Annotated in this window: 44 protein-coding genes (2 of these 44 cut by a window edge); 32 read left to right on the top strand and 12 right to left on the bottom strand. The window is 52.8% G+C overall.

Annotated elements, in window-relative coordinates:
• From A3849_RS04880 to A3849_RS04870, 3 genes are all read left to right on the top strand, one after another.
• Positions 1–358: the 3' end of an ABC transporter permease gene (locus A3849_RS04880; RefSeq protein WP_074110403.1), read on the top strand. Its footprint begins 2,000 nt before the window's first position; 358 of the gene's 2,358 nt are visible here — the last part of the coding sequence; the start codon falls outside the window, past its left edge; its stop codon occupies positions 356–358.
• Positions 359–531: 173 nt separating this feature from the next.
• The gene (locus tag A3849_RS04875) at positions 532–1,785 is read left to right on the top strand and encodes a PucR family transcriptional regulator (RefSeq protein ID WP_083613368.1); all 1,254 of its coding nucleotides are present in this window, start codon (positions 532–534) and stop codon (positions 1,783–1,785) included.
• Positions 1,786–1,858: 73 nt separating this feature from the next.
• Positions 1,859–2,581: a protein-glutamine gamma-glutamyltransferase gene (locus tag A3849_RS04870; RefSeq protein WP_074110402.1), complete on the top strand. Its 723-nt coding sequence runs from the start codon at positions 1,859–1,861 to the stop codon at positions 2,579–2,581.
• Positions 2,582–2,688: 107 nt separating this feature from the next.
• Here the strand turns inward: A3849_RS04870 and A3849_RS04865 are convergent, their stop codons facing one another.
• The 3 genes from A3849_RS04865 to A3849_RS04855 all read right to left on the bottom strand — a co-directional run bounded on the left by A3849_RS04865 (position 2,689) and on the right by A3849_RS04855 (position 6,487).
• Positions 2,689–2,979 (bottom strand): alpha/beta-type small acid-soluble spore protein, encoded by a 291-nt coding sequence (locus A3849_RS04865; RefSeq protein WP_074110401.1) that lies wholly within the window; start codon positions 2,977–2,979, stop codon positions 2,689–2,691.
• Between the two features lie 63 nt (positions 2,980–3,042).
• A complete protein-coding gene (locus A3849_RS04860) occupies positions 3,043–4,656 on the bottom strand; it encodes a response regulator (RefSeq protein ID WP_083613367.1) in 1,614 nt (537 codons plus the stop codon).
• Positions 4,631–6,487, bottom strand: a complete 1,857-nt coding sequence (locus A3849_RS04855; RefSeq protein WP_178382606.1) for a cache domain-containing sensor histidine kinase — start codon at positions 6,485–6,487, stop codon at positions 4,631–4,633. The genes A3849_RS04860 and A3849_RS04855 overlap by 26 nt, the downstream gene beginning before the upstream one ends.
• 127 nt (positions 6,488–6,614) lie before the next feature.
• Here A3849_RS04855 and A3849_RS04850 point away from each other — a divergent pair, with 127 nt between their 5' ends.
• From A3849_RS04850 to A3849_RS04810, 9 genes are all read left to right on the top strand, one after another.
• On the top strand, positions 6,615–8,087 hold the full coding sequence (locus A3849_RS04850; protein ID WP_074110398.1) for an ABC transporter substrate-binding protein: 1,473 nt from the start codon (positions 6,615–6,617) through the stop codon (positions 8,085–8,087).
• A gap of 335 nt (positions 8,088–8,422) precedes the next feature.
• Positions 8,423–10,747, top strand: coding sequence for a beta strand repeat-containing protein (locus A3849_RS04845; RefSeq protein WP_083613366.1), 2,325 nt, complete (start codon positions 8,423–8,425; stop codon positions 10,745–10,747).
• A gap of 312 nt (positions 10,748–11,059) precedes the next feature.
• Entirely contained in the window at positions 11,060–12,046 is a 987-nt protein-coding gene (locus A3849_RS04840) for an ABC transporter permease (RefSeq protein ID WP_178382605.1), read from the top strand.
• 201 nt (positions 12,047–12,247) lie between these two features.
• Entirely contained in the window at positions 12,248–13,141 is an 894-nt protein-coding gene (locus A3849_RS04835) for a carbohydrate ABC transporter permease (RefSeq protein WP_074110397.1), read from the top strand.
• Between the two features lie 53 nt (positions 13,142–13,194).
• A complete protein-coding gene (locus A3849_RS04830; protein WP_074110396.1) occupies positions 13,195–14,736 on the top strand; it encodes an ABC transporter substrate-binding protein in 1,542 nt (513 codons plus the stop codon).
• A 170-nt stretch (positions 14,737–14,906) separates the two neighbouring features.
• Positions 14,907–18,431 carry a carbohydrate-binding domain-containing protein gene (locus tag A3849_RS04825; RefSeq protein ID WP_074110395.1) on the top strand — a complete coding sequence of 1,175 codons (3,525 nt, stop codon included), beginning with the start codon at positions 14,907–14,909 and terminating at the stop codon, positions 18,429–18,431.
• A 1,206-nt stretch (positions 18,432–19,637) separates the two neighbouring features.
• A complete protein-coding gene (locus A3849_RS04820) occupies positions 19,638–21,362 on the top strand; it encodes a glycoside hydrolase family 3 protein (RefSeq protein WP_083613365.1) in 1,725 nt (574 codons plus the stop codon).
• Positions 21,352–22,410 (top strand): glycoside hydrolase family 88/105 protein, encoded by a 1,059-nt coding sequence (locus A3849_RS04815; protein WP_256700651.1) that lies wholly within the window; start codon positions 21,352–21,354, stop codon positions 22,408–22,410. The genes A3849_RS04820 and A3849_RS04815 overlap by 11 nt, the downstream gene beginning before the upstream one ends.
• Positions 22,411–22,508: 98 nt before the next feature.
• On the top strand, positions 22,509–24,266 hold the full coding sequence (locus tag A3849_RS04810) for a hypothetical protein (RefSeq protein ID WP_074110393.1): 1,758 nt from the start codon (positions 22,509–22,511) through the stop codon (positions 24,264–24,266).
• Between the two features lie 95 nt (positions 24,267–24,361).
• Here the strand turns inward: A3849_RS04810 and A3849_RS04805 are convergent, their stop codons facing one another.
• Positions 24,362–25,249 (bottom strand): LysR family transcriptional regulator, encoded by an 888-nt coding sequence (locus tag A3849_RS04805; protein ID WP_074110392.1) that lies wholly within the window; start codon positions 25,247–25,249, stop codon positions 24,362–24,364.
• 169 nt (positions 25,250–25,418) lie between these two features.
• Here A3849_RS04805 and A3849_RS04800 point away from each other — a divergent pair, with 169 nt between their 5' ends.
• Positions 25,419–26,168, top strand: a complete 750-nt coding sequence (locus A3849_RS04800) for an SDR family NAD(P)-dependent oxidoreductase (protein WP_074110391.1) — start codon at positions 25,419–25,421, stop codon at positions 26,166–26,168.
• 107 nt (positions 26,169–26,275) lie between these two features.
• Here A3849_RS04800 and hflX read toward each other — a convergent pair whose 3' ends face one another.
• Positions 26,276–27,553: a GTPase HflX gene (gene hflX, locus A3849_RS04795; RefSeq protein WP_074110390.1), complete on the bottom strand. Its 1,278-nt coding sequence runs from the start codon at positions 27,551–27,553 to the stop codon at positions 26,276–26,278.
• A gap of 171 nt (positions 27,554–27,724) precedes the next feature.
• Between hflX and A3849_RS32725 the strand changes: the two genes are divergently transcribed.
• Entirely contained in the window at positions 27,725–27,901 is a 177-nt protein-coding gene (locus tag A3849_RS32725) for a hypothetical protein (protein WP_178382603.1), read from the top strand.
• 274 nt (positions 27,902–28,175) lie between these two features.
• Positions 28,176–28,970: a hypothetical protein gene (locus tag A3849_RS04785; RefSeq protein WP_074110388.1), complete on the top strand. Its 795-nt coding sequence runs from the start codon at positions 28,176–28,178 to the stop codon at positions 28,968–28,970.
• A 32-nt stretch (positions 28,971–29,002) separates the two neighbouring features.
• Here A3849_RS04785 and A3849_RS04780 read toward each other — a convergent pair whose 3' ends face one another.
• Positions 29,003–31,144: a DEAD/DEAH box helicase gene (locus A3849_RS04780; RefSeq protein WP_256700650.1), complete on the bottom strand. Its 2,142-nt coding sequence runs from the start codon at positions 31,142–31,144 to the stop codon at positions 29,003–29,005.
• A 163-nt stretch (positions 31,145–31,307) separates the two neighbouring features.
• Between A3849_RS04780 and A3849_RS33475 the strand changes: the two genes are divergently transcribed.
• The gene (locus A3849_RS33475) at positions 31,308–31,520 is read left to right on the top strand and encodes a hypothetical protein (RefSeq protein ID WP_256700648.1); all 213 of its coding nucleotides are present in this window, start codon (positions 31,308–31,310) and stop codon (positions 31,518–31,520) included.
• Positions 31,521–31,571: 51 nt separating this feature from the next.
• A complete protein-coding gene (locus tag A3849_RS33470) occupies positions 31,572–31,799 on the top strand; it encodes a hypothetical protein (RefSeq protein WP_256700647.1) in 228 nt (75 codons plus the stop codon).
• A 232-nt stretch (positions 31,800–32,031) separates the two neighbouring features.
• Here A3849_RS33470 and A3849_RS04775 read toward each other — a convergent pair whose 3' ends face one another.
• Positions 32,032–33,678 carry an SWIM zinc finger family protein gene (locus tag A3849_RS04775; protein ID WP_074110386.1) on the bottom strand — a complete coding sequence of 549 codons (1,647 nt, stop codon included), beginning with the start codon at positions 33,676–33,678 and terminating at the stop codon, positions 32,032–32,034.
• A gap of 267 nt (positions 33,679–33,945) precedes the next feature.
• On the opposite strand from A3849_RS04775, the gene A3849_RS04770 reads away from it, so the two are divergent.
• The 3 genes from A3849_RS04770 to kdgT all read left to right on the top strand — a co-directional run bounded on the left by A3849_RS04770 (position 33,946) and on the right by kdgT (position 38,611).
• Positions 33,946–36,264 (top strand): helix-turn-helix domain-containing protein, encoded by a 2,319-nt coding sequence (locus tag A3849_RS04770; RefSeq protein WP_074110385.1) that lies wholly within the window; start codon positions 33,946–33,948, stop codon positions 36,262–36,264.
• A gap of 158 nt (positions 36,265–36,422) precedes the next feature.
• Complete coding sequence (locus A3849_RS04765; RefSeq protein ID WP_074110384.1) at positions 36,423–37,436, top strand: tripartite tricarboxylate transporter substrate binding protein; 1,014 nt, start codon at positions 36,423–36,425, stop codon at positions 37,434–37,436.
• A 170-nt stretch (positions 37,437–37,606) separates the two neighbouring features.
• The gene (kdgT, locus tag A3849_RS04760; RefSeq protein WP_074108541.1) at positions 37,607–38,611 is read left to right on the top strand and encodes a 2-keto-3-deoxygluconate transporter; all 1,005 of its coding nucleotides are present in this window, start codon (positions 37,607–37,609) and stop codon (positions 38,609–38,611) included.
• Positions 38,612–38,731: 120 nt separating this feature from the next.
• On the opposite strand, the gene A3849_RS04755 is transcribed toward kdgT, so the two are convergent.
• Positions 38,732–39,403, bottom strand: coding sequence for a hypothetical protein (locus A3849_RS04755; protein ID WP_074110383.1), 672 nt, complete (start codon positions 39,401–39,403; stop codon positions 38,732–38,734).
• A 229-nt stretch (positions 39,404–39,632) separates the two neighbouring features.
• Here A3849_RS04755 and A3849_RS04750 point away from each other — a divergent pair, with 229 nt between their 5' ends.
• The 3 genes from A3849_RS04750 to A3849_RS04740 are packed head-to-tail and all read left to right on the top strand — an operon-like array spanning position 39,633 to position 41,635.
• The gene (locus tag A3849_RS04750) at positions 39,633–40,208 is read left to right on the top strand and encodes a bifunctional transcriptional activator/DNA repair enzyme AdaA (RefSeq protein WP_074110382.1); all 576 of its coding nucleotides are present in this window, start codon (positions 39,633–39,635) and stop codon (positions 40,206–40,208) included.
• Complete coding sequence (locus A3849_RS04745) at positions 40,201–40,755, top strand: methylated-DNA--[protein]-cysteine S-methyltransferase (protein ID WP_074110381.1); 555 nt, start codon at positions 40,201–40,203, stop codon at positions 40,753–40,755. The genes A3849_RS04750 and A3849_RS04745 overlap by 8 nt, the downstream gene beginning before the upstream one ends.
• Entirely contained in the window at positions 40,736–41,635 is a 900-nt protein-coding gene (locus A3849_RS04740; RefSeq protein WP_074110380.1) for a DNA-3-methyladenine glycosylase family protein, read from the top strand. The genes A3849_RS04745 and A3849_RS04740 overlap by 20 nt, the downstream gene beginning before the upstream one ends.
• 519 nt (positions 41,636–42,154) lie before the next feature.
• Here A3849_RS04740 and A3849_RS04730 read toward each other — a convergent pair.
• Complete coding sequence (locus A3849_RS04730; protein ID WP_306010694.1) at positions 42,155–42,799, bottom strand: histidine phosphatase family protein; 645 nt, start codon at positions 42,797–42,799, stop codon at positions 42,155–42,157.
• 276 nt (positions 42,800–43,075) lie between these two features.
• On the opposite strand from A3849_RS04730, the gene A3849_RS04725 reads away from it, so the two are divergent.
• Entirely contained in the window at positions 43,076–43,831 is a 756-nt protein-coding gene (locus A3849_RS04725; protein WP_074088845.1) for a spr1630 family ClpXP-sensitive toxin, read from the top strand.
• 40 nt (positions 43,832–43,871) lie between these two features.
• A complete protein-coding gene (locus A3849_RS04720; protein ID WP_074110377.1) occupies positions 43,872–45,080 on the top strand; it encodes a spr1629 family repressor/antitoxin in 1,209 nt (402 codons plus the stop codon).
• A 96-nt stretch (positions 45,081–45,176) separates the two neighbouring features.
• Here the strand turns inward: A3849_RS04720 and A3849_RS04715 are convergent, their stop codons facing one another.
• Positions 45,177–45,602, bottom strand: coding sequence for a VOC family protein (locus A3849_RS04715; protein WP_074110376.1), 426 nt, complete (start codon positions 45,600–45,602; stop codon positions 45,177–45,179).
• Between the two features lie 117 nt (positions 45,603–45,719).
• Between A3849_RS04715 and A3849_RS04710 the strand changes: the two genes are divergently transcribed.
• The 6 genes from A3849_RS04710 (at position 45,720) to clpB (ending at position 52,573) form a co-directional block, all read left to right on the top strand.
• On the top strand, positions 45,720–46,745 hold the full coding sequence (locus A3849_RS04710; protein ID WP_074110375.1) for a helix-turn-helix transcriptional regulator: 1,026 nt from the start codon (positions 45,720–45,722) through the stop codon (positions 46,743–46,745).
• 71 nt (positions 46,746–46,816) lie between these two features.
• Entirely contained in the window at positions 46,817–47,545 is a 729-nt protein-coding gene (locus A3849_RS04705) for a hypothetical protein (protein WP_074110374.1), read from the top strand.
• Between the two features lie 374 nt (positions 47,546–47,919).
• Positions 47,920–48,387, top strand: a complete 468-nt coding sequence (locus A3849_RS04700) for an Hsp20/alpha crystallin family protein (protein ID WP_074110373.1) — start codon at positions 47,920–47,922, stop codon at positions 48,385–48,387.
• 358 nt (positions 48,388–48,745) lie between these two features.
• A complete protein-coding gene (locus tag A3849_RS04695; RefSeq protein WP_074110372.1) occupies positions 48,746–49,747 on the top strand; it encodes a DnaJ C-terminal domain-containing protein in 1,002 nt (333 codons plus the stop codon).
• A 20-nt stretch (positions 49,748–49,767) separates the two neighbouring features.
• Positions 49,768–50,019 (top strand): hypothetical protein, encoded by a 252-nt coding sequence (locus tag A3849_RS33295; RefSeq protein ID WP_218619207.1) that lies wholly within the window; start codon positions 49,768–49,770, stop codon positions 50,017–50,019.
• A complete protein-coding gene (gene clpB, locus A3849_RS04690; RefSeq protein WP_074110449.1) occupies positions 49,931–52,573 on the top strand; it encodes an ATP-dependent chaperone ClpB in 2,643 nt (880 codons plus the stop codon). Before A3849_RS33295 ends, clpB begins: the two co-directional genes overlap by 89 nt.
• 638 nt (positions 52,574–53,211) lie before the next feature.
• On the opposite strand, the gene A3849_RS04675 is transcribed toward clpB, so the two are convergent.
• On the bottom strand, positions 53,212–54,468 hold the full coding sequence (locus A3849_RS04675) for an MFS transporter (RefSeq protein WP_178382601.1): 1,257 nt from the start codon (positions 54,466–54,468) through the stop codon (positions 53,212–53,214).
• Positions 54,469–54,538: 70 nt separating this feature from the next.
• Positions 54,539–56,362 (bottom strand): glycosyltransferase family 2 protein, encoded by a 1,824-nt coding sequence (locus tag A3849_RS04670; RefSeq protein ID WP_074110369.1) that lies wholly within the window; start codon positions 56,360–56,362, stop codon positions 54,539–54,541.
• Between the two features lie 226 nt (positions 56,363–56,588).
• Between A3849_RS04670 and A3849_RS04665 the strand changes: the two genes are divergently transcribed.
• Positions 56,589–57,671, top strand: partial view of an ABC transporter substrate-binding protein gene (locus A3849_RS04665; protein WP_074110368.1) — the 5' portion only. Its footprint extends 534 nt past the window's final position; the window shows 1,083 of its 1,617 coding nt (coding positions 1–1,083); it begins with the start codon at positions 56,589–56,591; its stop codon lies off the right edge, out of view.

The raw sequence follows: 57,671 nt of genomic DNA, 5'->3' as shown, positions 1-57,671 counted from the left end.
TGTGATTCTTGTTCTGTATTTTGTTATTATTTCATCGGTTATTCGTAAGAAACGTGAACTGGGTATACAAAAAGCGATTGGTTTTACAACCTTCCAGCTAATGAATCAGCTCTCGCTTGGGTTTCTGCCGCCTATCATTATAGGCGTATTGTTCGGAAGCGCAGCTGGACTTACCCTAACCAACCCACTCATGTCAGTGGCGATGCGTGCTATGGGGATTATGAAGGCACAATTTATTATCGCGACGTCGTGGATTAGTTTGTTTGGAGTGGCACTTGTCACTGTCTCTTACTGTACTTCGATGCTGATTACTTACCGCATTCGTAAAATATCCGCGTATGCTCTGGTAAGTGAGTAAGCATAAAAAAAGTGGAAATACGATTTATGCCAGAAACGGGTACCGTCTTTTAAAAACGGTACCCGTTTCTGCTTGACCACCAGGCAACCGTCCCCTATAGTCAGCCGCAAAACTGCGGGATATAATGAAATCACTTATAGTACAAGGCTATTCTTCAGGTTGGGGTGGGGACATTGACAGATTCAGAGCCATCATTTGATCGTTTTTTTGACAGTATGGAATCCCTGGCGGATACCCTCAGCGAATCGCTTCAGTCGCAGGTGACGATTGAGGACAGCAATCATCACGTGATTGGATACAGCTCCCACCAGTTCGAGAGCGATCCGGCGCGCATCTCCACTATTATCGGTAAGCGTGTGCCGAATGCGGTCATCATCGGCCTGCGCAAAAAAGGCGTGATGCATCAGCTTGAGAACACCGCGCATCCGATCCGCATTCCGGCAGTCATGGAGGTAGGGCTTGGGCCAAGGCTGGCGATGTGCATCCGGCATCAGCAGGAGATTCTCGGCTATATCTGGGTGGTGGACAGAGGCAATCTGGCCGAAGGGCATGCGGAGCGCATTGTGGAGAAGGCTGCAGGGATTGCCGGGCGTTATCTGCTGAAGCAGCGCGGCTGGAAGACCAGGCAGGAGAAGGCGCATGAGGATTTCTTCTGGAAGCTGCTCACCTCGCATTACGAAACGGAATCCCGTATCCGCCAGGAGGCTGAAGGTTCTTCGATCCTGTTGCCGGAGAGCTATTATATCGGGGTGCTGGAGAGTGACAAGACGATCGACGACCACTTTGTACAGCGTTTCCGCCAACGGATGGAGGCGGGGGCCAATCAGCGCCTGCTGTTTCTGACCGCCGAGCATAACCGGCTGATTATTCTGTTTTCCTTTCTGTTTCCGGTAGAAGGAACAGAACTCTTATCTTCGTTCGTGCAGAACCTGCTGCAGGAGTTGAGCCGCAGCGAAGGCTGCGTTCTGACAGCAGGCTGCAGTCCGGGCTACCGGGAATATACTTCGGTTGCGGCCGCATACCGGGAAGCACTCACCATCCTGGAGATCAAAAAACTGCTGCCCTATCATGCCCGTCACCTGCTGCTGTACGAGGATATCGGCTTTTGGGCGTATATTCCGGCCATTCTGGAGCAGAAGCGCAGCCGGACGCGCAAGAGCTCGCTGCTCTCTCCACTGAAGGCGCATGACCGTGAGCACAAAAGCGATTTTGTCAAAACCATTGCCGTCTATTTGACGCTGAACGGGAATCTTAAGGAATCTGCGTCCTTTCTGCATATCCACACCAACACCCTGATGTACCGGCTGAACCGGATCGCTGAAATTACAGGCCGTAGCCTCAAGGAAACGGATTACCGCACTTCAATCTATCTGGATGTTCTGACAGAGGAGACCGCTCAGGTTAACGCCTGGTTTCAGGAGGGTTAAACTGCCGTGCACCAACCGAAGGCCCGACACGTACAATAACCTATCTATTGTGACAGGAAAGGGGAAATGGATAGTGGCCTTTGGATATGATAATCCAGGTTCGGGATTCGAACAGAAGATGAGGGAACGCATTATTGAAACAGCCATTGCGATGAATGCCGGCGGCACAGACTTTTCCACATTTAAGAATTCCCGCTGCAACCCAAAATATTGGATACGTACGGAGAATGGAGGATTCCAGCTTCGCAGCGATGTCACCCCGTCGGCGGCAATCCAGGATATTTTTAGTAACGGACAGTTGTACGCTTTCGAATGTGCCATGGCGATGGTTATGATTCTCTACAAGGCAACCATTGATATGATCGGGGAAACTGCGTTTAATCAACATTTTACGGACCTGTTCCTGTGGGATTGGAACTATGACAGCAATCTGCGGATGATCACTACCTTTGATCCGTCAGAAATGCAGCCGGGGGATGTCGTGTATTTCAAGAACCCGGACCATGACCCGGATAAGCCGGAATGGCAGGGGGAAAATACAGTGCTGCTCGGAAATGACAGCTACTATGGACACGGGCTGGGGATTAAAAGTGCGGAAGGCATCATTACGTCCCTGAACCGCGAAAGAGTCCCGGGCAGCCGGACCTCGGCTTATCTCACGGATGAAGGACTCCACCCGGATTTTGCTTATCTGCAGACCTTGTCCAGCCGGTCGGTGCGGGGTCCGAAGGGCAGCAGCGATGCGCGGCACAGGATTTTCTCCAGAATTGGAGTCAAATCGTACATCACTAAATAGAAAAGGACGGGGCAGATGCCCCGCCCCAAAGGTAATTGCAACAGGCAGGCGGGCAGCGGCACAGGCGGCTATGCATGGGTACACAACCAGCCTAGTCCCGGGAAGGATTACTTGTTCTGCTGCTCCGTATTCGCCAGCTGCTCCTGGGCCAGACGAATCATTTCCCGAACCATGGACCCGCCAATTTTGCCGCCGATCTGACCGGCCGATTCTGTAGTCAGTGCTCCGTTGTTACCGTGCTGCAGAGGGACGCCTAGCTCTTTGGCGACTTCGTACTTCACGTCATCCGGCCGGTCCGGATTCACGGTATAGCCTTCCTGCTTCATCACATTGGCTTTTAAAGTCTGCATTCCTTCTTCCACTCCGGGCACCGCATATCTTCTGTTCCTTCTTGCCATCCTGACTCACTCCCCTCATGTCTTTGCCCTTAAATTGCCCGGAAGGACAACCGTTCATTCTGGCTACTTGTCGGAGCGGTATTTAAGAGGATGTTTTCCGACGATCTTTTTAAATACTGTACTAAAATAATGGGGATTATCGTAGCCGACACGTTCAGCAATTTCCATGACCTTGAGATCTGTGGAATGCAGCAGCTCCTTGGCCTTATCGATTCGGATTCTGGTGATGAAGTCCGTAAGGGTCTCGCCGGTTTCTTTTTTGAAGATCAGGCTGATGTAATTGGGGGTCAGGTAGACCTCCTCAGCAATTCGTGCAATGGACAGCTCATGAGCGTACCCTTCCTGCACAATGGCTCTGATCCGGTTGATGGTTTTGCTGTTTCTGGAGGTGTTTTTCCCTGCCACATAAGTGCTGAGATCATAAAAAAGTGAGAGCATATAGGCTTTTAGCCCGGATATATTCTTCTGCTTGTAAAGTGTGTCCATGATGGTCAGCCGGTCCTGCAGCACCTGTTCGATGTCCTCATCCAGCTCATAAAGGGCTCTTGCAGATGTAAATATCATCTCGGCGCAGATGCTCTGCACATAATCAATTTGCAGCTTGGGAGCGGCCAGCCGGTCGAACAGCTTCTCCAGCAGTTCCATGACTTCTTCGGTATGGCCTGCCTTCAGCTCATTCATCAGCCGCGCATGGAAGTTGTAAAAAAAGGTGCTCTGCAGAGTCTCTGTAGCGGACTGAACATCCTTGATATCCAGAATGGAACCATGGCCGGTATAAAAGGTATGCACCAGCGCGGCCAGCGCATCCTTATAGGAGTCCTCAAGCTCACTTGCGGTGGGGCAAGCCCTGCCGATGCCTATGGATGCATCCAGCCGCAGATATTGCTGAATGCTGCCCATGATTGTTTCACAGAGGCTAGCGATGCCGCCGGGAGAAGCGGACGTACCCGGGCAGAAGAAGATGATGAATTCATTTTCGCTGGCGACAAAAGAGATTCCGCCGGGCGGACTCTCCAGACATTCGTTGATGATGTTCTGGATTGCAAAATACAGCAGCTGCTTATTTTCCTCCGAGAACTTGTCGACTGCGGTCTCATAATCATCCAGCTGGAGTACGCCCGCTGTCAGGACATCCCCCTCTGTAAAGGGAAGCCGGAAAAAGCTGATCTTCTCCCAGAGCTCCCGTTCATCCCGGTATAGCCCAGCCACCCAGTTCTGTAGGAATTTCTCGCGGATCAGCGGCATGTGGTTCTCTACTTGCTTCTTCAACTGCTCGACATTCATCTGATGGTCTTTCTCCTGGCGCAGACGGTTGACGACTTCCTGAAAGAGATCCCGCAGCTCGGGCAATTTGACAGGCTTCAGAATATACCCTTCGGCATTGACCTTCAAGGCAGTTTGGGCATAGGAGAAATCCTGGGCGCCGCTGATGACAATGATTCGGGTCCGGCAATTCCCAGCCTTCAGCTTCTCCGCCACCTCCAGGCCCCCCAGCAGGGGCATCATAATATCCGTGAATAAAATATCAGGCTGAAGCTCCATACATAACTCATAAGCCTCCTGCCCGTCTGAGGCCTCACCGATGATCTCAATGCCGAACTCCTCCTGCCAATTGAATACATGGATCAGACTTCTGCGGATAAACGGCTCATCATCCGCTACGATCATCGTCAACATCTTCCATCACCTCGTTCCATGTAGTCACAACCGGAAACCGGACTATGGCCAAGAGGCCGCTCTGGTCCTCGGTATTGGCATAATACCGGATGCCGTAAGATTCGCCGAAAAACTGCTGGATGCGGGTATGCACATTGCGGATGCCATAGGATTGATTCCCCGGATGCTGATCCGTCAGCAGCTGATTCAGCCGCTCTGGATCTGCACCTGCCCCGTCGTCAAAGACGGACACACAGAGAAGGTCCCCGGACCGCTCTACCCGGATGCGGATTTTGCCTTTTCCCCGCCGTTTCTGGATTCCATGGATAATGGAGTTCTCTACGAGCGGCTGAAGACTGAGCTTGACTACCAGACATTCCTCCAGCACCCGGGGGTCGGTCTCCTCCAGCTCATACTCCAGCTTATCCTGGAAGCGGAACTGCTGAATCTGCAGGTAGCTGTCCACCTGTCGCAGCTCATCGCGCAGCGGGATAATATTCCGCCCTTTGCTCAGGCTGTAGCGGAAGAAGTCGGACAGCGAGGTTACCATATTGCTGATCTCGGGAATGCCATGATTGATGGCAATCCAGTTGATCGAATCCAGTGTGTTATAGAGGAAATGCGGATTGATCTGAGCCTGAAGGGTTTTAAGCTCGGCTTCTTTTTTGCGTAATTCGGTCACATAGAGCTTATCGATCAGCGCCTTGATCTGCTGCAGCAGCTTATTGTAGCGGTTGAACAAATAGGAAAATTCGTCTTTGCGCCGGTAGCGGATAATGATATTGAAGTTGCCGCTCTCGGCATGGGACATGGACTGGATGAATTTGCGGATGGGTGCCGAGATATTCTCTGACAGCAGCAGAGCCATCATGAGTGAAATGAGCATACAGATGCCGATGACAATGTACATGACACGCTGAAAGGAGGCTAATTCCCCATTAAGCTCGCTCACGGGTGAGAAGGAAAGGATCGTCCAGCCGGTTTCCGGGATTTGGGTATAGGAGACCAGCATCTTCTCCCCCTGGATTACCTGACGAAAGGAATGGAGGGTGCCGCTACTGCCTTCTGAGAGCTTCATGTGGCTGTAATAGTTCTGGGTGCTGATGTTCTGTCCAAGGAGTGACGTGTCCGGGCTGACCGCAATCGTTCCGGTCTGATCAGCGATGTAAATCCGGCTGCCTGCCGTAGGCTTGTAGTGTTCCAGCAGATTATCGAATTCCGTCACGGGAATATCAATGGTAAGGAGGCCTACATAGGGCAGTTGGGCATGCCGGATGCCAAACAGACGTTTTGCAAATTTAAGAGTGAACTTGGAATCCAGGGAGCTGAGCCCGACCACCGTGAAGTCGGATTTGGCCGGAATGCCCAGATACCAGGGCTTCAGGGAAATCTGATCGATATTGAACACCCGTCTTGAGAAATTGTACTGCGTATATTCCGGACGATTCAGCATATATAGCATAGGAACGAAGCTGCTTCCGGAGGTTCCGCTGCCGGGAAAGCTCTCCAGGATTCTGCTCAGTGCGGCCAGCTCATTAATAATTCCTGTGCTGTCTGTCGGACGGTTGGCGGAGATCAGGTCGGCGAACTCCGTATTGAGGTATAGAGAAATCATGGATTGATCCGCAGCGGCGAAACGCTGAGCGAGGTTATCCTGAACCAGATTCAGATTGTTTTCGATGGATGTATTGACATTACGGGTGATAATATCCGCCGATTTGTTATATACCGTAACGGAGATAATGGTGGTCGGTAGAAGGACGAGAAAGAGGAAGTAGAGGATAAGTCTGCTGCGGATGCTGAAGTTGTATAAGAAGAGGGTTTTGGACAGAGTATCGAATAATTTCTTCATCTGTACCCCTTTCACGCTGCGGATAATCATCGCTTGCCATTTAACGGGTATTAATGGAAAATATCATTCAATAGATGGTATTCATTGTAAAACGGGCGCGTTAAGCTGTCAACGCAGGAGGTGAGGAATGAAACGGCTGTTATTCTATATCTTCGGCCTGTTGCTATGCGGGCTTATCGTATATGCCATTGCTTATGACCGTCCGCTGCTGGTGGAGTTTAATTCAGAGCCGGTACCTGAGGCGGCTCCCCCGGTTCAAATACGGATTGCGCTGTACGACTGGACAGAGAATCTGGAGGTGAAGAACGCGATCCGGCAATTTAATCAGAGCAATCCTGACCATATTGAAATTGTAATGATGAATCTGTCCACAGATGCCTACGATGACACGCTCAATATGCTGATGACTTCAGGGCAGGGGCCGGATGTGTTCAGCGTGGATAACAGCTGGCTGGCTACCTATGTGAACAAGGGGTATCTGGCCAACCTGAACTCTTATCTGGACCCTGCGGATCTGAACAGATTTCCAAAGTGGGCTAGAGATTACGCACGCAGCTCTCTGTTTAAGGGAGGGATCTATTTCCTGCCTTCCAGTATTGAGACCGTGCGCCTGATCTATAATAAGCAGCTGTTCCAGAGCGCCGGACTGGATGCGGAGCATCCGCCTGTCACCTTCGCTGAAGTGAAGCAGGCTGCGGCCAGGATTAGCCGGGCCGGGGTCGGCGTGAACAAATACGGCTTCGCGCTGGCCGCCGGAGACAGCCAGGACAGTCTGCAGACGGGGCTGGAAATGTCCAATACCTACAGCGGGGTGTATCTCTATAATTACCGGAACGGACGTTATGATCTGAGTGTATATGCTCCCTGGCTGCAAATGCTGCTGGATATGAAAGCAGAGGGCAGCCTGTATCCCGGAGAGACTCTGCTGAAGCGGAACGGTGCGCTCAGGCAATTCGCCGACGGCAACATCGGCATGATGTATGCAACCAGCAAAGATTATGTGAAATTACAGGAATATATGCCAAAGGATGATTGGGGGGTGGCTCTGCCGCCCGTAACGTCTTCGGCGAAGAAGGGCAGCGGGGCGCTTATGATGATTCCACACTCTCCGCTGGCGGTAAATAGCAGCGCACCTGACCGGGAAGCGGCGGTGAAGGTATGGAAGTTTCTCCAGTCTGAAGCCTTCCTGACCATTCTGTTCCAGCAGGCCTTGGCACTGCCGGTGGTAGATGGGATTGCAGATCTTCCCGGTCTGGTTCCGGGGCTGGGCCATTTCAAGGAATTTTACCCGACCGCAGAGGAGTCCATATATCCGCTGGCCCCGCAGATTATGGACCAGTACGATCCGAATACCGTCTCTGTGGAGCCCCGGGATTCGGGCGACCGCCCCCGCATGCAGCTCTATCTGCAGATCCTGTCCGGCGGCATAAGCGCGGGCGAAGGCCTGCTCGCGGAGAGTGACCGGTTGAATCAGATGCTGGATATTGCGGCTACCGGGTATTCTTTTAAACGTGAGGAGTACATTTATCCGGATTTTAATCCCCACGCTCCTCTGCAGGAGGAAAGTCTGGAAAGCCAGTTGAGCGCCGGGCAGGAGTAGGAGGGGAACAACTATTGTTTCTGATACAGGAAAGGACTGCTTCTAGAGGCCACACGGCCCGGAAACAGTCCTTTTTGCTTTGTCCCTAAGGAAAGCTGTACTCCCAGATTATTGATACTTGTCCACTTGGAGTCCGTGCTGCTGTCTCTGGTTGCTTAGTGGGATAGACAGGTTGTGCACAAGCTAGCAGTTCTTAAGTCCACACCGCATGTAAGCCGTTCGAATATTACTATATAAATCACTTTTTGTGCTGCTAGAGTTCCTGGGAGAATTATTGGAAGCAATCAAGCGGTGCCAGCAGGGATGTGAAATTCAAGAAAAAGGAGAATGAAGAGATGACTTTTTTATCAACGGGCCCCATTGAAAACAATGCGGTCAGTGGTGTAAGACCTACGCAGTCAGTGACACTCCGGATTGACAACCGGAGTGATTCAGAAGCCTCTACAGTCTCGATTCAAGGCTACTATATGAGTGGTGGTGTACGGAATCTGTATGTCAGCCAATCCTTGAACCTGGCTGCTAATCAAGTAGTAACAAACAGCTATTTCGCTGATTTGGATGCATTTGAGTTTCTCTTCACAACATCAAGTCCAAGCCCGGCAGATGATCTTGTACAGATCTCATTCTGGGGAAAGAGCAGCACGGGGCAATTAGTGGCTGCGCATCGTCTGGTATCCTCTGAATTGCTGGGAGAAGTCACGGGGATCACTGGTGCTACCGGAGCGACTGGAGCAACCGGTGAAACGGGAGCCACTGGGGTTGCAGGAGTAACAGGAGCGACAGGAGAAACCGGAGCGGCTGGAGCTACAGGTGTGACAGGAGCGAATGGTGAAACCGGAGCGGCTGGAGCTACGGGTGTGACAGGTGCGACGGGAGAAACCGGAGCCACTGGAGCTACAGGTGTGACAGGAGCGACAGGAGAAACCGGAGCGGCTGGAGCTACAGGTGTGACAGGAGCGACTGGTGAAACCGGAGCCACTGGAGCTACGGGTGTGACAGGAGCGAATGGTGAAACTGGAGCCGCTGGAGCAACAGGTGTGACAGGAGCGACAGGAGAAACCGGAGCGGCTGGAGCTACAGGTGTGACAGGAGCGACCGGTGAAACCGGAGCAACTGGAGCCACGGGTGTGACAGGGGCGACGGGAGAAACCGGAGCAACTGGAACTGCGGGTGTAACAGGGGCGACTGGTGAAACCGGAGCCACTGGGGTTGCGGGTGTGACAGGAGCGACTGGTGAAACCGGAGCGGCTGGAGCTACGGGTGTGACAGGAGCGACCGGGGAAACGGGAGCCACTGGGGTTGCGGGTGTGACCGGAGCGACCGGGGAAACGGGAGCCACTGGAGCTACAGGTTTGACAGGAGCGACGGGTGAAACCGGAGCAACTGGAGTAGCAGGTGTGACAGGAGCGACGGGTGAAACCGGAGCAACTGGGGTTGCGGGTGTGACAGGAGCGACCGGGGTTACGGGAGCCACTGGGGTTGCGGGTGTGACAGGAGCGACTGGTGAAACCGGAGCAACTGGAGCCACGGGTGTGACAGGGGCGACGGGAGAAACCGGAGCAACTGGGGTTGCAGGTGTGACAGGAGCGACCGGGGAAACGGGAGCCACTGGAGCTACGGGTGTGACAGGAGCGACTGGTGAAAGCGGAGCCACTGGGGTTGCAGGTGTGACAGGAGCGACTGGTGAAACCGGAGCCACTGGGATTGCGGGAGCAACTGGAGCCACGGGTGTGACAGGTGCGACTGGTGAAACCGGAGCAACTGGGGTTGCAGGTGTGACGGGAGCGACTGGTGAAACCGGAGCCACTGGAGTTGCGGGTGTGACAGGAGCGACCGGAGAAACCGGAGCAACTGGGGTTGCGGGTGTGACAGGAGCGACCGGGGAAACGGGAGCCACTGGAGCCACGGGTGTGACAGGGGCGACGGGAGAAACCGGAGCCACTGGGGTTGCGGGTGTGACAGGAGCGACCGGGGAAACGGGAGCCACTGGAGCCACGGGTGTGACAGGGGCGACGGGAGAAACCGGAGCAACTGGGGTTGCAGGTGTGACAGGAGCGACCGGGGTAACGGGAGCCACTGGAGCTACGGGTGTGACAGGAGCGACTGGCGAAACCGGAGCTACTGGAGCTACAGGTGTGACAGGTGCGACAGGTGAAACCGGAGCCACCGGCCCAAATGTTGCAGCGGAAGGGTTCTCCGCGCTTCTGCCAACATTTTCGGCTAGTGCCAGTACTCAGCTTGCCGGCTGGACGGTGACGTCACCGTATTACGACAGCGCTTCGTTTAACGAAACAACGGGGAACTACACGGTCCCGGTTACGGGCCGGTACTCTTTTGAAGCCACCATCAACTACTCTACCACCGCAGCCATTTCGGTCGCGTTAGGGGCGGGGATCAACCCGGCATTTGTGATCCGGAGAACTTCTCCTGTGACTACAGATCTGGTAACCGGACTGTTCCCTTTGCTGAATGTGAATATTGCCCTGCTGTTGACCCTGAGAACGATCTTGGGCAACGGGACAGTCACCTTGACGGGTGAGTTTGATCTGACAGCAGGCGATGTGATCGGCCTCTTCTATGAGGCGGATGGTTTAACGGTTCCACTTGATCTGGGAGGCACCTCCTCGGGCGTGATCTGGTCCGTCCACCGATTCATTTAATGCTATCGTAAGAAGAACTGAATTTAATTGCAGCCAAAAGGGGCCGACATCCATGGGGTGAAGGCCTCTTTTTTTGAAAGATAAGAATGTATATGTTTCTCGCTATAAATTATCCTTCTCTTTCCCGCTGAAACGGATGTCGTCCTTATAAGGACAGCGTAGCCGTTTCCACTTGACTGGAAGCAGCTATCATCAAACTCTGTAGATTATCGAACTTTTATTATAGATGACCTTATTTAGCATCTGCCGCTCTCCGGGTACACTTGATACATGGAAGAGAGAGACTGCTGAAGGAATCAGGAGGCGTAAGCGATGATCACTCATGAGAAAAGAAACGCGCTGGACACCGGGCAGCGGTTGCCAGTGCGGATACATGCGAAAAGAAGCTCCATGCTGGGGCATTTGCTGAAGCACAAGGTGCTGCTGCTGATGCTGCTGCCGGGTGTGATTTTCCTGCTCATTAACAACTACCTGCCGATGTTCGGGATCATCATAGCCTTCAAAAATATTAACTACGTAGACGGGATTCTCGGAAGCCCATGGGTGGGGATAGATAATTTCAAGTTTCTGTTCGCCACATCCGATGCCTGGATCATCACCCGCAATACGGTGCTGTACAATTTCGTGTTCATCATACTCAACCTGGTGATCGCAGTATCCATCGCAATTGCCCTGAATGAGCTGAGGAATAAGCTGGCCGCCAAATTTTATCAGAGCATTATGTTCTTTCCGTATTTCCTGTCGATGGTGGTGGTGAGCTACCTCGTGTTCGCTTTTCTGAATGTTGAATACGGTTTCATGAACAAAGGCATTCTGGCGATGTTTGGGCTGAATGAGCTGAACTGGTATTCCGAGCCGAAGTACTGGCCGTTTATTCTGCCGCTGATCAACCTCTGGAAAGGCGTAGGGTATGGCTGCGTTATTTACCTTGCGGCGATTATCGGCATCGACAACGAATATTATGAAGCAGCGCTGATCGACGGGGCCAGCAAATGGAAGCAGATCCTCCATATTACGATCCCGCTCATCCGCCCGGTCATCATCATCACCACTATTCTGGCCATCGGCGGGATTTTCCGCTCCGACTTCGGGCTCTTCTACCAGACCACACTGAACTCCGGGGCGCTGTATCCGACAACACTTGTCATTGATACCTACGTCTATAACGCCTTGATCAATATGGGCAACCTGGGCATGTCCGCCGCAGCGGGTCTATACCAATCCATTGTGGGCTTCTTCCTGGTCCTGGGCTCGAACTGGATCGTACGCAAGGTCGATAAGGACCAGGCCGTTTTCTAAAAAATGACCAAAGGTGAGAGTAACGGAGGGGAAGTTTGGAACTGAAGGAGCGGTAGCGACCGCCTTTGTCTGCGGATTTCCACCGCGAACAGCGGTACAAATTGAAGAAATCTGCAGACAACAGCGGCCGGAAGTCCAAACATTCACTGTAGTTATGAGAAACACCCTTGGAATGGCAATTTAGAAAGGAGGACGGAACCAGTGACCAACAATGAAATCTCCCGGCCGGCGAATGTAATACTCCATATAATTTTCATCATCCTGTCGATCACCTGTCTGCTGCCGATTGTGCTGGTGTTCATGATCTCAATTACCGACTACGATTCCATTGTGCTGAACGGGTATCAATTTTTTCCCGAGAAGTTCAGTCTGGAGGCATATGCTTATATCTTCAAGGACTATACCGTCATTGTAAAAGCCTACGGCGTGTCCTTCTTTGTAACTATTACTGGCACGCTGCTCAGCGTATTTATCTCTTCGTTGTATGCGTATCCGATCTCACGGACGGACTTCAGATACAGAGGTTTCTTCGCCTTCCTGATCTTCTTCACCATGCTGTTCGGCGGCGGGCTGGTGCCCTGGTATATGGTCTACACCCAGGTGCTGGATCTGAAGAACTCTATCTGGTCCCTGATCGTTCCCATGCTGCTGTCCCCGTTCAATGTGCTGATTATGAAGACTTATTTCCAGATGAGTGTGCCGCCCGCGCTGATTGAGGCCTCCAAGATTGATGGTGCCGGTGAGCTGCGGACGTTCTTCCAGATTGTGTTCCCGCTGTCCCTGCCGGTGTTCGCTACGATCGGTCTGTTCAACACCCTGCATTACTGGAACGACTGGTTCAACAGCATGATCTTCATTACGGACACAGACCTCTATTCCCTGCAGTACCTGATGTACAAAATGATCTCCCAGGCGGACTACCTGAGCCGTAACGGGGCTTTGATTCAAGGCTCGGCGACGGAGCTGGCGAAACTGCCGGGTGAAACCATCCGCATGGCAATGGCACTGATCGGTATTGGTCCGATTGTGCTGGCCTATCCATTCTTCCAGCGGTATTTTATCAAAGGGTTGACGCTGGGCTCCATTAAAGGCTAACCTCGGATTCATCCGATTAGCATATATTGACCATCAAGGGGAGGAAACAAAATATGGCAGGAAAAAAGGGCACGGGTCTACTGCTTTCACTTGTACTGCTGATAGGACTTTCACTAAGCGGATGCGGAGGCAACAACAGTAACAACGGGGCTGCCAAGGGTGAGACCAAAGTGGATAGCACCACCGCACCAGCCGCCTCGGATACAGCTACAGCCACTGAAAAGACCAATGAGCTGGAGCAAGTAGAGCTGTCGCTCTATCTGCCTGGCGGGCCGGATAAGGATGTGGCCTCCGTCGAACAGGCGATCAATGATTATCTGAAGGATAAGATTAACGCCACGATCAAGATCAATCAGCTCAGCTGGGATAAACCGGCAGACAAGGTGAATCTGATGATCCAGTCCGGCGAAGTGTTCGACATGGTCTACACCTGGAACTTCATGACCAACGCCGCCAAGGGCGCCTATCTGTCGCTCGAAGAGCTGCTGAATACCTACGCTAAGGAGACCAAAGCACAGATTAATCCGGCTTACCTGCAAGCCGCTACCGTCAACGGACATTTGTATGCGATTCCAACCGAGAAGGAGCTGGGCCAGTCGGTAGGCTTTGCTTTTGACAAGGCGATTGTCGACAAGTATGGGTTCGATGTGAACAGCATCGCGAAGCTTGAGGATATTGAACCGATGCTGAAGACCATTAAGGAGAAAGAACCGGGCATCACACCGCTCTTTATGAACCATACCGACAGCCTGAACTGGTTCACCGTGTACCCCGAAAGTGAGGATCTCGATGGCAGTAATGAAATTCCGACGCTGCTCGATTACAAGACGATGAAGGTTTTTAACGAATATGATACTCCGGAGATACTCGCACGGCTGAAGCTGATCCGGGAATGGTACAAAGCGGGCTATATCAACAAGAATGGCGCTACTGACAAAACAGAGCTGAAGGATGCGGTAAAAAGCGGCAAGGCCTGGTTCACCTACGGCAATATGAATCCAACATCCACCAATGACTGGACCCGTCTCGCGGAGAAACCGATGATCATCAAAACCCTTCTGCCGGTACAGGTCAGCACCAAAAGCCTGCAGGGCTCCATGCTCGCCATCTCCAGAACCTCCAAAAACCCGGAGCGGGCCATGATGTTCATGAACCTGATTCATACCGATCCCGTCCTGTATAACCTGTTAACCTTCGGGATTGAAGGCAAGCATTATAAGAAGGTAGGCGACAACACGGTTGAATTTATTCCAGACAGCGGCTACAACTCTGTATCCTCGTGGATGATCGGGAATGTCCTGCTGAACTACCTGAACAAGGATGAAGATCCCAAACGCGTACAGCTCTATACCGACTGGAATAAAAACTCCAAGGTATCCCCGGTGATTGGGTTTGTCTTTGACTCAACCAAGGTACAGTCGCAGATCGGAGCGCTGATCAATATTACGAAGCAATATAAGAATACCCTGTATTCCGGGGAAAAAGATCCTGAGCCGATCCTGAAGGAAATGAACAGCAAGCTGAAGGCCGCTGGACTGGATGCTGTGATAAGTGAAATTCAGTCGCAAATGGATGCATTTTTGGCCGCCAAATAAGATGTTGAATGATTAGCAGACCCGATATCCGGTAAAGTTCGGCCGCCTCCCTGATTCCTATTGTCAGCTTGCAGCGGCCGCTTACCAGGATGTCGGGTATTCCTATTCGCAAAAGTTAGCAGTTGGGGGCCCTGTTTCTATTCTGAATAGAAGAGGGTGTTAATGTGCGAATGTATAAAAATATAGCGTTATTGTCTCTTGTGTTCTGTGTGCTGACGACGGTTTTGATGCCAAATGATCATAGAGTTTCTGCTGATCCTCCAGGGATAGCAGTGATAAAGCAGCAAATTTCGAGTCCTACGGTGAAAGTAAAACAAGAGTCTGGCTCAAGTAGAGCTTCCAAGGCTTCGCTGCCGGTAACCGCCACAACCGCCACAACCGACAACAATAATCCGTCAGGCTTGCTGTGGCAGGTAGGCGAGCCGGACGACAGCTCTGCCGAATTTACAGTTTATAATAATGTGTACAGCGATTTTGCCCTGCCTCTTCCAGCTTGCAGCTATAATACGATCCCCAAAGGAATGAAGGCCGATGTCAATGGAACGATGAATTTTACGTTTGAATTGGCGGCGGTTCCCCAGTATGGAGCCGAGCTCAGCTTCAAGGTGATTGATGCAAGCACCGCGATTCCCCAGCTTGCCGTATTCACAAATGGCCTCATGAGCGGATTGATTCAAATCACAGGTCTGAATAACGGCGAAACCTCTCTGGAGCATACCTGGAAACAAACCTACAGACTGTATATTCCCAAAGAGCAGCTTCATATGGGCTCAAATGTGCTTAAGCTCGTGGTCGACCGCGGACTGTATGCGGACCCGCAGGCTCCCGGTTATAACGGAGACTCCTATTTATGGTTCGAATGGGACTATGTGAAGCTGAAATCCCAGCCTCAGCAGGCGGATGAACCGATACATGGGCGGTATGTACATCTGGGGACTACGCTTGCCGCAAATACCTTCAAATATGATGAGAACGCGATCCGCCATCTGGCGCCCATGACCAAATGGATGGGCATCGCCTACAGCGGCAATTGGATGCGCGCCTCCTTCTGGTCGGATACGAGCGCAGGCTGGGACCCGCAGGGGCGGAACTATCTGGCGACGATGCGTGATCTCAACCTTACGCCAATGGTCAATATTATCGGAGGCAACTGGAAGAACAATGCGGATCTGGCGGGCGGTACGATCAGCACGGCTTTGAGGAGTTATTATGATGCTTTTGTCAGTAAATTCGGGGATTTGTACCAATACGCGGAGACGGGCAACGAACCCGGATTGTTCGGCTGGTCCCGGGCATCGATATTGGCCATTCATGAGCTGATGGATGAGGAGCGCCAGACTAACAGCCAGCCCTATCTGAAAATCGTGGCACCCGGCTGGGCCTATTGGCCATATAACGGAATTCCTGACGGGTGGGAACGGGACGCTGCCCAACGCGAAGAAATTGAAGCGCTTTCAGATGTGACGAATGGCCACAGCTACGGCGGAACCGGTGTCCAGCCGCTGCCGGGCGGCAGCTTGTATGAGAATCTGCAGGTGTATCATGAAGCAGATGAGGGCTTTGGCAAAGAGATGGCCATGAGTGAAACCGGCAGTAATGACAATCATTCCGACAGTACGAAATACGGCACCTATGCGTACAGGTTCGCTTCTGCCTTTGACCGGGAGCTTCGCGGAGATATCGGCTATGTCGATCATATCATGCAGCATGCGGCTTTCTTCAATGACGGGACCGAGTTCGGATTATTTGATTCCGCAATCAACTGGAATACACACCGATTCGAGGATACGGTAGCTGTAGCCGCGAACAGTAATGAGCTTGGTGAAACGCGGCTAAAAACGTTCCGCAGGCTGGCCGCTGCGTATGCCACCCACGGGCGCCCGCTCAGCTACGAGATCCTGAATCCATCTGCGCTGAACGAGAAAAAAGCGTATTTCCGCGCGGTCGATACCTCAGCGCTGGGCACGTCGGCCATAGGGGCTTCTGCAGATAAAATTCTGCTGAATTTCGTGAACTTTGAGACGCAGCCCGTGACGATGCAGGTGCGGGTCACCATGCCCGGCAGCGGGCAGTATGCCGGAGAGCGGTTTGGACCGGGCGATACCTATGCCGCCGCCCACTCTAATGTCCAGCTTACGGCAGCGCCGGACCTTACGCTCTCGGTTACCCTGGGCGCTGGTGAAACCGTCCAGTATATTCTCGATGAGCTGGAGACCACTCCGCCAACGGCTCCAACCAGTCCGGCTGCGGTGGCAGTAAGCCATGAGCAGGTGAAGGTGACCTGGAATGCCTCAACCGACAACGACAGGGTTGTCAGCTACAATGTGTACCGGGATGATAGAGCAGAACCGGTGATGACCGTTCCGGGCCGGATTACGTTTTACAATGACTACACGGTAGCTCCTGAGACCGTATACAGCTACAGGGTTCAGGCCGTGGATGATTTCGGCAACGTCTCGCCGCTGACCGCAGCCGTATCCGCAACCACACTGCCGATGCCGATTACGCCTCATGTGGCTGGAGATCCAACCAAATTCGAGGCGGAAGCCACGTCCTTTGCCCCGCCGCTCAAAATCGGCTACTACAGCAGCGCTTCCGGAGGAAGGGTTGTGGAGCAGACCCATGCCGGCGGATTGACGGTTCAGGGATTCTATTCAGAGAGTGGCGGAAGCTACACTTTAACTATTGCATACGCTTCCAATCAGGAGTCGAAGAAGAATATCCTCATCAACGGACAAAAGCAAACGACCGTGACACTGCCGTCCACCGGAAGCTGGAACAGCAATTTTACCGCGAGGCAATATGGCATTACGCTCCAGCCGGGGTATAACATGATCAGCTTTACCTCTGCCGGAAACGGTGCTAACCTCGATTATTTCAAGCTTGAGGAAGGCGCCTATGTTCCGGTCTCGGCCTGGTATACCGCAGAGCATAATCATCCTTATATCGACTATACCGGATTTACGACCGCTTCCAACGGTGTCTCTCATGTGACCTATGCGCCTGACGCCTCAGCAACGTTCAATTTCAGGGGCATCGGGGTCCGCTGGAGATCGGATATCAAAAGCGATATGGGCAGCGCCGAGGTCTATGTCGATGGGCAATATATGCAGACCGTAGTCATTCCCCAGGCTGGCATTGAGGGAGAGAACCGGATCGTCTATGAGCTTGCCGGTCTGGAGTACGGGCTGCACCGGATCGAGATCAAGGGGACCAACGGGCTGGTGATGGTCCATGGGTTCGAGTTCGAGAGCTACGAGGCCACTCTTCCGGCACCGCTTGCGGACCTGATCGTTACAGATATCGGCTGGAACATCGTGAACAGCGATGGCACTCCATCCTCCCATACCACGCCGAAACTCGGGGATTCCTTAATCTTCTGGGCCAAGGTGAAAAATATCGGAGTGCGTCCGACCCCGCTGAACACCTCCACGGGATTGGGTCAAATTACGGGCGGTGCCTTCTCCGTCAACGGCGGTGTCGTATCCTGGTCGGACACGAATAATACAGTGATCCAGCCTGGAGAAGAGGTTACCCTGACCGCCAACAGCAGCGCCCAAGGCACGCCCAAATGGACGGTTCCGACCATAGGCGGCTTCACCATCACCTTCTTCGTGAATGATATCTGGAGGTATGAGGAGATGAACAAGGAGAATAACAAATTGAGCGAGACACTAAGTATTAGTCTGGACTGAAAGCTGATGAAGACGCTGTAGAGCTATTTATATGGACTGATATCTGATGAGACGCTGTAAAGCTATTAATATGGTCTGATATCTGATCAGATGCTGTGAAGCTTAGCTTCTGTCTCCTGCAGAAGCTAAGCTGATTCAAATGGAAGTTAGCGGGTTGAAGCTGAGGTCACGCGAGTTGGGCGGACGTTAACCTGGTTGAGCGGAAGGGCGGAAAATAAGCTGGATTAAGCCTAATTTACCAGAATGTACTCGCTAGTGGAGGTTGCTCTCAGGGGGAAATGAATTTAGGTGGAAATAGGAAAACTAATTTATGGAAACTTATGCTGCTGCGAGTTCTAGGTGGAATTAGTAAAACTAATTATGCCCAAAACGCCTCAGTTTGCTATTAGAACCATTATTAAGTAAACAAATTCCAACTAAACCCCGACTGCAGACTGGAAATCGAGAATTAGTGATACTTTTTCCACCTTGTTGAGGTGCTGCTCGAGCGTTGAGATGGTTGAGTATTGCACTTATTAGATGTTATTCCCTTTGAGACTCTGTAGGATTTTGAACTTTTTTTATAGATGACCTTATTTAGTCTCCGCCGTTCCGTGGCTACACTTAAGGTAGTGAGAAAATTATACAGGGTTAGAACGATCTGACGGTTTGGGGGAGCGGAGCGTCCCCTTGCAGTTAACGGTTTGGGGGGGAGCGGAGCGTCCCCTTGTAGTTGACGGTTTGGGGGGAGCAGAGCGTCCCCTTGCAGTTACGGTTTGGGGGGAGCGGAGCGTCCCCTTGCAGTTAACGGTTTGGGGGGAGCGGAGCGTCCCCTTGCAGTTAACGGTTTGGGGGGAGCGGAGCGTCCCCTTGCAGTTACGGTTTGGGGGGAGCGGAGCGTCCCCTTGCAGTTAACGGTTTGGGGGGAGCGGAGCGTCCCCTTGCAGTTAACGGTTTGGGGGCAGCGGAGCGTCCCCTTGCAGTTAACGGTTTGGGGGCAGCGGAGCGTCCCCTTGCACTTGCGCAGGTGAACTGCAGCCAAAGCGTCCCCGCAGGGGTAAAGCGCTCTCCGCACATTGCAGCCCGGGAGCACCAATCCCTCCGCCCACGACAGCCATCCGGGTGTCCAGAGGGCCGGGGCCCTTGGGGTCCCCCTTGGCTAAGGGGGATTTAGGGGGATCGAAATCAGTTAGATGGATCGAAAATCACTCAAAAGGAAGTGCAACCATGCCAAGGCCTCTAACAAGGGAGGAGCAGGAATGGGTAGAGCGGATGCTCGCGTCCATGAGCCTGCGGGAGAAGATTGGGCAGACGATGCAGGATCATGCAGGGCGGCTGCCTTTCAAGGGAAACGATACTGAGGCGCTTGCGGCCTATTTGAAGACGTATCCGGTGGGTAGTTTTTTTATCGGCGGCGAGGTGATTCAGAAGGCGGCGGGCAAGGCGGCGGAGTACCGGGAGTGGACGGAGCAGCTACAGCGGATCAGCAAATATCCGCTGCTGTTCTCCGGTGATTTGGAATTCGGCGCGGGATCGGCAGTCAAAAGCTTAACCGCGTTCCCGCCGCTCCTCGCGCTGGCCGCAGTGGACGATGAGAACATGGCCTACGAATACGGCAAGTTTACGGCACTGGAAGGGCGGGCGGCGGGCTTTACCTGGGCGCTGGCACCTGGCACAGATCTTTTGCTGAACTGGATGAATCCGGTCATTACAACGCGCTGCCTGGGGGATGATCCCAAGCGGGCGGCAAGGCTGGCGGGTGCAGTCATGCGGGGGATGCAGGACCATGGCCTGGCAGCATGTGCGAAGCATTTTCCGGGAGACGGGGTGGATTACCGAGATCAGCATATTGTGACCACCATTAACGGCTTGACCGAGGAAGAGTGGGTTGCCGCCTACGGGCAGGTGTCGCAGTCTATGATTGATCAGGGCGTACTGTCGTACATGACCGGGCATATTGCTCTTCCCTGGATGGAAGGGGATCAGGAGGAGAACCCTGTACCGGCAACGGTATCGGAGCGAATCACAACGGAACTGCTACGGGAACGTATGGGGTTTGAAGGTGTGGTGCTGTCGGATGCGCTGGACATGGGCGGATTTCTGGCCTGGGGCAGTTATGAGAAACGGATAATCGACTGCTTCAATTGTGGAACGGATGTGCTGCTGTGGCCGGGTGTGGATTATTTCGGGGTGATGGAGCGGGCCGTCAGGGAGGGCGCCGTCCGCATGGAACGGCTGGATGCAAGTGTCCGCCGCATTCTGCAGCTCAAGGCCAGGCTGGGTATGCACGGCCTTGATGAAGAAGGCCGGGACCCGCGGGCACTTCCGCTGCTGAACGACAAGCTGCTGCCGGAGCTGGATCTGGAAGCAAGGGGCCTGAGCCAGTCCCTCGCGGAGCGTTGTATTACACTTGTCCGCAACCGTGGCCATATTCTGCCGCTTGATCCGCAGACTACCCGCCGGGTGCTAGTCATCCTGCTGAACAAAGTGACGGAAGGCCGCAAGTATGAGCGGATGAATGTTTTTGTGGATCTTTTACGGGCGAGAGGGCTGCAGGTAGATATACTGGATGAATTTGAGCCGCTGGGTACGGTCCGGAAATGGGAGTTGTCGGGGATTCGCTGGGATGCTGTTTTTGCACCTTACTTTCTGCCCTTGCACGGCATGATGAATACGGCCCGTCCGGTAGGCGAGGCGGCCAAAGCGATATGGGCGATGCAGCATGCAGAGACCATCCGGCCCATCGGGATTTCTTTTGCCACCCCATATTTGCTGCAGGATATGCCGTTTCTGGATACGCTAGTCAATGCTTATTCGCTGCATGAGGATACCGTGGAGCTTACGGTCAAAGCGCTGTTCGGGGAGCTGCCTTTTCAGGGACGGTCTCCGGTGAAGACAGATCCGCAGAGTGGTTCACTTGATCTAAGGGGGATGCGTTATCTTGAGCACTGAGCGGAAGCCTGCGGAGGCGCTGGACCGTTTGTTTCGATACATGATCTCGGAGGCGCACCGGGGTGACTGGGGCATGGACATTGACCACTGGGATTGGGTGCCGGGGGTGGGTGTGATTTCACTCATGGAGTACGCCACAGTCGGCGGGCAGGGGAAGGTCATGGAGTATCTGCTGCAGTGGGTGAACCGGAACAAGCACAAGGCCGATGGGGTCAAAGTCATCAATGCTCTCGCTCCGTTCGCGATTTTCCCTGGGCTGTACCGCCAGACCGGTGACCCCTGGTTTCTGCAAAAAGCGATGTCCACCGCCGATTGGATGCTGAACACTGCGCCGGTCACGCGGGAAGGGGCGCTGGAGCATACCGTTACGGAAAATGTGGATTTCCCGGAACAGGTATGGGCAGATACGGTGTTTATGGCTGTCTTGTTCCTGGCGCGTATGGGCGGGCTAACGGGAGAATCCCGGCTGGCCGATGCCGCACTGAAGCAGACGCTGCTTCACCTGCAACTGCTCCAGGACCCGGCTACGGGACTCCTGTATCACGGCTGGAACAGCCGTGAGGGTAATCACATGTCTGCGGTCCGCTGGGCGCGGGCCAATGCATGGATTACCCTGGCGGTTCCGCAGATTGTGACGGAGGTTCAAGGCGTGGCTGACATACCGGAAGAGCTGCACAGCCGGTATTCATCGCTTGCGGCAGCCTTGCGGTCCTGTCAAGCCGGAAACGGACTATGGCATACGGTCTTGAACAGACCGGATTACGTTCAGGAGACTTCAGGCAGTGCGGGTATTGCCTGCGGATTCTTCAAGGGGGTGAAGAATGGCCTGCTGGATCCCTCTTTTTTGGACTCTGCCAGGCTTGCGGTGAGCGGCATTCTTCCGCTAATTGCGGAGAATGGTGAAGTGCAGGGAGTCTCAGGCGGGACGCCCGTCATGCCTTCGGAAGAAGCCTACAATACAATTGAAGTGTACCCTTCGCTCTACGGGCAGGGGCTGGTGATGCAGCTGCTTGTGCAGGAACTGGAGCTGGAAGATCGCCAACTGTAGACCGGAACCGCGGCTGAATAATGATCCCTCCCCAGAGGGAGCGGTTAACTGGAAAGTATGGTTAGGATTCCCCCTACCTGAAGGAAAGGAAGATCATTGTGAAGAAAACCGCAGAGGGAAGCAAGGCTCCTGAAACACCGGGTAATGAGGAAACGGTCTACAAGCATGAGGGCATCGATCATCAGCGGATGCTGATCCGTACAATGCAAAGGCTGGAGCCCCGGTATGACCCGGAGCTTCACCTGCTCTGGTCCCCGTTCAGCAGCCCGGGCTATCATACCACGCTGCGTGAGGCTGAGTTCATCCATTCTACGCGGGATTCACTGTCTTATGCGCTGGGGCTGCTGGATACAGAGCTGCCAGCGTATGAGCAGCGGGCCTTCGATATTATCGCCCAGGTAGTATCCCTTCAGGATACCGACCGCAGTCATGATACCTTCGGCATCTGGTCCTGGTTCTACGAAGAACCGCTGGCACAGATGGCGCCGCCGGACTGGAACTGGGCTGATTTCTGCGGCAGCCGGCTGGTTCAGGCACTCTCGCGCCACGGCCGCAGGTTGCCCGAGTCGCTTCGGATGGAGGTTGCCCGATCCATTGAATACGCCTGTGAGGCAATTATCAAGCGGAATGTCGGTCCGGACTATACGAACATCGCGATACTGGGGGCCTTCGTCACCAGAATCGCGGGGGAACAGCTGGGCCGCAGAGATTACGCGGAATATGGACTGAAGCGTCTGCAGAAGCTGTACGACTATACAATGGAACGCGGTGCTTTTCAGGAATACAACAGCCCGGTCTATACGTACATTGCCATCCTGGAGCTGTCCAAGCTTCATGCCGAAACCACAGATGACAAGGTGCGGATGCTTAGCCGCGGTCTGATTGATCTGAGCTGGAGGACGGTGGCCGGGTATTATCACCCTGCTACTGCGCAGTGGTCCGGGCCGCATTCCCGTTGTTATCAGACGCTCCTGAACCATCAGAGCAGGGCGTTTTTGCAACTGGCGACTAAGGGGAGGGTGATGTTTTTTGACTGGGATGAGCTGCCGTATGAAGAGGAATGGTATAAGAGCGGCTTCGAGTGTCCGGCTGCCTTTCTGGAGGCCTTCAGCGTTCCGCGCACACAGGAAATCAGACAGCTCTATGAAGGGAATGCAGAGGATGGCAGCGGCAGATGGGCGGTTACCTATATGACCCCACAGGTGAGTGTAGGATCTTTTACAACCAGTGATTTATGGAATCAGAGAAGACCGCTGCTGGCGTACGTGGATAATAACGGCTTGCCGGCCTATATTCAGCTTCGCTGTCTGCATGACGGGTATGATTACTGCTCGGCCCGCTTCAAATCGAAGCAGGATCAAGGTCAGGTGCTGTTCGGCATTGATTTCATCACCGATGGTGGGGACACCCATCCCAATCTGGACCCTACCGGGGGCGCCATCGAGGCTGATGATTTACGGCTGCGGCTGGAGATTGGCGGCCATTTGGATGGGGTCTCTGCCGTGTCTACCAGGGAAGGGGCGATCCTCCGAATCGGAGAGACCGAGTGTATTCTGACGACATGGTTTGCAGCATTTACAGGGCATTCAGGCGCACAGCGTGACTGGACATGGGAGATTCAAAAGACTGCGGATTTACTCCTGGTGGAGCTGATCCTCTATTCGGGACCACGGCGGACCATTGATTTCAAGGCATTGCAGCAAGCGGCCATGGTATTCTCGCTGGATATCCAGCAGGCACCGGATGAATCCGGGCCGGAGCTGGAGCTGACAGATGACGGAAACCTGTGGGTATGCTGCAGCGGGGAGGAGACGGAAGCGTTCACGCTCCATCTGCGCCCTGGTCCGGCGGAGTAGAGCTTGCAGGGAGCGGACCGTTAAGCTGCTCAAAAGCAGAACGAAGAAGACAGGGGCCTACCTGTCTTCTTCGTTCTGCCCACCATAAAGCGAAATCAATAGAATTCCATTTGAAGTCTTTGGATGAACCTTTTTGATACCTGGGAAGGATGTTTTCCCTTATGGAGAACCCATCCATATTGTACAGGGGTTAAGCTTGGCATATCAAACGCTATAGGAACAATCTCAGGCAGGATATCTGTGAAGGAGTACTCTAGTCCGATGGTAATAGCGAGCCCGCGGTTCACTGCATTTTGAATGGCCTTCGTATTATTTGTTGTAAAAAGGATGTTTGCTTGGCCAAACCTGGAGATTAATGCTTTGGTATGGTCCCAGAGGTCCTCATCATCATACAAGACCAACGGTTGTCCAACTAATTGTTCGGGCGTTATTTTCTTTTCAGAGGCCAGCGGCGAATCTTTACTTACACCTACAACCATTTTCCCCTCTAACAGCTTTTCAAAGGTCAAATGCTCGCTTCTTTCGATAAAATCCTCCGCCAACACGATTAATCCAATATCAATGTTGCTGTGCTCCAGATCATTTAATATCTCCCTTGGTCCTTTTTCAAAAATTTCTATTTTGACCTGGGGGTAGTCTTCCTTGAATGTGGAAACAACATCTACGAGTAAATGCATAGGACCTGGTATGGTAGCTATCTTCAATTCTCCGCTCAAAGTATTGCTGCAGCTTTTCGCCTCTTCTTTTAGCTCGTTCACTTTTAGCAGGACTTCACTTGCCTTTTGGATGATTTGATTTCCTTCAATCGTGGGTACAGCGCCTAAACCACGGGAACGGGTGAATAAGGTCATGCCTAATTCGGTTTCCAGTAACGAGATGGATTGGCTGATTGCCGATAAAGTGACATGCAGATCTTGAGCAGCTTTTGTAAAAGACCCCTTCTTCGCAACCTCTACAATGTATTCAATCTGTTCAAGATTCATCGTCAGCTCTCCTTATTAAGCTTTGATTAACTATAAGTAAATATAATTAAATTTTATTTAAATTTAGGGAGAGTTACACTGTATATGAAAGTACTTTCAATGGAAGATAACTCTTATGGTTCCCATTACTATTTTAGTCTATTACATCACCGTAGAGGAGGAGAAATTGATGAGCAATACAAGAGTAGCAGTGATCACAGGTGGTGCAAGCGGAATAGGGAGAGCCACAGCCTTGAAATTTGCAAGTAAAGGCGATCGGGTGGTTGTCGCTGATTTTAATGAAGCGGGCGGCGAGAAGACGGTTGAATTCATTAAGCAAGCGGGCGGCGAAGCTATTTTTGTCCGAACGGATGTGTCAAAATATGAAGAGGTCGAGACGCTCATAGGACAAGCAGTAGCTGCTTTTGGCAGAATCGATGTGATGTTTAACAATGCGGGCATCGGGCGTAATACGCCTGTTCTGGATCAGAACCTGAATGACTATCACAGTGTAATCAATGTCAATCAGCATGGTGTTGCCTATGGCATCATTGCCGCTGGCAAAAAAATGAGAGAGCTCGGAATTAAAGGTGTGATTATCAATGCAGCCTCTGTTTTCGGATTTCTCGCATCCCCTGGTACCTTTGCCTATCATGCTTCCAAAGGCGCTGTCATTATGATGACTAAATCAGCTGCATTAGAATTGTCCCCATATGGAATACGGGTAGTGGCGGTTGCGCCGGGCGCGGTGGATACACCTATTATCCAGGGATATAAAGATCAGGGCTTGGTCGAATCCATGAAAGCCAAGGTCATCGGAAATAAATTGACAACACCCGAACAGGTAGCCGATTCCGTCTATTTGCTTACGTTGGATGAGGCGAGTGCAATCAACGGCAGCGTTGTTATGGCTGATGAAGGATATGCTTCGTTTAAATAAATGATGGATCTGCTAAAACTAAAATAAAAAGACTCCGCAGTAGCTAAGAGAAGCTGGTGCGGAGTCTTTGGTCTGCTCAATTTGTCATTTGAGAGCTGTATCTGCTTCTACTGCGGAATTGCAATAAAATCGTCCTTAAACCGCTCGTAATCGGCAATCCGGCATTCCAGCTTCAGGCGTGTGCCCTCTTCCTCATAGCTGACCGACTGCACATCGGCATGCTCATTGAAGTAGGAAACCACGCTGCCGCGGTCGAACGGAACGAGAATTTCACACTGGATATAATCATTGAACACATGCCCGCGGATCAGCCCGATCAGCTCGGCGATTCCGCTTTGTTGCTTAGCGGAAAGGGTAACGGAATTCTCAGCCACCACGGGGTAAGGCAGATCCGTCAGGTCAGCTTTGTTATAAGCGATAACGGCCGGGATTCCATCTGCGCCCAGCGCCTTCAGGGTCTCTTCCGTTACGGTCATATGCTGGCTGACCTGCGGATCGGAAATGTCGGCTACATGAATCAGCAGGTCAGCTTCGGTCACTTCTTCAAGCGTAGAACGGAAGGCCTTGACCAGATGATGGGGCAGCTGGCTGACAAAACCGACCGTGTCGGTCAGCAGGAAGGTCTTGTGGTCCGGCAGCTCAATACTGCGTACCGAGGTTTCCAGTGTGGCGAACAGCATATCCTTGGCCAAGACCCCTTTTTCCGAGCCGGGGTGGAAGGTATCGACCAGTGTATTCATCAGACTGGATTTACCGGTATTGGTATAACCGACAAGACAGACCACGGGCACCTCGTTTTTGCGCCGCTGCTTCCGCTGGATCTGCCGCCGGGCTACCTGAGTCTGCAGCTCCAGCTGCAGCGCCGTGATTCGCTCCTCGATTCTGCGCCGGTCCAGCTCAAGCTTGGTTTCCCCGGCACCGCGGTTCTTCAGTCCTGCGCCGCCGCCTTGTCTGCCGAGGGACTCACGCATCCCGGTCAGCCGGGGAAGCATATACTGCAGCTGTGCCACCTCCACCTGGAGCTGGGCTTCCTTTGTCTTGGCACGCTCGGCAAAAATATTCAGGATCAGCACGGTACGGTCGATGACCTGGCGATCCAGCGCCGACTCCAGATTGCGGATCTGGGAAGGCGACAACTCATCATTAAAGATAACCACCGGAGCATCGTGCGCCTCCATAAGGGCACTCAGTTCGGTGATTTTACCTGTCCCGATATAATGCGACGGGTTAATCCGGCTGGATTTCTGGCTCAGCTCGCCAACCACCTCCAGCTCACAGGCAGCGGCCAGATTGCGCAGCTCCTCCATGGAATATGCGAAATCCTTGTCAGTCTGCAGCTGAACACCGACGATCACTGCCTTTTGCTGTACAGTTTCAGTTTCCATATATTATTACAACCTCCACGAGTAAATGTGATGAATTCATCTTCTAATCCATAAAAAAAGCACAGGCAGCCGTCTGCCTGTGCTTAACAGTATTCATAGAGGACAACAGAATAGGATGTGGGGAGGGATTCGCTCCCAGTCTCTTCCGTCAGCATCTTCCCACAGCAAACAATGAATGTACTGAAAATAGAGCGGCCAGGCGGAACAGCAAGCTGCTCCACCCTTATGCCGCGGCGGTTCATTGATATGGTGTATGGAGATGCAATGATTCCTAAAGGCGTGTGCCGGCTTCCGTTCCTGTCTGCCGGACAAAAGTTCAAGCTGCGGGTTGCCTTCAAAAATGGATAGACCTATCCTGAGTCCTCTGCACGGGGCAGAGCTTTCGCGCTATATAATTAGCTTAGCCGCGTAAAGTACGAATCCGGATATAGTCTATCACACGCAACCCTCCGTTCTAAAAAGTTACGTTGATTTTAGCACACTTGCCGGGAGCTGGCAACTTGCACCAATTCAGGAAGTGCCCGATTATGGGGTCAGCATGCACGTCTGCCGTTTTATCTAGAAACTTCCAAATTCCACTGCATACCCTATAAGAACGACGTTACTAGAAGGAGGATGACCTGTGCCTTATCTAATTACCAACACCTTAACAAGCAGACCTACCAGAGGGCTTGGAACCATCAGCCAGGTAGTAGTGAAAGTGGTCAACAACGGATCATCCAAAGCTGTGGTGTATATAACAGGTCTCAATAATGATGTAACCCCGGAAACGCTGTTTGCCCAGGAGTTATTTGAGGTGAATGACCGGGAGGTGGTGACCAAAACCTATAATATCACCCAGATTTATTTTCAATTCAATGCCGTCTATTCCCAGGAACGGATGCAGATCCAGATTTTCCTTGTAGATAGTTCGGGTATCTTGGCGCCTATTCCGCTGGAACAGCTGGAAGTCAGCCGGATCACCTCGGAGTTCCGGGAAAATATCGCTGTGACTGCGTCAGACTTCGCGCTGATCAGCTTCCGCAGAAATACAGCAATTGTAATTCCGGAGGCGGTTGCCGCTGAAATCAAACCGGACAGTCTGGACATTCTGGCCTCTACACCTGTCCGGTACAAAATCGTGGCCGGCGGCACCGTGAACGGCACCTTTGTCAGCTACCCTACAACCACTACGGCCATACCGGCCACTGAAACTGCGCTGCAGGTGAATTATACCTGCACGACGGTGACAGGCGGAAGAGTCATCACCCAGGGTATCGGCTCAGGGATAGCCGGGGCCTATCAGAATATAGCAGCGGAGCTTGCGGATCAGCAGCTCCAATATGACCTGACGGATGAGATCATTACGCTTGTAGCCAGTTCGCTTGCCGGTTCAGATAACCTGGCAGCGGTGTTCAGAATGTCCGAGCAGTGGTAAGTCCAGAGCGCATCAGGCCTCGCCTGGCCTGGTCAACCGACCCATTCCCGGCGCAGTGTGAACAGATCCTTCAACGCATCGGTGGACAGCTCGGTAATCCAGCCTTCGGAGCTGGCGATTACATCATCACTGAGCTGCTGCTTACTCTCCAGCATTTCATCTATTTTCTCCTCCAGCGTCCCCAGCGAGATGAATTTATGCACTTGCACATCCTTGGTCTGGCCCATGCGGTATGCACGGTCGGTGGCCTGATTCTCGACAGCCGGATTCCACCAGCGGTCGAAATGGAAGACATGGTTGGCTGCGGTCAGGTTCAGGCCCACGCCTCCCGCCTTCAGCGAGAGGATGAATATATTCGGCTGGTCAGACTGCTGCTGCCCCCCTGCTTCTGAGGCTTCCCCCTCTTGCGGCGGGGGTGCCTGAAACCGTTCAATCATACGGTCGCGGGCGCTTTTGGGCGTACTCCCGTTCAGATATAGCACTGGCTCCTGCAGCTCCTGCGACAGCACAGCCTGCAGCATTTTGCCCATGCCTACATATTGGGTGAAGATCAGACAGCGCTCATTCTCCTCGCGCAGTTCCCGCACCATGGCCAGCAGCCGCTCCAGCTTCGCTGACCGCTCAATCAAGGGAGCCGTTTCGATGCGGCCCTCTGGATCTGCCTCAGGCAAGGCCTCTTTGCTCAGCAGCATCGGATGATCGCACAGCTGCTTAAGGTTGGTCAGTGCTGACAGAATAGCCCCTTTGCGCTCAATGCCTTCCAGCTTTTGCATCCGTTCCAGGAGCCCATTGACGTTCTGGTCATACAGGGCTGCCTGTTCGGCAGTGAGGTGAACATAGGTTTTCATCTCGTTCTTGTCAGGAAGATCAAGCTGAATGGCCGGATCTTTTTTCTTGCGGCGCAGCATGAACGGCTTGACCATCCGCTGCAGATCCGCTGTCCGCTTCGGATCGCGTTCCTTTTCTATAGCGTTTGCGAACCGGTCCTGGAAGGATTTGGCGCTGCCCAGGTATCCCGGTGTGATGAAGTCGTAGATCGACCACAGCTCGGAGAGCCTGTTCTCGATCGGTGTTCCCGTCAGCGCGATCCGGTGCAGCGCCGGAAAGCTGCGGACGGCTGAGGACTGCTTGGTCCCTGCATTTTTGATGTTCTGCGCTTCATCCAGGCAGACTGCAGCCCAGGTGAATTGCTTCAGCAGCTCCTGGTCGAGTGCAGCCGTGGCATAAGAGGTCAGAACCACATCGGCCTGCGAAGCGGCGCCGTAGAAGTAGCCTGCATCCAGGCGTTTGCCTCCATAATGCAGCATTACATTCAGAGAAGGGGCGAAGCGCTGCAGCTCCTTCTGCCAGTTGCCGAGCACGGATGTCGGGCAGATAATCAGGGCGGGCCAGCCGGGCGGGTCTGTCTGCCGCAGCCGACCCGCAGCAGGGTCCGCTTCAACCGCTTCCTGCTGATCCTTCAGATGGAGCAGGTAGGCAATCAGCTGTACGGTTTTGCCGAGACCCATGTCATCAGCCAGAACGGCTCCGAGGCCAAAGCGGCGCAGGAAAGCCAGCCAGGCATACCCTTCCTGCTGGTAGCTTCTAAGCTCTGCGTGAAGTCCGGCAGGCACCGCGGGCTGCGGCCACTGTTCGCGCTGCCCGAGCTGACCGATCAGTTGTACCAGATGCGCGTTCAGCTCGACCTCCAGCCGGAAGCGTGCAGCCTCCTCCTCGGCCTGTTCAGCAGCGGCCTCGGCCGCCTCCTCCTCGCTGCTGCCGAGCAGATGCAACTGCAATACATCCTGGAAGGACAAGCCCTGCGACTTGTCCATTCCAGCCATGGCCCGCTGAATCTGGGCCAGCAGGGCCGGGTCCAGGGGAATCCACTGGCCCCTGAACTTCACGAGCCGCTCGCCGCGCGCGACAAGCTCGGCGAACTCCGCCTCGGAGAGGTCGGCGTCGCCGATGGAGATGCGCCAGTCGAAGTCGACCAGCGCATCCAGCCCAAAGAGCGACCCGCCGCCGCGGCTGCCCTCGCCGGAGCTGATCTTGGCGCGCAGGCGCGGCTTCTTCCGGCTGGCGGCCTCCCACCACGCCGGCAGCAGTACCTGCCAGCCGGCCTCCAGCAGGCGCCGGCTGTTGACCGTCAGGAACCGCCACGCGACCTCGTCGCTAAGCGGTTCCCCGAGCACATCGCGCCCGCGGCCGATGTGCTCGCCGGGCAGGCTGTCCCGCAGGCGCGACAGCCACCCGGCCGCCCGCTCGTGGACGTGCTCCGTCCACGGCGCGGGCCAGCGGCCATGCGGCTCCCCGTCATCCGAGAGCCGCAGCGGCACAAGCGCGGATTCGTCGCGCTTGTCCTGGAGAAGCAGCTGCAGCCGCCAAGAGGACGAATCCTCGTCCGGCTCCAGCAGCTGCAGCGCAGGGCGGAACGGCGCGCTGTCCGCCTTCCAGCCGATGGACATCAGCCAGCTGTCCGCGTCCATCCCGGCGGCGGCAATCCCGCTGCGGCTGAACAGCAGCGGGAATTCGCTCCGCAGGTCGCCGGCTTCGGCTTCCGTGCGGTAATACCGCTGAAAGACCGCCGCCGAGAAGGCGGCCTGCAGCCCTTCCGCAAGAGTGCTGCGCTCCTGCAGCCCGCGCAGCGCTTCCGCCGCGCCGGGAGTGCCGGCGGCCGAGCGCGTAAGCGCCTGGCCGTCCCAGTCCCAGCGCAGCTGGCCTTCGCGGAAGGCGGAGAAGCTGGGGACGTACTGCTTGTCGTCCAGCAGTGCAGCCAGAACAGGGGCTAGTCCGGTCAGCAGCGCCGCGTTGCCTTCCCAGCTCCAGCCGATATGCCGGAGCACCTGAAGCTCCGCGAAGAACGGGATCACCTGCTCGGCGGGAAGGATGACAAGCTCGACGCCGTCGGCGCTCTGGGTTGTCAATTCCGTTCCATAGAAGGAGTCCTCGTGCCAGGCGAACAATTGCTGTTTGAGCAGCAGACCGGGGACATAGTCATCTCTCTCATTAATGCCGTAGATCAGGGCATCGCCATACTGGCTCAAGGCCAGCTGAACGGAAATATTTCGCGTGTACATACTCATGGGATCAGCTTTCCTTTCCGCAGCTCCTCCTGCAGTGCGCGCAGCCGGCTGTGCCTGGCGGTGAAGGCATCCAGGAATTCCTCCCACCGGGCCTCGCACTTCATCTTCTTGTACAGCTTGGCGAGCCGCTTCAATAACTTCACGGCAGCCTTATAGCTGTGCCGGTTCTTCTCCAGCACGAACCGTTCCGCCGCCTGATGGTAGAACGGCAGCAGCAGCTCCGGCGCATTCTTCTCCAACGGCTGCAGGTCGCTGACGCGGAAATCGGAAGGCTCTTTGCCGGCGGCCAGCTGATAGTCCATCCATTCCCGCCATTTGCCGGCGGCCAGCAGCTTCTCTTCGTAGATATCCTGTGAGAGCGGCAGCATCCCGGATAGGGTGTTCCACATTTGGGGCTCTGTTTCCGGCAGATGACGTACGGCGTCCTCCCAGTAAGCAGCATAGCCTTGCAGATTATAGAGGCGGCTGTTCAGCAGCGGGCCTGTGGCTTCAAGCCAGGCCGCAAGGCGGGACCAGTGCCCGGCTTCGGCGAGCGGCGGGAGAAAGCCCATCAGCTCGTCAGGATGAAGGCCGGGCCGCTCCGCTGCGGCAGCCAGCCGTTCCCGTGCAGCCTTATCGTCGCTCAGGTAGAAGTACATCCGGCTCTCCGCCAGCAGCAGTGCGGAGCGGTTCGCTGCAGCGCCGAGCCCGCTTGCGCGTTCCCTCAGCGCATCAAGCTCCTCCAGATACAGCTCCGAGCCGCTGGTGTTCGGGGCAATCCAGCGATTCCAGAGCCGGTCGTAGCAGAAGGAGAAATACGGCTGCTCCCGCAGACGGTCGCGCGATTCCGTCAGCATCTCAAGCCGGACATAATCCAGGGTTTCCTTCACCCGGGGCCATTCCTCCGGCTCTGAAGCCAGCGGCAGGTCCGACTTCATAAGGCGCGTAACCGCCTCCTTAAGCTCAGAGACTGCAATAGCCGTGTAATATCCGAGCGAATAGCTTGAAGAGGAGAGCATTCCTGCCTGATGCGGGGGGAGGGGCTGAATCAGGCTCTCCAGAATGAACAGATGGGCGTTAAGCTGGAACAGCAGCGCAGCGGCAGGGGCCAGTTCTGCTTGGGCTTCCATGATGGCGGCCAGCGCTCTGCCCGAATACTGCGGATTGCGCACGGACTGTGCCAGTGGTGCGGTAAGCAGTGCCATATATTCGCGCCACTGCGCAACCGTTGCTCCTGGTATCAGCCCGGCGAGCTTCTGCGCCTGTTCCCGGCGGCTGCCGGAGACACCGGCAGCGGCGGAAGCCTCCAGGATTTCTGTCTTCTTCCGGTCGATGACTGCTTTGGCATTGGCGAGCATGTTCACAGACCGCTCCTGCGACTCAGCGACGTTCATCAGCACTGCCGCCATATGCTTGCAGGGCCCCTGAACCGGGCAGTCACAATGACTTTCCGTCAAGCGGTCCAGCTCGAGGCTGACGGCATAATCCTCTCTGCCCTCGACTACGGCCATAACTCTCCGCGATGAGATCATCCGCAGAGACTTTACGCGTTTTTGCTTATAATATTGAAATCCCCGCTTGAGAGTCAGATCCTCAAAGTAAAAGGCCACATCCGAGATGAGCTTGTCCCATTCGGCATCGTTGATCATCAAATTAGGCTGCATTTGGGTTAATCTCCTGTACAAAAGTCTGTGTGAATCCGTTCGCTACATCCGGATATCTGTAAGCGATCGTAGTATCGCTGCTTCATAAGCTTGTAAAAGATGGCGTATCCGTTTCTGCTTGCTTCTACTATTATATCATTTCTCCTGTTCTTCACTCCAAACGTTTAAAATCTTAAAGAATATGATATGCTCCATATTGAACTACAGAAAAAACATGCTACTCTATGGTCTGGACCATGAGACCCGCGGAAGGATGAAGCAACGCCAATGCTGCGATTCAAGTTAAAATATTTGCTGAACAACAAACAAAACCGGCTGATCCTGATGTTGACCGTCAGTGTGTCGCTGCTGATTATACTGATCGGCCTGTTCTCCTACAGGGAATACCGGAACGCGCTGGATACGGAGCTGAACACGCCGAATATTGAGCTGCTGCAGATCAATCTGGATGTCACCAACCGGGCGTTCCGGGAGTCGGACAATAAGGCGGTAGATTTGTCGTTTCATCCGGTTATCCTGAAATACATTAACTCAGCCTCCGCAGAGAATGCAGGCATCGCCGCCGAGCCGCAGGATTATCTGACAACGCTCGCAACAGAGCCGGATATTCACGCGATTAGCGTCATCAAATTCAAGGATCATTCCGTGATTTCCAGCGGCTACGGCTATAAGAGCTCCTGGGATGAGGCACCGGAGCATGCCTGGACCTCGTGGATTGAGGGAATTAAGGAGAAGCCGCTGCTAATTAAGCGAAGGGTATACACAGGCACCGATCCCCAGCTCAGCGACACGGAGCTGCTGTCCTTAGCCCGTCCGATTGTCCAGGAGGGTGAAGTGACGGGGGCGGTGCTGATTGATCTGGATTACGACATGCTGTTCTCCAAAATGTACAGTCATCTGTCGAGCTATCAACTGGTGTATGACCTTGAAGGTGAGCTGATCTATCCGAAGCTGAATCTGCCGTTCCCCCTTACGGAAATGAACGAGATGCTGAAAGACATCGATGTAAGCCCGTTCGCCCATGTGAAGATCGAGGGCAAGGCCTATATGGCGAACCAGACCTTCTCCAATGTGACCGGCTGGCGGCTGATTTCACTCGTTCCTATGGAGCAGCTGCTCAAAAATGTGACAACAGCACGCAATATGATGATCATGCTGTCACTGATCTCCATCGCTGTGGGCTGCTGCGCGATCTACTATTATAATTTCGCGGCCTTCCGGCCTTTGAAACGGATCAACAAGCTGCTGGCTCCGGACACAGCATCCCCCGGACATGGCAATCTGTACGACCTGGAGCCTGTAATCGGCAAGCTGGTCGGTGATTTTCAGAGCAAATCGCTCGTAGCGGAGTGGAGCCTGCCGGAGCTGCGGTCCAAATATGTAAATGATCTGATTAGCCGCAGTATGGGCACGCAGGAGATACAGACGAAATGGGAGCATTATTTTGCAGATTGGCAGGAGGGCCCGTTTGAGCTGCTGCTGATATCGGTCGACCGCCATGCACAATGGGCAGCGGCATTTATGGAAGAGGACCAGATGCTGCTGAAATACGCGATGAATAACATTGTACTAGAATATTTCGAACCCTCCTGGAGAGCAGTAACCACAGCTCCGCAGAAGGATAGTCTAGCCGTGCTGCTTCAGGCCCGGACGCAGGACGAACGCGATCTTCAGGCGGAAGCGGTCAGACTGGTTAGCCTTCTGGAGGAAGTCCTCAAAATATCCGTATCGATCGGGATCGGCAGCACTTCTGCCGGTATTGCCCAGGTAGCCTACGCTTACAACGAATCCATGTCGGCCTTGTCCTGCCGGCTGTATGAAGGCTATGGACTTGTCCACACTTACATGGAAACAGAGAGCCGATATACAGAAGGCGTTGGACCATCCGATGATGTCTGGAGGCAGCAGGTCCTGCAGGCGCTGAAGTCATCGGATGCTGAGACGGGACTGGAGTGGGTCCGCAGAGGAGCAGCCGACACCCGCAAAAAAGGCATTCAGCCGCAAAAGGTGTTCCGTTCCATCAATGATCTGTTAGAGGAAATGATGAGTATTGCCGCAGCCGGGAGCCATCCGCTTCCTGCAGAGCTTGCGGATTACACATGGCTCCAGGTGACAACCATGGATCTTACCGAGCTGGAGGACATGCTGTGCCGAATTGTTGTCCATATGGCTAATGTGCTGGGCGCACACCGGCAATCGAAGGAATATCTGCAAGTGCAGAACCTGATAGCGTATATGGAGAGTCATTTGCAGGAGAATATCGGACTTCAGGATATCGCTGCCCATATCAATATGGGAGTATCCTCCGTCAGCACCCTCTTCAAGGAAGAGACCGGAACGACCGTTTATGACTACCTTACCAACCTGAGAATAGATAAAGCCTGTGAGCTTTTGCTGGACAGCGGACTGAAAATTGCCGATATTGCCCTCCAGGTGGGTTACCAGAATGAGAACAGCTTCATCCGGGCCTTCCGTAAAATCAAATCCACGACACCCGGCAAGTTCCGGGAGAGCAACAAATATGCCAGCGAGTATGCAGATCGGCCAAAACCGCGCCATTCCGGCGTTTCTGAGGATTCAGAATAAGATAATATGATTGTAGGACACCCCCGAATAGGATAAGGTTCTATTTGAGAAAACTTTCACAGCTATGATGCTTGAGAATTCGGGGGTGGGGCGATAGAGCAAACGGCAGGATTTCAGATCCCGCCAGCAGCTCGATATCCTTTAATAAGAGAAGAGGGATGCTTTTGAAACGGGGAATACAAATAGGGATCTGGGCAGCATCGCTGCTGGCTATAGTAATCCTCCTTCTTATTGGAAACCGCGTTACGGACGATCGCAGCAACAAGGGAGATCAGGCTGGTTTTCCCAAAAAGCCGATCACATTAATTGTGCCGTATGCTGCAGGCGGAGGAACGGATACAACAGCAAGGGCATTAGCCAAAGCGACAGAGAAGTTTCTGGGGCAGCCGGTTATCGTCGTCAACCGCACAGGCGGCGGAGGTTCCGTCGGACTGATGGAAGGCGCGAGTGCCAAGGGGGACGGATATACGGTTACTTTTTTGCCGGCCGAATTGACCATCCTTCCACATCTGGGACTGTTGCCGATTACCTATGAGAAGTTCAAACCCATCGCTCAAACGAATTTTGACCCTTCCGCCATAACCGTAAGGCAAGGCGCGCCGTGGCAAACCGTAAATGAATTTCTCGACTTTGCGAAAGCGCATCCAGGTGAATTGAAAATGGGAAACGCAGGAACGGGAAGCATTTGGCATTTAGCTGCCATAACGTTAGAACGGGAAACAGGTGTGAAGTTTGCACATATTCCCTTTGAAGGTGCTGGGCCCGCCGTCTCCGCTTTAATGGACGGTTTTGTAGATGCGGTGCCTGTGAGTCCTGCCGAAGTGAAAAAATATGTGGATGAAGGAAAACTGCGGACATTGGCTATTAATGCCGACAAGCGCTCTGAGGCGCTGCCGGACGTTCCGACTCTGGAAGAGCAGACCGGAATTCATGTGAACTTCACCAGTACATGGAGAGGACTTGCTGTACCCAAGGACACACCGGACGCCATTGCGGATATACTCGCCGGGGCATTTATCAAAGGAACCGAAGACAAGGCATTCCGCGAGTATATGAAGGTAAATGGACTTGGACTGATGGTTAAGGACGGCAAAGACTTTTCCCGGCAATTAAAAGAAAGCGACGATTTATTTGCCAAAATGATCCCGGAGCTCGGACTTAGCCGTAAGTGATGTGAAAGCGTAGTCAAGCAAATTTTCTCCCAAAGACAGCTGTCCGCAGGTTTGCGTACTGTAACAGATGGTTAGACCCGGGGGGCTGATTTGCTGCGCCTATGGAAGACAAAATAATCAATATCTGCAAAAAAATTAAAGCATATTATAAGAAGGGTATGATCAATCACATGAAAATCAAACAGACGATCGACAAGATTCCTGGCGGCATGATGCTGATTCCTTTATTCCTTGGTGCCATTATCCACACGGCTTTCCCGAATGCAGGTGAATATTTCGGAGGCTTCACCAAAGGCCTGATGACAGGTACGGTACCTATTCTGGCCGTCTGGTTCTTCTGTATGGGTGCTGCTATTGATGTTAGAGCAACCGGAACCGTAATCCGCAAATCCGGAACACTTGTATTGACCAAAATCGCGGTGGCTTGGGTAGTAGCCTTGATTGCCATTCAGTTCCTGCCTGAGGGCGGCGTTCAAACCGGATTTTTTGCCGGATTATCCGTTCTGGCGATCATTTCCGCAATGGATATGACCAATGGCGGCTTGTACGCTTCCATTATGCAGCAGTATGGCACAAAAGAAGAATCTGGCGCATTTGTACTGATGTCGCTGGAATCCGGCCCGCTTGTAACCATGCTGATCCTGGGCAGCACCGGGGTAGCCGTATTCGAACCGCATGTGTTTGTTGGCGCTGTGCTTCCTTTCCTGGTCGGATTCCTGCTGGGTAACCTGGATCATGATCTGCGTGCTTACTTCGGCAAAGCTACACAAACACTGATTCCGTTCTTTGGTTTCGCACTGGGCAGCTCCATTGACCTGGGTGTTATTGTAGATACAGGTCTGCTGGGTATTCTGCTGGGTGTTGTTGTTATCATCATTACAGGTGTTCCGCTGATTCTGGCTGACAAGTACATTGGCCGTGGTAACGGGACTGCCGGACTTGCCGCTTCCAGTACTGCCGGAGCCGCTGTAGCGAACCCTATGCTGGTAGCCAACATGAAGCCTGAGTTTCTGCCAGCCGCCCAGACAGCAACCGCACTCGTGGCAGCATCGGTTATCGTGACTTCCATCCTCGTTCCAATCATTACCGCTTACTACTCTGGTTACATGAAGAAGAAGAACCCGCCGGTTGCGGACGGCCCTGCGGATCTTCAGACTTCAAAAGCAGCCATATAATATATTCTTATAACAACGCAAATTATACATTTTATAAAAGGATGTTCCTATACATTTAGCCCCTCGAACTACGCCGTTATGGCGGAAGTTGGAGGGGCTTTTTTTGAATAACCGATGAAATTAGTTGATCAGCTTGTTGAACGCGGCGTTGTCAAACCGGTCGCCCTGCACCAGCCATTGCCCATCCACATTAAACATAGTCAATATGCCCTCCATAGGCACCCGCTTGTTTTCCTTACCCTTCTGATTGAGCAGTACCAGGTCTACGTTGTATTTCAGTTCGACGATATCTTTTTTCGTTCCATCTGTTAGGGTGAACTTCAGATTTTCCGGCTTCACAGACATCTGCTGCTTCTGGACGACCATTAAGGGTAGAGCAGTATAACGGTTGTTGATGGCTTTTTGATAAAAATCTTCTGTCAGATAGGATCTCATCGCATCGTTTCTCTGCTCAATGCTCTCCTCAGACAGGACATCCGCGTAATCCTTGACGGTGTACTCGGAATTCTTATACTCCGTGGCGGCTTGAACGGCTTCCGTTTCGGCTGTGCTGTCCTGCGGAGAAGTACTGCTCTCAGGTGCAGGAGCTGTACTCTCAGCAGGAGGCGAAGTGCTCTCAGGTGCAGGCGCTGTACTCTCAGCAGGAGGCGAAGTGCTCTCAGGGGTGGGTGCTGCAATTTCAGAGGCTGGAGGGCTGGGTTCAGGTGCATTGCTTGAGGCGGATGAGCTGCAGCCTGTAAATAACGCAAGGGAAAGAAAAAGTGTGCTTAATAGCCATAAGTGCTTTTGCATGGTGATCCTCCTGAATGTTCGATAATGGAAATATTCATAATATTACCATAGTATGTTGTTCCTGAAGCATCGTTGGTTCTGATGAATAACTTATTGTACCTCCCCGGGCGAGTGGAGTACAGAGCAAAGTACGGCCTATAGTAGTGCTGTCGTAATCTTGCTCTCCTGTTTCAAAGGGCTGCATAAGGCAAATTGAATCGTATATACTGGCGGTAAGAGGTGATTTCCGATGGAACAGGCATTATTCGAGCAGATCTACGAATCTGTTGTGCGGCGTGAGCCAAAGTATGATGGTGTGTATTATACCGCGGTGCTGACAACACATATTGTATGCCGCCCCTCCTGCCGGGCAAGAACGCCGAAGGCTGGTAATGTGGTTTTTTATGATTCGCTGGAGCAGGCAGTAGCGGCGGGGTTCCGGCCCTGCAAAAGATGCCGCCCGGAGGAAGGCGGTGTGCTGCGCCCGGACGCGGTGCTTGCATCCGAGGCGGATAAGCTGATGGAGGCACAATTTGGGCAGAAAGTTACACTCCAATTCCTTGCCGCACAGCTGAAGGTCAGCCCGTTTCATCTCCAGCGCACATATAAGCGGGTCACCGGGCGGTCGCCTGCCGAGAGGCTGGATCAGCTGCGCGTGGAGAAAGCGTGCGCGCTGCTGGCGGATACAGAGCTTGCGGTTGCTGAGGTGGGACAAGCGGTCAGCTTTCGCGGGCCGTCACACTTTGCTGCGTGGTTCATGCGAAAAACCGGCCTGGCGCCGACCGAATACCGCAGCCAAATCCAAGGAGGGATTCATCATGAGTGAAATCACGATTTACCATCATACCCTGAACCTGGGGAATAGAGATTGGACCCTATGGGCCAGTGACAAAGGCTTAATCCGCCTGTCCTTTGGGAGAGAGGAGAAGCTGCCTGAGGGGGCATGGCTAAAAACCTATGCTCCGCTGCACCGTTATCAGGAGGATCAGGCTGTGTTCGCGCAGCTCGGGATTACCCGGGAGCTGGAGAATTATTTTGCGGGGGTACCGGTCAGCTTCAAGGATATCCCTCTGGATATCTGGGGAACTCCGTTTCAGCAGGAGGTCTGGAAAGGACTTGCGACCATTCCGCATGGTGAGGTCATTACCTACCGGGAGCTTGCCGGGAGGATCGGCAGACCGCAGGCGATGCGTGCAGTAGGGACGGCGAACGGGCAGAATCCGCTGCCGGTCATTCTGCCCTGTCACCGGGTTATTGGCACGAACGGAACATTAACCGGGTACCGGGGCGGGCTCAAGCTGAAGCAGGAGCTGCTGGCGCTGGAGGGTATTCTGCATGTGGGGGAGGCGGGCCATGAACGATTTGCTTTTTGAGCTGCCGCTGCCGGAGTTCTTCGATTTCGGCGTCTGCCTGGATTACCTGAACCGTTCTCCGCTTGAATGCCTGTACCGGACGGATCAGGTGGGAGTGACCCGTTACTTCAATCTGGATAACCACCCGGTTCTTGTCCGGCTGACGGTCCCGGAGGGGGGCCAGCTGCGAGTAACCTTGTTGTACGGCGAAACTCCTGGTCCTGAAGCGGTAGCCTGGCTGGCCCGCTACATTCGGGAATGGTTCGATCTGGACCGTGATCTGGCACCGTTCTACCGTCTGGCGGAAGCCGACCCGCTGCTTGGACCGCTTACGGAGCAGCACAGAGGCCTGCGGATCGTGGGCATTCCCGATCTGTTCGAAGCGCTGTGCTGGGCCATTCTGGGCCAGCAGGTGAATCTGGCGTTTGCTTACAGGCTGAAGCAGCAGCTGACGGCTGCCTATGGAGAATCGCTGGAGTATGAAGGACAGAGGTACTATGAATTTCCAAAGCCGGAGGTATTCGCGGATGTGCAGCAGGAGGAGCTATGCGCCCTGCAGCTGACCCGCAGCAAAGCGCGGACGGTGCTGGATGTGGCGGCACTAATTGCCAGCGGCGGCTTAAGCCGTGAAGAATTGCTGGCGCTGCCATCGCCGGAAGCTGCCGAGCAGCGGCTGCTCCAGATTCGCGGCATCGGTCCGTGGACCTCGCAGTACGTCCGGATGCGCTGTCTGGATGATACTACAGCTCTCCCGGTGGGGGATGTAGGCCTGCAGAATGCGGTCAAATTCCTGACCGGCATGGACCGGAAGCCGACCCCCGCAGAGCTTTTGAAGCTGGCGGAGCCCTGGCTCGGCTGGGAGGCCTATGCCACCTTTTATTTGTGGCGGGCGCTGTACTAATCAGCTCATGGTTCTACCTCGGTGTAACTCCCCCAACCAGGAAAGCCATCCTTCAGCGGAAATACCTCTGATCTCGCCGTTGAACGGGCTAGCTGACGGAATGAGAGGTATAAATACCTCTGATCTCGCCGTGAACGGGTTGGCGGGCAGAATGAGAGGTATAAATACCTCTGATCCCGCCATAATCGGGCTGGCGGACAGAATGAGAGGTATAAATACCTCTGATCTCGCCGTGAACGGGCTAGCGGACGGAATGAGAGGTATAAATACCTCTGATCTCGCCGTAATCGGGCTAGCGGGCAGAATGAGAGGTAGAAATACCTCTGATCTCGCCATAATCGGGCTGGCGGACAGAATGAGAGGTATAAATACCTCTGATCTCGCCGTGAACGGGCTAGCGGACGGAATGAGAGGTATAAATACCCTTGATTGGGGAGCGATGCCGTTACCTGCGGCAATGAGATGCTGGATTCACCCGTTAGGTTGGGCTTGTTGAGTCTTTTGCGGGAGCCCAAGCGTTCACTGTGTACTTAACCATTCGCCCAAGGAAATCCTGGACACAATATCATAACCATGACCCTCACCTTTAGGTTTCAAGACCACAGTCCCTAAGTAGGGGATCTCTCCCAACCCTAAACCCCTGGGAAAGCTGTGGGCAATGATCACTTGATTAGTTCCCGCAGCTGGAGTCTTCTCCAATACAGATCTCAGGGCTGTTAATGTGCTTTCCTGTTCGTCTGAGGTAACATTACCACTCAAATTATAAACGTTGACCCAGAAGGGATCGGTCTGAATATTGTCTGCTCCAAAAGCTAAGGCTGCCGTTTCCCTGGTCCGGCAAAAGGGACTGGCCACAACCGGAGTTTGAACCGGGATGTGCAAGCGGCTGATGGCTTTTCCCAGAAGAATGGCTTGCCGTCTAGCTTCATTGGAAAGATTCCTCTGGGTTGTGCAGTCTCTGAGGTCGAGGTATGGTTGATCCTGTCCCGTTGTTGCTTCACCGTGTCTGACGAACAGGATGTACCCGCCCTGGCGGAGCGAAGCTAATAGCGCTGGGTCCACTGGTTCGGTTTCTGCTGTATATCCGGCCGCTGCAATCACAGGTGCTGAAACTGAAACCATTAGGAGCAGAGTAAGCATGTATGCATATACCAGTTTTTTCACTAACAGCGCCCCCCGCTTAGAATAAGCTAATGAGGCATAGTATACGTAAGAGGGCTGATGCTATTCGGAAAAGAAAAGCCCTAGGGAATCCTTGTTGTTGAACTATGAATAATATTTACCGAAAAAGAGAATAATTCACTAGAAAGTCCTTTTAACTATAAAAATTAAAGGGTTTATTGAAAAAAACTTTAAAAAATTTAAAAAAAATCATTTCCATCCATTCCGATTTCGATTACACTAGAAACGCCTCTAAAATTGTGAATCGGAGTGGTTGATATGGATGAATATAAATTCACTGATGAACACAATCAAATGATTGTTGATGCTATTGTAGATGGATACCACGACTATATTGAGCATCGTAAGGATCGAAAGTCAAAAATGAAAATCAGTTCAGCTTTTGCCTGGACGAAGGGTAATTTTATTGAAAGTAGGCTTGCAGAAGAGTCTGTTAATCATGGCTTCATATACAAGAAATCGAAGGCTGGATTAACATGGGACTATCTCCAATTCATCCATGGAGACTCGAAAATCCTTTTTCTCATTAAGAATGCTGCTTACTTCGATGAGAATTCTTTTTCACAAGCAAAGCTGCCGAACAATAGTACTAAGAAGGGGGAGCGGCGCACCTATCTTCATGAGCTTTCAAAAATCAATAGAAACCTAACATTCTCTCCCACAGGAAATTCATCCAAAGAAGCATCAAAAAATGAGCTCGTTGAGCAAATTTCATTCTGGATTGTAGAAAGCAGGGTAAAAGAGGAACTGGAAAATTTTAATTCTTACTATAATCAGTTTCATATACTGACCTATGAACTGGATGAAGCCTACCAGGTATCTGAAATCAAGCATTATTTGCCTAATCCTAGTGATAACATCGCTTATCTAGTTGAAGATCTCTCAGACTTTATCTCCGGAGCTGATCTGACAGATGAGGATCGTGAAGTAGTAGCACCGGAACTGAATGAGGATATTATGGATCCGGCTGCATTTGATATAGGAATATTTGAAGATGAACAACAACAATCATGAGAAAACAGAATTGTTTTAGCTCAATAAGGAGGGAGCAGGCATGTTCATTGGTGACAATCTGGCCAATTTACGGATCATGCATGGATATTCGAGAAAACAGCTCTCCGAAAAGTTAGGTGTTACAGAACAAGCTGTCTGGCAGTATGAGAACGCATATACATCACCGAAATTGCAAATAGTTAATGAGTTGAAACGGATTTTTAACGTGAAAAGTAAATATTTTTATACGGAAGATATGCTTGCAAGGTATATGACTCCTGTCAATATAGACTTAATGAAAATTGCTTATCGTTCGAAAATCTTGAATGTTATCTCGAAAACGCAGGCAGAAGCGAAGCATGTAGAATACTTGGATGCTTTTGTGAACTATATTACAGCCAAAGTTAGCCTTCCTACTCTGAAAATCCTCAAGTTAAGAGACGAGGCTATTAAGTACTTAAATAACTCAGAGGATGGCAGAGTGGCTCAAATCAATCATGTTGCTCGTTTGGCGCGAGAAAGACTCGATTTAGTACAATCAACAAATGATGATCTCATGTTCCTGATAGAGAAAAGCGGAGTTTTTGTTTTTGAGAAGGCCATTGGTGAGGAGATTGATGCCTACAGCCTTTGGACCCAAAACGATCGTCCCTATATCATCTTAGGCAATATGAAACGATCAGCTGTTCGGAGAAACTTCGACATCGCACATGAATTGGGTCATCTGTTGCTTCATTATCGCCTTGAGTTTGCAAACCTGGACCGGAAAGAGCACAAAATGATTGAGAATGAAGCGAATCTGTTTGCTGGAGCATTATTGTTGCCAGAAGACAAATTTACAATGGATATGAAGGATGTTGTCTATATCACTAACCCTGACGATTACCTCGATTTGAAAAAGAAATGGAAAACTTCGTTGCAGGTGTTGGGATATAGGGCAACTCAACTTGGGCTTATGGAACCCAAGGATCATCGGAACTTTTACGCGGCAATGCACCGGAAAAAATATTTGGAAAGGGAACCGCTTGATAAAATAATTCCGATCCAAAAGCCAATGAAGGTTAAATCCATTATCGATCTCGTTTCGAAGAGAGGCGTAGTGGATATTTGTCAAATGATTGAAAACGACTGGAAAGCCGAAATGTCCTTCTTTCATCAATTGACAGGGATTGAGCCTGAATTTTTTAACAGGTATTTAACGAGAAACTTGGATTTTGGTCTTCAAAATGTAACAAAAATACATGAGCATATTTCTAGTGATGATATGTAGGTTCTGCTATAGCTGCATTGAAAAGACGATTTTCATTCTTGTTTTCTGAACAAAGAAGTCCCCTTCCGCCAACAACGGCGGAGGGGACTTCTGCATTCACTGCCCGCGCTTTGTGAACACCTGGAAAGCCACACCGAACTTGTCGGTGACCATGCCGAACGCAGGACTGAAGTAGGTGGGAGCGAGCTCAATATCAACTTGTCCGCCTATTTTTAATAAGTGATAAAGCTGCTCTGCCTTTGCGGCGTTGTCAACCGTAAGGCAAATGTTGATGCCATTTCCAGGGATCAGCTCCTGTCCTTCCTCCAGATCGGCTACGTAAAAATCCGTCTCTCCCACGCGCAGTACGGAATGGGCAATGCGTGCTTTGGCTTCCTCTGACAACGGTGTATCGGGGTTCTGCGGCCCTTCTCCTATCGTTTGCTTGAAGAGCAGCTTCGCTCCCAGCGTCTTCTGATAAAATTCAATCGCCTCCTGCGCATTTCCGTCGAACAGTATAAAAGGATTCAGCTGTATAGTCATGTTCAAATCTCTCCCTATGGTTGGATTTGCCCGCCACCAGCGGCTGGGCTATATATTCATTGTAGGGTATAATAGTGACAAGTGTTGTCACAAATAAAAAGATATTGGAGCTGTGTCATGTCTAAATCCAAACGCTTGCTGGACCTGATGATGACCGTTAACCGCAAGCGAAAGTTCACCGTCAAAGAGCTGGCGGCGGAATTCGGGGTGTCCTCGCGCACCATCCTTAGGGATTTGCAGGAGCTGGGTGAGCTGGGCGTCCCGCTCTACTCTGAAGTGGGGCCGCACGGCGGATACCAGGTGCTGAACGAGAGAATCCTCCCCCCAATTGCGTTTACGGAGGCGGAGGCGGTGGCGATCTTTTTTGCCAGCCATTCTCTGCGCCACTACAAATATCTGCCGTTCAAGGAAGAATCCTTGTCCGCTTTGCACAAGTTCTATCATTATATGTCCGGGGATGTCCGCGACCGGATAGATCAGATGAAGGACCGGATAGATTTCGTAATCCCGTCAAGGCAAGCCGAGTTTCCGTATCTCGCTATTCTGCTGGAAGCGGCAACGGGGCAAAAAGTGCTGCGGATTGATTATGAAATCAGGGGTGAACGTATGGAAAGGGCCATTCAGCCGATCGGCATCTATGCGAGCAGCGGGCTGTGGTATTGTCCGGCCTATTGTTTCCTGAGGGGCGGCATCCGTGTATTCCGCTGTGATCGGATACATGCAGCGGTGTATGACACCTCTGGCCTTGCAGCGATGGATCTGCGGGATGTGCATCTTGGGAATAAAGATGCTTTCAGCCATATGCAGCAGGGGAACCGGGCGGAGAGGCAGAAGGATTCAGAGGCAGGAGCAGATGGGAAACGGGGAAGGGCGTCAGCCCAGAACCCTCAACAAGTCCGGTTGTACGTTGAACTAACCAATGAAGGCGTCCAGGCATGCGAGGGTGAGCTATGGTCGGCATCCCTGCTCCATATCCGCGAAGACGGCACCGGCTACTTGGAAGGAGAGATCCCGCACAAGGATCTGGGTTTTTTCACACGGTTCGTGATTGGCCTATGCACTGAGGCTGCGGTACAGGAACCGCCAGAACTAGTCGCGGGGGTTAAGGGCCTGCTCGCGGAAATGCTGGCGAAATATAGTTAGTGCAGCAGTGAAGAATAATTGAGAAGCCTGTTAAGACTTGTTTGATCTGATCCGATTGCGGAGGTTTATAGATGAAAACAAAAGATGTCATTTACATGATCTATAACGAAAATGAACAGTCAACAACTTCAATGGGGATTGAATTTATTGACTTTATCCATTGTCTTACTGTTCAACCAAACAATATTTTGCTCCTTGCATCGAGATATACAGGTGAGGATTTCCATTATGGACTAAGGTTAGAATTTGTAAGAAAAGAAAATCTAAAGGACCTATACGAAGAAAATGTGTATTCTTATGGTGATTTTTGTTGGGTGGATTTTGATGAAATGAATACCCTTGATGATCTCACACCTCAGGAGAAAGCGGAGTTGTTGTATTTAGGTCATTATCAACAGCCGTTTGGAAGCCCGTTTTTTGAAAAACTCAATAATAAATTTGTATATTTGGCACATGATGATGGTTGGTACAACAAAATTTTCTATAAAGATCAGAATCAACATATGGACGTATTTGGACGTCTAATTTCAAATAAATTGAAGTCTTACCGAAAGAATGTACTACCATTAGGTCAAGACATTGTAGAACTATTAACGTTATTCGCTAAAGATGGAATACTGATTGATTTATATAGAATTGTAAAATTTAGGAACAGTATAGAAATCCCTTTTAATATCATTGGAAGAATTATGAACTTTGATGATGTATATAACAACATGGAACGACATAAGGCGAAGGCTAATTCAGAATATTGGCTGGTATATAAAAAAGGTGAATGGGCGATACAGTCGTACAAATAAATTATCCATGCAATAGGAGGAGAATTGTTAAATCGGAATATATTGCGGCAATTCTGCGCACCGGATTGAACTTGAGGTTTACGCATATAATAAACGTGCAGCGCATGGATATGTCTCGCTTTTCTATAACCACGAGTATCATGATGCCGTGATGATGAGCATACTTGAGAATGAGTACCGGGAGCGTTATTCAGCCACAAAGGTCAAATAAGGTCAAAAAAGGAATAACACTAAAATTTGGGTTTAAAAATGAGCTGATATGCCGGATTTCCCCGGTTTTTCGGCTTATACAGGTTTTGTCTTCCCCCGGAAAGGGGGCTATAATAAAGCCATAGGTCAAATAAAGTCAAAGTCAAATGAGAGGAGAATGAGAGATGTTTGATTTAGTTCCTTTTGGAAAACGCAGAGATGATGCTTTTGGTGTGCTGGCCAAGTCCCTGAATGAAGTATTTAATGATGATTTCTTTGCACCGATGAAAAGCTCCACCCTGTCCTTCCGTACAGATATTCGTGAGAGTGAGCAAGCGTATCTGATTGAGGCGGAACTGCCCGGCTTCACAAAAGAGGAAATCGACATTGATTATGCCAGCCCTTATTTGACGATTAAGGCAGTACGCAAGGAAGAGAACAGTGAGGAGAAAAAGGACCATCAGGTGGTGCGCAGAGAACGCCGGTATGGAGAGTATGTCCGCCGGTTCTATGTCCAGGATATTGCTGAGGATGAGATTCGTGCTTCGCTGAAGGACGGCCTGCTGACCCTGTCGGTACCGAAACGGCAAAAACCGCTGGGCAAACGCATTGAGATTCAGGACAGCGGTAATTCCGGTGAGCAGCTTCAATAAAAGCAAATCAGGGAGGGCATGTGGCAGGCATCCGGGGGAAGCGGAGGCGCTGAGCATATGCACAATGGATTGTAAATGTTGAAGGAAGCAGACGTTCAAGTCCGGCCGGATGGGCTGGTAAAAAGGTTTCCCGGGCCGGCGGCCAGCGCCGTTCCCCTAAGATCCCTGCAGGAACAGCCGATTCACCGGACTTTTCATATAGCACCATCATACAGGCGCATTGTAGTGGGAATTCCGGCTATGGTGCGCCTTTTCACGAAATTGATCAGCTGTAGCTTCTACAGCACCACAATAGAAAATAGGGTAATTAAAGGTAGACAAGGAATACGGCTCTAGTTCACGAAAGGAGGAGGTATCCTTGGCGGCAAACTATTACGAAGCTTTGGGGGTAGGGGAAAAGGCCTCTAAGCAGGAGATTAAGAAGGCCTACCAGAAGCTTGCCAAGAAATGGCATCCCGATGTCAATAAGGCACCGGGGGCGGAAGCTAAGTTCAAGGAAGTGGCGGAAGCCTATGAAGTACTGGGCAATGATGAGAAAAGAAAATCCTATGACGAGGAGCTCCGTTACGGTTTCGGCGGTGCAGCAGCCGGCATGGGGCAGCGGCGGGGCGGAGCTTCGTCTGCGTCGTATGGGGAGACGCCTTTTGGTACAGGATGGAGCGGCAGCTCCACCTCCTCCGGCGGCGGAATTGAGGGCGAGGATTTGTTTGACATGTTTTTTGGCAGCAGGGGGGCTGCAGACCGGGCAGGATTTGATTTCTTCTCGGGCAGCGGGGGCGCCGGCAATCCTTTTGGCGAGGCCCGCAGTACGATGCAGGCACAGCTTGATGTCACACTGGAGCAGGCGTATACAGGCGGAGACATCCGGGTCCAGGTTGGCGGGAGAGACGTGAACGTCAGCATTCCGGCCCGTGCTGCTGAGGGAACCGTACTCCGGATTCCCGGCAGCAGCGGGAGTGGAGCGGCGCAGGGCGGTGACCTGCTGATCTCGCTGCATCTCCTGCCGCATGATATTTATGAGCCGGAGGGCGGGGACCTGTATGGCTCGGTAGAGATTGCGCCGTGGCAGGCCGTGCTTGGCGGCGAAGCCAAGGTTCCGCTGCCGGACGGCAGCAGCGTGAAGCTGAAGATCCCGGCCGGGATGGCTGGAGGCCAGACGCTGCGCCTCTCCGGCAGGGGCCTGAAGCGGCCGAATGGCGCGAACGGTGATATTCTGTTCGCGGTGGAGATTGTGATTCCCGCCGACCTGACGGAGGCGGAGAAGAAACTGTACCGCCAGCTGTCCGAAGCTGGCAGCTTCCAGGCCGGGCCCAAGCGGCGGGGCCCGGGTGCATCGCGGCGCAAAGCTGCGATGCGGTAAGCGCCGGGCGGGCGCGGGCGATGGCCGCGGTCGGAACAGGCGGAAACAACGGCAGAAACGCCGTTGTTGGGCGCACCGCGGCCGGAACTGTTGGAAACAACGGCAGAAACGCCGTTGTTGGGCGCACCGCGGTCGCCCGGACTCCCGGCGAACAAGCAAAACCACAGAAAGGTGATGAAGGAAATGGACTTCAACAAATTAACACAGAAGCTGCAGGAGGCGGTTGCCGCAGCGCAGTCGCTGGCAGCGGCCGCCGGGCATCAGGAGATTGACAATCTCCATCTGCTCAAGGCGCTGCTTCAGCAGCATGAGGGTCTTCTGCCGCGCCTGCTGCAGAAGATGAATATTCCCGTACCTGAGCTGATGCAGGGTACGGAGGAACTGCTGCAGCGGAAGCCCAGCGTCAGCGGCTCCGGCGCAGGGACGATGCGGCGGTATGCCTCACCGTCGCTGATCGCCGTGCTGGAGCAGGCGGAGAAGGAAGCTGCACAGATGCAGGATGAATTCGTGGCGGTGGAGCACGCGGTGCTTGCGATGGTGTCAGATTCCGGAACCGGGAACCGGGAACTCAGCAGACTATTTACCAACCGGGGCGTGACGCGTGACAAGCTGCTGGAGGTGCTGGCGGAAATTCGCGGCCATCAGCGGGTGACAAGCAGGGAACCGGAGGCCACCTATGAGGTGCTGGAGAAATACGGGCGTGATCTGGTGGCCGAGGTGCGGGCAGGCAAGGTTGACCCCGTCATCGGGCGCGATGGGGAGATCCGCAGGGTCATCCGCATTCTCTCCCGCAAAACCAAGAACAATCCGGTGCTGATTGGCGAGCCCGGGGTCGGGAAGACGGCGATTGTTGAAGGGCTGGCCCACCGGATTGTCCGTAAGGATGTGCCGGAGGGACTGAAGGATAAGACGATTTTTTCGCTCGATATGAGTGCGCTGATCGCCGGGGCTAAGTACCGGGGAGAGTTCGAGGAGCGGCTGCAGGCGGTACTGAAGGAGATCCGAGAGAGTGACGGTCGGATCATTCTGTTCATCGATGAGCTGCATACGATTGTCGGTGCGGGTAAAACCGAGGGTGCGATGGATGCTGGCAACATGCTGAAGCCTATGCTGGCGCGCGGTGAGCTGCACTGTATCGGGGCGACGACGCTGGATGAATACCGCAAATATATTGAAAAAGACCCGGCGCTGGAGCGCCGCTTCCAGCAGGTACTGGTCAACGAGCCGGATGTGGAGGATACCATCTCCATTCTGCGCGGACTGAAGGAGCGTTTCGAAGTCCATCACGGGGTGAAAATCCATGACAGTGCGCTGGTAGCCGCCGGTGTTCTGTCGAACCGGTATATTACGGACCGCTTCCTGCCGGATAAGGCCATCGACCTGGTGGACGAAGCATGCGCGATGATCCGTACGGAAATTGACTCCATGCCTGGCGAGATGGACGAGGTTACCCGCCGCCTGATGCAGATGGAGATTGAAGAAGCAGCGCTCAAAAAAGAAACCGACGACGCCAGCAAGCGCCGACTGGAAACCCTGCAGCGTGAGCTGGCCGATCTCAAGGAGAAGCATCTGGGCATGACGGCCCGCTGGGAGAAAGAAAAATCGGCTATTCAGGGACTGCGTGAGCTGAAGAAAAAGCTGGAGCAGGCCCGGAAAGACCTGGTGGATGCGCAGGAGGTCTACGATCTTAACAAGTCTGCAGAGCTGAGCTACGGCATTATCCCCGATCTGGAACGGCAGCTGAAGGCTGCAGAGGAAGCCGCTTCGCAGGATCAGGAGAGCCGGCTGCTGCGTGAAGCTGTGACCGAAGAGGAGATCGCCGATATCGTATCCCGCTGGACAGGTGTTCCAGTGACGAGATTGGTTGAAGGTGAACGGGATAAGCTACTGCGGCTGGAGGATACGCTCCATGAGCGGGTTGTAGGGCAAGAGGAGGCCGTCCGGCTAGTGGCGGATGCGGTGCTCCGGGCCAGAGCAGGCATTAAAGACCCGAACCGGCCGATTGGTTCCTTCCTGTTCCTCGGGCCGACAGGTGTCGGCAAGACTGAGCTGGCCAAAGCGCTGGCGGTGTCGCTGTTCGACCGCGAAGACGGTATGATCCGTATCGACATGTCGGAATATATGGAGAAGCACAGCGTTTCCCGGCTTGTGGGTGCGCCTCCGGGCTATGTCGGCTATGAGGAAGGCGGCCAGCTTACCGAAGCGGTGCGCCGACAGCCATACACGGTAGTCTTGCTAGATGAGGTGGAAAAAGCCCATCCCGATGTATTCAACATCCTGCTGCAGCTGCTGGATGACGGGCGGCTGACCGATTCACAGGGCCGGATGGTGGATTTCAAGAATACGATTGTCATCATGACCTCGAACATCGGCTCGCCGCATCTGATTCAGGGCACCGATGACAACGGTGAGCTTACGAATGCTGTCAAGGACCGGGTCATGAAAGAGCTGAGCGGCCATTTCCGGCCAGAGTTCCTGAATCGTGTAGACGACATTGTGATGTTCAAACCGCTCCAGTTGGCTGAGATTGAGCAGATTGTGGTCAAGTTGGTAGATGGACTCCGCCTGCGTCTGGCAGACCGCGGCGTTGGGCTTGTACTTAGCGAGTCAGCGGTACGGTTTATCGCAAGAGAAGGTTTTGATCCGGTATATGGCGCAAGACCGCTCAAACGGTTCATCCAGCGGAGTCTGGAGACCCGTGTGGCGCGCGCCCTGATTGCAGGTGAGGCAGAAGAAGGCTCGGTAATAGAGGTCAACGAGGCTGAAGGCGAACTGTCCGTATCGGTCAGTCATCCGAAGCCGGCAGAGGCGCTTAACACCATTTAATGGAAATGGCGGCGAGCCAGCTGCAGAGGATGATGATACCTATAGCTGCACTTCGTACAATTCAATGCGCTGCGAGATTCATCGCAACTGTTGAACTATATGGTATACTGCCCAATTTCACTGAGCAAAACAAACGTGTTATTCCTTCTATCATATCCCAGTTTGTTCCAGTAAAATAGATGGAGTAGATGGTGATGTAATTGCCGGAAATCTAATGACGGCTTGCTGCATGAACCGGGCGGGGGTGAGATAATCAGGAACATATCTTTGTTAAAAGGGATTCGTTATTTTTTCTCGGCGGCAGTCATTGTCTTTGCGATTCTTGTATTTATCAAGCCTAATGAAAATATAGGGTTGCTATTGATGAGCTCAAGCCTAAGTATGATGTGTTTATTCCAGGCGTTTGAGACCAGAGCCACGCAGGCAAAAGCAGGGTCACGACAGTATGCCAATTATGTGATGCTGCTGGTTGCATCCGCCGCGAACCTGGCTGCTTCTCTGTATATATTTAGCAGCCTTTTTTAGAGTGCTTATGCTCCAGGCCAACAAGCGTCCACAAGCCGTAAAGGCTGGGGACGCTTGTTTTTTTGGACCTGTCACGATACAGACGCCGGAGCTAACGCACCTGACAAGCCCCCTTACATCAGCTGCTCCTTTATTTTTAAATGACGATACAGCAGATATGCCGAAACAGAGCACAACAGCGCGCACAGTCCGATGAAGCCGTAGCCAGCCTGCAGTCCGCGCAGCAGTCCGATACCTTCCTCTTGTCCCGAGGAGAATAACTCCTTAATCCCTTCGGTGATGGCACCGATGAAGTAGTTGCCCAGCACGCTGGCAACACCGATGAGGGTGACGACGAAGGTGATTGCCGTATCACTTGCATTGCGGTAGCGGTCAGCGATCAGTGCCATAACTGTCGGGTAAATGGGCGCGATGCCGAGACCGGCGATGGCGAACAACACGGCTCCCGGTTCTCCCCAGAGGATGGCAGCGAAAGTACAGATGCCCGAGAATGCAGAGAACACAATCAGCGACAACGCAAAACCGATCTTGTCCGTCAGGGGTCCGAGCACAAGCCGGGCCAGCGTGAAGCAGAGGAAGAACGCGGACAGCATGCCGGCCGCGGCTGGTGTTTCCCAGCCGTAGGCTTTTTCCAGGAAATTGACCAGCCAGCCGCCGACAGCCAGCTCTGAGATCACGCCGAACGAAAGAACAGCAACCAGCAGCCAAATAACCGGATCACGGGAAATCGCGGAGAGCGGAATCCGGTCCTCTGTCCGTGTGGCATCGCCGGGGAACTTGCCCAGAAACGCTGGAATCATAGGAATCATGGACAGCATCAGAATCATCAGATACACTCCGCGCCAATCCAGCATATGGCCGAATACCGTCACCGTCATCAGCCCGGAGGAGATCAGCGGAGCGACGGTTGAACTTAGCCCATAGAAGAAGTGCGACAGGTTCATCATCGTCCCGGTATTCTTCACAAAGATCCTTGCTCCAAGCACTGCGAGACCGATTTCCAGCATGCCGTTGCCGATATACATCAGGAAAAAAGAGCCTGACAGCGCCGGGTAGCTATGAGAGAGGAAGATGAACACACCGGAAACGGCCATGGAGCCGAAGGCGAGCAAGCTGACCGCCTTGATGCCGATCTTGCGGATCAGCAGGGCAGTGAAGGTGCAAGCCAGCAGATACCCGAGTGAGTTCAGCGACAGCAGGGTACCGAGCTGCATCTCATCCAGCCGGAGATCACTCTGGATACGCGGAATGGCGGGACCTTTGATATTTTCAGAAAAGCCGAAGATCAGATAGCCAATGAATACCGTCAGCAGCTGCAGTGTATAATTGCGTTTGGATGAAGCGGAATGGAGAGCCGGATCAGCTTTCAAGATGTACCTCCTGGAGTTAAAGTGCGTCCTGGTTAGGGTTCTAACCACATGAGGTTCATTATATCACCGCTCACTCCGTCCAAGGAACCAGATTAGGATGCTGGTCCAGAATGGACATATACTGCTCTTTCCAGCCGTATAGGCCGTCTGGATCAAGCAGCATATAGCGCAGATATTTATCCAGCCGCAATTCAGCCTTGGACCAGCCCAGGTGTTTCAGCCGCAGATTGCTTAGCAGATGGGGAAGCTCAAAAACATTCTCCGGCAGCCGTCCACAGTGCTGGGGAAGATCATTCCATGCATAGCTGAAATCCTTGCGGTAGCGGAGCAGAAAGGGCCGGTAGCTCAGATGGGAGCGCCAATACTTGTCTTCACGGTAATGACGGTCATCCCAGAAATCGTACAGGCGGAAGCAGAACAGATCGCAGCTGTCCTCACGCAGCAGGCTGTCGATGTCTCCGGCAAACCGCTCTTCAAAAATCTCATCCGCATCCAGACTAAGTATCCATTCGGGATCGGTCTTCACAACCTCTTCCCATTGCTGCTTGCGCAGCTCGGATTCATTGCTAAACTTGGAGATGCTGTTGCGCACAAGGTGAAGCGGAATCCCCTGAAGAACCTCCCGGCAGATATCAGCCGTACCATCGGTGCTGCCGTCGTCGATGATAACCGCTTCGTCGATGTACTGGCGGTGCGTCTGCAGAACCTGCCGCAGGAACCGCTGGCCTTCATTCTTGACCACCATGGTCAGGGTCAGCTTGGGTCTGCGGAGTGCAGCCCGTCTTTCAAAAGATACAGCAAATTCAGCTGCCGCATGCGCAGCCTTGATGCTGTCTGCTCCCGCTTCCGGCAGCGGCTCCTTGCGCAGCCGCTGTAAGGCCTCCGCTTCCGTCCAAGGCTTGGCGCCGTCCTGGGCGGCGGATGGTGCAGCCGCTTTAGCCCCGGCACCATCTGCTGCGGTCCGCTCGTGTCCTTCGTTCTCCCCGTCCTCCGTCACTTCCGCTGTTCCAGCTTCAACCTGCTCTACCGCTTCTTCAGCACATTCATTCTCTGCGTCCTCCTGGGTAATAACCTCTGGTTCCACCCTGCAGAGCCGGATGAAATCTGCCACCTTGTCAAGGTCGCTGTCCCTGTACAGGTGCAGCGCCGGATAATGGGTATCCACATAGAGTGGAATGCCCAGGGCGGAGGCGCGGATGCAGAAGTGGCGGTCTTCGCCCCAGTAGGAGATATTGCGGACCCTGTCATAGCTTGCGCCTGCAGTAATCGCCTTACGGCTAATCAGGGTACATGCGCCCAGTCCGCCAACCTCATAGATGCCCGGCTGCTGCAGCTTGGCCAGAAACTGGTGGAATCTGCGGTTGATTTCCTCCTGGCTGAGCTGCTCGCCCGGCTCTGCTTCCCATTGGTTGTATTCATCATGCATCCAGACCTGCGGCTGCAGCAGGGTGCCCGGCTGCCACTGCGTCCAGAAGACCTCGGAAATAATGTCCCTGTCTGTTCCAATCAGGTGCAGCAGCGTGTCCGGGTGCAGAATCAGGTCGGAATCGATCAGGAACAGATAATCATAGTCGAAGGCTTCAGCCCGCCGGATCATCAGGTTCTTGAAGCCTGCTACCTTCCAGACGAGGCTGGAGTTCCAGAAATGGGTTGTATCATTGCGGATATAGGCATCATGAAGGCCAGAGGATTGCAGGAACACTTCATTTCTGCGGGCGGCAAACTCCTCAAGCAGACGGCTGGATGCCTCATCCTCGTTGTCGTCGATCAGATAGAAATCCAGTTCGATATTTACGCGCCGCAAGCGCAGCAGAGAATTCAGGAATTCCTGCAGAATATGCGGCTTCTGGTGAATCGGGCTGCCAAGCAGCACCCGCTTCTTGCTCTCGTTCATCATGGTCCACTCCAGTACAGATAGATGTATGGATTATATGTATTCAATATATTTACAGAGGTACTGGACTAACCCTCATTTTTTGCGGGATAAGGAGTTCAAACCATGTTTTTCCTTCGTGTTACATTTATGTTAATTCCCATCCATTGTAATTCCGAGTATTCCGATATATAATTCAGAAAAACAAAGAGTGAGCTTGCTCATAGACAATGGAGGAGAGAAAGATATGCGCAGAGGGTTATCTGGGGTTATAGCTATCATATTGTTAACATTTTTGATTAGTGCGTGCTCCGGGGGGAACAACGCCGCATCACCGGCAGCAAGCGGGACGCCTGCAGAATCACAGCAGCCTGCTGCGGGCGAAGGGCCGAAGGATGGTGGAAGCCTGATTATCGGTGTAGCAGCCGACCCGGTAGTGCTTAATCCGAACTATGCGGGCGACCGTGTCAGCCTGACGATTGACCAGGCGCTGTACGCGCCGCTGTTTCAGGTCAACAATGGGAAGAAAACCTTTTATCTGGCAGATAGCCTGACACCATCTGCCGATAATCTTACCTATACACTGAAGCTGAAGAGTGGACTTACCTGGCATGACGGGGAGAAGCTTACAGCCGATGACGTAGTATTCACTATCGAGAAGATTCTGGACGAGAAGCAGAACAGCTTCCTGCGGGCCAACTTCCTGATTAATGACCAACCAATTACCGCCACGAAGGTGGACGATCTGACTGTGGAATTCAAGCTGCCTCAGGTCAGTCCGGCTTTCGAGGCTACCCTGGTGCAGGTCACTCCGATTCCGAAACACATTTTTGAGAATGAAACCGATATTGAGAAAAGCACCAAAAACGCTGCTCCAGTGGGCTCCGGCCCATTCAAGTTCAAAGAATACAAAGCAGGCGAATATCTGACACTGGAGCGTTTTGACAACTATTTCGGCGGCAAGCCGCACCTGGATTCAGTGACCTACCGGATTGCCAAGGATGCGAATGCTGCGAACCTGGCCTTGCAGAACGGTGAAATTAATGTGCAATACCTGGATCCTAAGGATGTAAGCACGATTCAAGCGACCAACAACTTTGAAATCCTGCCGTACGCCGAAGGACGTTTGTCGTATCTGATGTTCAATGCGAACAGCGATACCGGTGTCCTGGCCAAAAAAGAAGTCCGTCAAGCCTTGTCACTGGCACTCAGCCGTGATGAAATCATCCAGACCGCCTACACTTCCAGTGAATATGCGGATCCGGCTAAATCCTTCCTGACTCCGGATGCGTTGTACTTCACGAATGATGTGCCTACCTTTGATAACGAT

It is taken from the genome of Paenibacillus sp. P46E (assembly GCF_001909095.1).
Taxonomy (GTDB): Bacteria; Bacillota; Bacilli; order Paenibacillales; family Paenibacillaceae; genus Paenibacillus_AQ; species Paenibacillus_AQ helianthi.
Note: the sequence above shows the minus strand (reverse complement) of the source record. Positions and strands in the feature narration are given on the sequence as shown.

Excerpts from the sequence above, each read along its gene's own strand:
- A3849_RS04820 (WP_083613365.1), top strand. The coding sequence starts at position 19,638 with ATGCCAAGGCCTCTAACAAGGGAGGAGCAGGAATGGGTAGAGCGGATG.
- A3849_RS04750 (WP_074110382.1), top strand. The coding sequence starts at position 39,633 with ATGGAACAGGCATTATTCGAGCAGATCTACGAATCTGTTGTGCGGCGT.
- A3849_RS04715 (WP_074110376.1), bottom strand. The coding sequence starts at position 45,602 with ATGACTATACAGCTGAATCCTTTTATACTGTTCGACGGAAATGCGCAG.
- A3849_RS04740 (WP_074110380.1), top strand. The coding sequence starts at position 40,736 with ATGAACGATTTGCTTTTTGAGCTGCCGCTGCCGGAGTTCTTCGATTTC.
- A3849_RS04705 (WP_074110374.1), top strand. The coding sequence starts at position 46,817 with ATGAAAACAAAAGATGTCATTTACATGATCTATAACGAAAATGAACAG.
- A3849_RS04855 (WP_178382606.1), bottom strand. The coding sequence starts at position 6,487 with ATGAAGAAATTATTCGATACTCTGTCCAAAACCCTCTTCTTATACAAC.
- kdgT (WP_074108541.1), top strand. The coding sequence starts at position 37,607 with ATGAAAATCAAACAGACGATCGACAAGATTCCTGGCGGCATGATGCTG.
- A3849_RS04840 (WP_178382605.1), top strand. The coding sequence starts at position 11,060 with ATGATCACTCATGAGAAAAGAAACGCGCTGGACACCGGGCAGCGGTTG.
- A3849_RS04725 (WP_074088845.1), top strand. The coding sequence starts at position 43,076 with ATGGATGAATATAAATTCACTGATGAACACAATCAAATGATTGTTGAT.
- A3849_RS04850 (WP_074110398.1), top strand. The coding sequence starts at position 6,615 with ATGAAACGGCTGTTATTCTATATCTTCGGCCTGTTGCTATGCGGGCTT.
- A3849_RS04775 (WP_074110386.1), bottom strand. The coding sequence starts at position 33,678 with ATGCAGCCTAATTTGATGATCAACGATGCCGAATGGGACAAGCTCATC.
- A3849_RS04745 (WP_074110381.1), top strand. The coding sequence starts at position 40,201 with ATGAGTGAAATCACGATTTACCATCATACCCTGAACCTGGGGAATAGA.
- A3849_RS04800 (WP_074110391.1), top strand. The coding sequence starts at position 25,419 with ATGAGCAATACAAGAGTAGCAGTGATCACAGGTGGTGCAAGCGGAATA.
- A3849_RS04845 (WP_083613366.1), top strand. The coding sequence starts at position 8,423 with ATGACTTTTTTATCAACGGGCCCCATTGAAAACAATGCGGTCAGTGGT.
- A3849_RS04765 (WP_074110384.1), top strand. The coding sequence starts at position 36,423 with ATGCTTTTGAAACGGGGAATACAAATAGGGATCTGGGCAGCATCGCTG.
- A3849_RS04755 (WP_074110383.1), bottom strand. The coding sequence starts at position 39,403 with ATGCAAAAGCACTTATGGCTATTAAGCACACTTTTTCTTTCCCTTGCG.
- A3849_RS33295 (WP_218619207.1), top strand. The coding sequence starts at position 49,768 with ATGGCCGCGGTCGGAACAGGCGGAAACAACGGCAGAAACGCCGTTGTT.
- A3849_RS04670 (WP_074110369.1), bottom strand. The coding sequence starts at position 56,362 with ATGAACGAGAGCAAGAAGCGGGTGCTGCTTGGCAGCCCGATTCACCAG.
- A3849_RS04770 (WP_074110385.1), top strand. The coding sequence starts at position 33,946 with ATGCTGCGATTCAAGTTAAAATATTTGCTGAACAACAAACAAAACCGG.
- hflX (WP_074110390.1), bottom strand. The coding sequence starts at position 27,553 with ATGGAAACTGAAACTGTACAGCAAAAGGCAGTGATCGTCGGTGTTCAG.
- A3849_RS04710 (WP_074110375.1), top strand. The coding sequence starts at position 45,720 with ATGTCTAAATCCAAACGCTTGCTGGACCTGATGATGACCGTTAACCGC.
- A3849_RS04720 (WP_074110377.1), top strand. The coding sequence starts at position 43,872 with ATGTTCATTGGTGACAATCTGGCCAATTTACGGATCATGCATGGATAT.
- A3849_RS04865 (WP_074110401.1), bottom strand. The coding sequence starts at position 2,979 with ATGGCAAGAAGGAACAGAAGATATGCGGTGCCCGGAGTGGAAGAAGGA.
- A3849_RS04830 (WP_074110396.1), top strand. The coding sequence starts at position 13,195 with ATGGCAGGAAAAAAGGGCACGGGTCTACTGCTTTCACTTGTACTGCTG.
- A3849_RS04805 (WP_074110392.1), bottom strand. The coding sequence starts at position 25,249 with ATGAATCTTGAACAGATTGAATACATTGTAGAGGTTGCGAAGAAGGGG.
- A3849_RS04860 (WP_083613367.1), bottom strand. The coding sequence starts at position 4,656 with ATGTTGACGATGATCGTAGCGGATGATGAGCCGTTTATCCGCAGAAGT.
- clpB (WP_074110449.1), top strand. The coding sequence starts at position 49,931 with ATGGACTTCAACAAATTAACACAGAAGCTGCAGGAGGCGGTTGCCGCA.
- A3849_RS04700 (WP_074110373.1), top strand. The coding sequence starts at position 47,920 with ATGTTTGATTTAGTTCCTTTTGGAAAACGCAGAGATGATGCTTTTGGT.
- A3849_RS04825 (WP_074110395.1), top strand. The coding sequence starts at position 14,907 with ATGTATAAAAATATAGCGTTATTGTCTCTTGTGTTCTGTGTGCTGACG.
- A3849_RS32725 (WP_178382603.1), top strand. The coding sequence starts at position 27,725 with ATGAATGTACTGAAAATAGAGCGGCCAGGCGGAACAGCAAGCTGCTCC.